Below are 57,671 nucleotides of genomic sequence, written 5' to 3'. Positions count from 1 at the left end.
CCCCATGCCCAATGACAAATGACAAATGACAAATGACTAAAAAATGAACTTTATATCAGTTTTTTATGGACTGTTCTTGTTGAGTGTGTTAGGAATTTATTGGTCTTTAGCACAACAGAAACTCCGATTGTGGACGTTGCTAATTGCCAGTTTAGTTTTCTACGCATCTTTGCACATCCAGTACATACCATTACTATTAGCATTGACGTATATTAATTTCCGTGTTGGGCTAGAGATTGGTAAAAATACCTCGCCAGGAAAACATTCTCTCGACTGGCAAATTTCTAATGAAGAGTGGCAATTTGCCCAAGGTGACTGGAATCGCCGTCGCCTAAAACTTTTGTGGATAGGGATAATTCTAAATGTTTTACTGTTATTAGGTTATAAGTATTTTACCCCTTTATTAAAGTTTGTTTTTCATGTGGAAACAAACTCACCAGATAGCTCTTTTAAATTGATTGCACCCTTGGGTATTTCATTTTTTACCTTTGAATGCATTGCCTATTTAATAGATGTTTATCGCGGTGCCCCTGCTACTGAGCAGTTTCTTAAATTTGCCACCTACAAATTATTCTTCGTCAAACTGATTTCAGGCCCGATTACGCGCTACCACAACTTAGCAAATCAATTCAATACACTAGACTTACCCAATAGCGATAGAGTCGCCCAGGCGCTGTGGTTAATTGCTAGAGGCGCAGTCAAAAAAGGTATTTTTGCAGATCACCTTGGTATTTTCGTCGATTTATGTTTTGGTAACCTACAACGGGCGGGTAGTACCGATTTGTGGTTAGCTACATTCGCCTACGGTTTGCAGTTATATCTAGATTTCAACGGTTACGTAGATATTGCCCGTGGTAGTGCTTTGCTTTTCGGCTTAGTTCTACCTGAGAATTTCGATTTTCCCTATTTCAGCACCAATATTTCAGAATTTTGGCGGCGCTGGCATATCACTCTAGGAGATTGGCTACGTAACTATGTCTACTTTCCTTTGGGTGGTTCCCGTCGAGGTTTAGTCCGTACCTGCTGCAATTTATTTATTGTGATGCTAATCGCTGGTATCTGGCACGGTGCTGCCTTGGGTTATGTAGTTTGGGGCATATTCCACGGGCTAGCCTTGGTGGTTCATCGACTTACAGATACTATTAGCGATCGCTTTGAAAATTTAGAACAATTCTGGCAAAATCCTCTGGGTATCTTTGTCGCTTGGTTATTAACTCAACTGATGGTTTTTACCTCTTGGATTTGGTTCCGCTTACCTAACCTCCAAGACTCTTCTTTGGTAATTCGGCATCTTTGGGGTTATCCGGCTGACGCCCAGTTTGCTCAAAAGGTTTATGTGGATGCCTTAAATATGAGCCAATACCAACTCGCTTGGGTACTTGTAGCTTTAGCTGCCCTTATGGCTGTAGTCTATACCTTCAACCGAATACTAAAGTTAGAGTTGAACTGGCCCCTTAAGCTTGTCTTCGTCCCCCTATGTTTCTACGCTGTTTGGTTATTTGCTCCTGAAGGCAGTTTGCCCTACATCTACTTTGATTTTTAATAAAACATTACACAATGTACAACTTATTATTTCGTTACAAATCAACAAAACTTAAAATTTTTGCAACAGTCTATTTGTAAAGGAATGTAAAGAAAATTAACTAGGCGATCGCGTCATTGAAAGTTATAGCTAGTTTGGTATTGAAATGGCTTACAAAGCCTCAATCTATTGCTTTTATCACTATTGTTTATAGAAGGAAAACTTTACAGTTCGTTGAGCTTGTTAAAGTATTTTGTTACAGAATATTAAGTCAGAGATCGCGGCAAAGTAAATTCATGTAGACTGTATTTCAACAGGCAAAAAATAAATCTGCTTGTTCCATATTTAACAACCCATAGCAATTATAAAACAATGACCACAACCTTACAACGGCGCTCTGACGCTAACGTATGGGATCGCTTTTGCGAGTGGATCACCAGCACTGACAACCGTATATATATCGGTTGGTTTGGTGTACTAATGATCCCAACCCTGCTAGCTGCTACTGTTTGCTTCGTAATCGCCTTCATCGCAGCACCTCCAGTAGACATCGACGGTATTCGTGAACCCGTTGCAGGTTCCTTGATCTACGGAAACAACATCATCTCTGGTGCAGTTGTTCCTTCCTCCAACGCTATTGGCTTGCACTTCTACCCAATTTGGGAAGCAGCTTCCTTAGATGAGTGGTTGTACAACGGTGGCCCTTACCAGTTGGTAGTTTTCCACTTCTTGATCGGTTGCGCTTGCTACCTGGGTCGTCAGTGGGAACTTTCTTACCGCTTAGGTATGCGTCCTTGGATCTGCGTAGCTTACAGCGCACCTTTGGCTTCCGCTACCGCAGTATTCTTGATCTACCCAATCGGTCAAGGTTCATTCTCTGATGGTATGCCTTTGGGTATCTCTGGAACCTTCAACTTCATGATTGTGTTCCAAGCGGAACATAACATCTTGATGCACCCCTTCCACATGCTAGGTGTGGCTGGTGTATTCGGCGGTTCCTTGTTCTCTGCAATGCACGGTTCCTTGGTTACCTCCTCTTTGGTGCGTGAAACCACCGAAACCGAATCCCTTAACTACGGTTACAAATTCGGTCAAGAAGAAGAAACCTACAACATCGTTGCAGCCCACGGCTACTTCGGTCGTTTGATCTTCCAATACGCTTCCTTCAACAACAGCCGTTCACTGCACTTCTTCCTAGCAGCTTGGCCTGTCGTCGGTATCTGGTTCACCGCTTTGGGTATCAGCACGATGGCATTCAACCTGAACGGTTTCAACTTCAACCAATCAGTAATTGATTCCCAAGGTCGCGTTATCAGCACCTGGGCAGACGTAATCAACCGCGCTAACTTGGGTATGGAAGTAATGCACGAGCGTAACGCTCACAACTTCCCCCTAGACTTAGCTGCTGGTGAAGTTACTCCTGTCGCTCTGACTGCTCCTGCTATCAACGGTTAATTCTGAAGATTTAGCTAAATAAAAAGTGCCCTCCAGAAATGGGGGGCGCTTTTTTGTTGTAATTATTTTAAAACGGAGCGTTTAATAAATCCTGTAGTAGATTTTGTTCTATAGCGATCGCGCCACATTACAAAACCAGTAATGAACAAAATCAACGGTGTAAGTCCGACAAATACATAGAGTATGCGGGATGTAAGTCCCAAAAAAGTGCCGTAATGCAGAGGAGTAAAGGAGTTGAGGACGCGATCGCCCAATGACGACTTCAGCGCATTATTGAAACGCAAAACCTCACCACTGTATTGGTCGAGATAGACGTTGCTATTGCCGTACTCGGCCTCTTCCTGGGGCAGCTTAAAGCGAAACCTTAAGGCATTTTCCGGTTTTGCAGGGAAATCAATGCTTCGGAGCAATGCATCGGGTAACACTGCCTGAGCCGTTTTAAGTTGCTTTACCAGTTTTAACGGAGCCAGACCGGGAATCGGTTTAGAAACGGGATCAGCCGCCTGCTCTGAGCTAAACGTTGTGGCATAGATGAGCGGATACGTGAACTCTCCGAAATTCCAGCAGAAACCTGTGAAAAACGTTAAGACGAGAAAGACTGCAGCAATAATCCCTGCCACTTTATGAATGTCAAAGTTCACCCGCATGGGGCGAGCATTCCACTTAATTTTGAAGCCTGCAATTAGCTTTCGCCAACCGGGCCAGAGGATAATGCCCGTAATACAGAGAATGCACCCAAGTAAGCCAACGATACCAGTAATTTTCAGACCGATGTCACCAGCTAATAAGGTGAAATGCAGTTCATAAGCGATTTTGAAAAAGTGTTCTATGCCATTGGTTTGTAGATTGTTGCCAAGAATTACTCCCGTGTAGGGATGGACGTAATTTTCGATCCAATCGTTTTCTTTGGTTGCATACACAACATTGAATGGCTCATCGGGTTTTGCTGGTAGATAAAGTCTTTGGAGAAAGGCATCCGGTTGATTAGCATAAGCAGATTTCACAGTATTGATAATTGTCTCAATCGGTAACGGCTCACCTTTATGAGCGATCGCTCCAATCCGTTGATGTCGTTGAACGCTAATAATTTCATGCTGAAAAACCAGCAGACTTCCTGTTAAACCAACCATAATCGCAATCAGTCCCACCCCTAAACCAATGTAGCGGTGCAGAGTCAATACAATGTTACGTAGTTTTTTATAACTCAAGGCAGACGCTCCTTTGCATAATGTCAGGCTTGATTTTTACCCCCCTCAATCCCCCCTTATAAAGGGGGGAAGAAGAATCATGATTAGGACTTACGCAAAAACCCTCTCAAACTCTCATTCCTCCGTGACGCGCCAGTTGCTACCCTTCGGGAACGCTAAGAGCGAACAAGTCTCTTAACCGCAAGGGCGCACTGGCTTCTCTGCGTTCTCTGTGGTTCGTTTTCCATTCCCTGTGCGTAAGTCCTAATGATAAAGGGGGGAAGAAGAACTATGTTCCCTCTCCTTTATAAGGGGAGGGTTAGGGTGGGGTCAAAACTCCACAGAAACGGTTCCCTGTAAAGTAAATGGTGCTTGGGGGAAGGTGAGGTAGTCATTTGATTCGTAATATTTGACATTGAAGATGTTCTTAAAGTTGAGCGCAGCCCGCCAATTATCGCGTTTATAAGAGATAGAAGCATCGGTTCTGACATAAGAGGGAAGGGTTAATGGATCTTCGATGTTGGCAGTGCGATCGCCCACAAAAAACATCCCTGCCCCAATTCCCAACCCTCTCAAATTACCCTTTTGAAATTCATAGGTTGTCCACAAACTCGCCCCCTGAGTTGGTGCATTTGTCAAGCGGCGACCTTCGGGAAGACGGTTATCTTTGCTCACAAATGCATCATTCAAGTAACCAGAAGCAATAACTCTCCAGCCTGGTGAAATTTCCCCCGCAATATCCAGTTCAATCCCTCGGCTTTTCACTTCTCCAACTGCGATCGAGTCTTTCCCAGTCTTATCATCAGGGTCTGTAGTCGGAATGTTGGTTTTGCTGATGTCATAGACTGCGAGTGTGGCTGAGAGTCGTTTATCAAAAAGTTCAGCTTTAATGCCTACTTCATACTGAGTCCCGCGCAAAGGCTCTAGCGGTTGTCCACTGCCAGTTCTAGAATTATTGGGAACAAAGGAACTACTGTAGCTAGCATAAAGCGAAATCGGTTCAATCGGTTGATAGACAATGCCAACGCGGGGTGAAAAAGCACTATCATAAAATTCAGTCGGCGCGGATTGACCGTCACCACTACTGTATTCCACAAAATCATATCTGCCGCCAGCTAGTAATTTGAGATTTGGGAGCAATGTCACCTGATCTTGCAGGTAGATGCCGGTGGTGGTGGTGGTTTGCTCGAAAAAAGTATTGGGATTTGGTATGCGTGGTAAGCCATAGGCTGGATTTAAAATATCGAATGTCCCCTCATAAACCCCACCGATACCCTGATCAGCCTGATACCTTTTGCGCCATTCTAACCCCAACAGCAGTTGATGGGCGATCGAACCGGTTTTGAAGTCACCAATCAAATCCGTTTGCAACGCATAGTTGTCAACGTCACTCGGGCCGCCAAAGTACTCTCGACCTGTCAACGTGCGACCGTCTGCGTCCAGTTCTCCGGGTTGAGTTACAAGACTGTTGTAATTCTCAGAGAGGTAGAGAAAGCCGCTTCTGAGGCGTAGATTCTGATTAAACCGATGATTCAGCGTTAAATTGAGGCGGTGTTCCTCGTTGTCTTGAAAATCATCAGGTTCGCCAATATTCAGATTTATAGGAACCTTTAAAAAGGCAGAGACAGGTCGAAAACCGCGATCAAACCCTAGTTTCGCGTTTAGATATTCATAGGCTAAGGTTATGTCAGTTGAGTCGCTAACCTGATAGGTGACAACGGGAGCGATAAAAACAATATCATTGTCAATGAAATCTCGGTAGCTACCGGAGTTTTCATAGGAAACATTCAAGCGGTAGAGCAATCGTTTGTCATTGGTAAGAGGCCCAGTCAAATCGATCGCACTTTTGTAGAAGTCGTAGCTTCCGGCAGTTAAATCGACTGCATAGTAAGGATTACTCAAGGGTTTCTTGGTGACATAATTCACGATTCCACCTGGCTCTAATGCCCCGTATAGCACCGAAGCAGGCCCCTTTAGCACTTCTACCTGTTCAATATTGCCGCCATCGATGAAGAAAGGCTGAGTGGCAAATCCATCCCTCAAGAAACCACTATAGAAGCCACGAACCCGAACATCTCCGATGAGGTTGCCGTAGCCCGATGCGATCGTTGTGCCTGAAACGTTGCGAGTCGCATCGGTAATTCGCGTAATCCCCTGATCTTTGATCACTTGCTGAGGAATCACTTGAATCGACTGGGGAATATCACGTAAAGGTGTATCAGTCTTAGTTGCAGTTGATGCTTCTGGCACAGTGTATCCGTCTTGCTCACCCGTTACTACCAGTTCGATCGGTTCGTCAGTAGAAGTTGATGGTTCTGGCTGTGTTTGTTGTGACTCCTCCCCTTCCCTTGGGAGTGCCGTAGGCGGGATGGGGTTTTGCGCTGGGGGTTGCTGTGCAGTAGACACAGTTGGCGTTAAACCAAAAATCAAGCCTTCATCACTATCAAACAACTCGATTTTTGGCACTCCCGCTTCACCCGTTACCGTCACCCGAATACTATTGGCATCTACTTGAGTAACTGTCACAGCAGTAATTCCTGCAACTGGATTGTCTGAGCGAAACTCCTTCGCATTTGGCAAAGCTAATTGGCTATTAGAAATATCTGTAATTAATATGTTTCCCTCATTGCGACTTATTACCTTTAGTCTTTCACCTTCTTTGGTTTCGAGAATTACTTCTATACCAGTCTCGGTGTTGTTTACCCGTACTCCTGTCACTTGTACTGGTGACTGGGCGTTAGGAGTTGAAGATTGAGATAGCAAATCTTTAATATTGGTCGCTGGTTTATCAATCTCACGCAATCGGGGGATTTTAGCCACTACTGACCCTTTTTTGTCCTCCTTTACTTGGGGAATCTGCTCAATTGCTTTTGCAAAAGCAGGTTGAATTAGTAGTACAGAAAGTACACTTACCACGAAGAGTTGTCGTTTAAACATTGTCGTCCCACACACCACACTTATTAATCTGACTGGCAAGAGTACTTAAATTTTTTCAGCTAATTAAAAAAGATTTGCAAGTAGTATATGGGATTTGGGCAATGATTTTCTCTTCAAGCCGGACTTTTTTCTCTTCAAGCCGGACTGTTTATGGATGAATTTGACCCCTCCCCTTATAAAGGGGCTACGGTGTACACACAAGTGCTTTTGTTCAGAACACAAGTGCTTTCGTTCAGAACACAAGTGCTTTCGTTCAGAACACAAGTGCTTTCGTTCAGAACACAAGTGCTTTCGTTCAGAACACAAGTGCTTTCGTTCAGAACACAAGTGCTTTCGTTCAGAACACAAGTGCTTTCGTTTTCAGAACACAAGTCTTTTTTGAGCCTTTGAGGGAATGAAATAACTTTGCTTTTCAAGAGGGGTTGGGGGGATAAAAAGGCTGTGGGGCAACTTTCCAAGACTTGTGTGTACACCGTAGTTATAAAGGGGAGGGAACTAGATTTATGATTTCCCCCCAATATATCGGGGGGATTAAGGGAGGTAATTCACACAGTAGCCTTGGTAAGGGGGGACGCTGATAGGCGGGGGGTAAATAAAGTTATGGAAGCTTAAGCCAGAGAGATTCTACCTGCTATCTGGTAAGCCTTGGGATTAATGCCAAATTTGCGTCGGAAAGCAGCACAAAAAGCTGTAGGGCTAGCATAACCTACTCTAGCTGCAACTCCTGCAACAGTCATTTTTTCTGCTAACAGTAGCCTTTGTGCTTGCTGCATTTGGTAATCATGCAAGTATCCAAAGACGGTATTACCAAATACATGACGAAATCCTTGCTTGAGTTTGCGTTCATTCAGCCCCACTTGTTGCGCTAATGCGATTAAAGATAGTGGGTTATGAAGATTATTGATTAAAATTTCCCTAGCTTGATAAATGCGATCGCACTCATCCTGTTTTAGGCTAAAGTACTCATCCCTAGACTTGTCAGTTTCAGCCAGTTGGCTAAACTGCAAAGCAATGAGTTCCAATGTCTTTGCTTCTAGATAGACACGTCTCATCATTCCTTGGTAAGGACAGTGCATAATTTGTCGCACTGCTAAATGCATTGCAGATGTCATCTTGCCAACATCTAGATGAAATAAAGGCACTGAGTCGGCTTCGATTAATGGCTTCAGGACATCGGGAAGAGAATTTTCCTGTCTTGCAGTTAAAGTTCGCAGCAGATGAGACTCAACTCGAATGCGGATATTTTGCAAAAGTCCGGTAGGGTGTACCTCAATTTCGCGGGTTCCGGGCAGAAAAAATAAATAATTTTCTCCTGCTTGTTCGCAATTATCCTCTTTAATACCGTAAATTTGCTCTCTGCAACCGCCTGTCACGATAAAGGCTAAAGTCAAGGGAAAAGCCTCAGAATGTTGACCCTCTTCGCCCCAAGTTATGGGAGTTTCATAATTACCAAACTGCAAGTAGAGTCCAGGACGTAACTCGATGACTTGAATAAACCCTTTTTTAAGTGCATGTTGCCAGGTTTCAATATATTCAAAATCATTGGATTGATAGGTAATTTCACCTCTTTCTAAACCTTCTTGCCATAGTTCATCAAAGTCAGCTTCTGTAAAGATAATTGTCATGGTTAAATGAGAAAGATTTTTATTGCTTGCTCTCATTTTCCCATTTGCATAGACGCCCTCTCGGCAGCTTGTAGAAGACATCGCGCTCCACTATGTTAAATTCAAGCTACAACTCCTGCGGATGAGGAATCAGGTAATGGCGGCTTCTGTGGAACATGGCTTAAATAATAGCGCTTTTATTCCTCCTTTAGAAAGTGGCGATCGCTTAACCCGCCACGAATTCGAGTTACTTGGTAAATGGGATATCCAGACTTACCCAGTTAAATCAATTAAGCGTGTAAGATTGCTCAGAAAAGCTGATGGTTACTATTGCCAATTCTGCATTGATGTGGATGTTCAATCTGAATCTAGAATTGCTGATGGCGAATTAGGTTTAGATGTGGGATTGGAGTATTTTTACTCTGATTCAAATGGTCGCCATGAAGAATCCCCCAACTTTCCGAGTAAGTGAGCTTTAGCGTTACTTACTCAGTTGGGGGAGTGTCAAGAAGCTATAGTAGTAACTGCCCAATAACAACGCACTCGTAACAATTTTGGTAACAGACTTTTTTTTGCAATGATACTCTCAGGTATACGCTGTAGGGGCAATACCCTGCGGGAAGCCGCTTTGCGTCTACATGAATTGCTACTACCTTAAAATAAGGGTTTTGGCTATAGTTTGCGTAAGCCCTGTTATTTGTCTTTAGAGCAAAGCACCACTACAACTAGAACCACACCCAGCAGTACAACCATAGCAATAAGCAGCAGTTTGTATCTCACTAATTAGGTCTAAACCGCCAGATTCTAATAGGTTGCTAACTGTCAAAGTTTCACCATTACGATTTTTCGCAGGCAAATTCATCATTTGGTTAAAGTCGCAATCATATACATTGCCTTGATAGTCAATTGAAAGTTCATCGCGGCACATTAAATGTTCAACTGTGTCGGGATTAAAATGCGACTCTAAAAACTGCAAATAGCTGGTGTACAGTTTTCTCCGTTCTAAATGCATTTTGGTTCTACCAACTGGTAGGTTAGTAATGGTGAAGAGGTTGCTAAACACAATATTAAAATGTTCTTGCAAGAACATTTTGTAATCTCGTTCTAGGTTAGTCTGTTCGGGAGCTAAAGAAAATTTTTCATCCGTAGGTAATTGGGGATTAAATACCAAGTCCAAAATTAAATTTGGCTGTTTACCATAGCCAAGTTGGTTAAGCCACTGCAAAGCTTTGACTGAACTATCAAAAACACCAGCACCGCGCATTTTATCAACATTATCTGCTAGGTAGCAGGGTAGGGAAGCCACAACTCTTATTTGGTGTTGAGCAAAGTATTCTGGTAAATCAGCAAATCCATCTTCAAAATAAATGGTCAAATTAGACCGGACGATCACCTGCTTACCAGTTGCTCTTGCTGCTTCTACCAATGGCTTAAATCCATAATTCATTTCTGGTGCGCCACCAGTCAAATCCACAATTTTAATTTCAGGAAATTTATGGATTAGCGAAATCAATTGTTCGCAAACTTCAGGAGAAAGTTCTTCTGTACGTTTTGGCCCAGCTTCGACATGACAGTGTGTACAGGCAAGGTTACAACGCTTACCTAGATTAATTTGTAAAACAGTGATTCCCTTTTTTGTCAAAGGAGAATTGAGTTTGTTTTTAAACGGTGTGACTGTTGATAGTGTAACTTTTGATTGAGTTTGCATTACTTACTACTCCTTTAATATGGTAGAAATATATTCAATTTTTCTATCCTTGCAATAATCTGTAGGTTATTGCACTAATAATTGCAGCAGTTGGTAAGGTTAAAACCCACGATAATAGTATCTGATAAAAAACACGCATATTGGCTTTTTTGCCAGTCAATCCCACTCCAAAAATAGAACCAACTGCAACGTGAGTGGTGGAAACCGGAAGCCCAAACCGACTAGCTGCAATTACCAGAATTGCAGTTACTATATTTGCTGATAAGCCTTGAGTATGATTCAATGAAGTAATCTTTTCACTCATGGTTACTGCAACTTTTTGGGAGTTGAGTAAACCGCCAAGTGCCATTGCGATCGCAATCGTAATCATTCCTCCCTGAATCGAAAAATACTCAATAACTAGAATGAGTGAGAAAATCTTGGGAGTATCATTTAAGCCTCTAGCAAAACTGACAATTCCAGCGCTGATAAAATGGAAAATATCAATCATTTTCTGATTGAGTGATAGATTCCATTTTGAATTAATATAGCCAGATAAACTGTAAATTCCTGCTCCCAAAGGAATAGCAATAATTGGACTGAGTAATAAAGGCAAAATAAAAGAAGTTCCCAAAGCTGCAAAATTAACTTTGAGTCCGATCGCAACTAATCCAGCGCCAACCAGCGCACCTGTTAAACTGTGAGTTGTGGAAATGGGAAACCCCATGAAGGTGGCTATCAGTACAGTTAAACCAGCTGCGATCGCAACTGCCAGATGAAACTCTGGTGAATTAGCGATCGCATCAGGTACTAGTCCCTTTCCAGAGAAGTTTGTAATTAGTGTATTTGCCAAAAAAGTCGCGGCAACAGCACCAGCTAAAGTTGTAAAAGTTGCCCACAAAATTGCTGTTTGATAGCTGCTGGTTCGGCTACCAAACAACGTTGCTACCCCTTTAAAGTTGTCATTTGCACCATTGGAATATGCTAAAAAAAGCGTGGCGATAAATAGACTAATTAACAACATTTTAGGGTTTATAAAGAAGAAATCAGAATCCAAAATCCAGAATCCAGAATCCAGAATCCAGAATTCAGAATGCAATTTGTGAAATATTCAAATTATGCATTCATTCCCCAGTCGCACAGAATTATTCTGAATTTTGGCTCCTGACACCTGAATTCTTAATAAATTAACAGCAACCACCACCGCTATAGTGCCAGGTTGAATTGGTAACAATTATTTCTGCTGGCTTGATAGCCGCAAGTTTAGCAGCAGTTTTATCACACACGGCTGCGGGAATCCCACGCTGGAGTAGATGACCTGCTGAGTCATCGAAAAAGGGTTCCAAGCCAGCATAAACTGCTGTTTTTCCTGTAAAGATACATGCACCATCTTCTGGAATATCAACTTTAAATGAGACGGAATCCAGACTTTCTAAAAGTAGGTGTTCGTCTAAATCATAAGTCTGGGAATCTAGTAGACGGTAAGGACGACGGGCGCGAATTTCAACTTGACCAAAACCAGCATTTGTAATCCGTTCAGTATACTCTTGATATGTGAGTGCGCCTGATAAACACATGGCTCTGAGTCGTTCATCTTGTTGAAGATGTGCTGGAATTTGACTAGTGGCAATTGGATCGCTCATCTGCAAGCGTCCGCCTGGTTTTAATACCCGATAGGCTTCTTTTAAAGCACGGGTTAAATCTTCTGGTTCAAAGATGTTGAAAAGGCAATTTTGCGCCACGATATCGACGCGAAGATCAGCAACGGGTAAGTTAAAAGCATCGCCTTCGCGGATTTCTACAAAACTGGTGTCGAACCACGGGTTTTCTTGAGCAGCAATTTCCAGATTGCGTGCAGCAGCTTCCCGCATGGCCCCAACCGGTTCAACGGCAATTACAGCACCTGCATGGCGGGAAAAATAAGCGAATTGCAACGCTTCTAAGCCGCCGCCAACACCGACATACAGCACAGTAGGTTGGTTTCCTAGTTCGGTGGGGTGAACGGTAGTGCCACAACCATAGTTCATTTCCTGCATTGGCAAAGGAATTTTCAATCCTGGTAGTTGCAGGGGTGTACTTTGCACGCAACAAAGTCCAACTTGCGGGGTTTCGGCAACTTCGCGGTAGAATTGCGCTGCTGTTTCTAGATAAGTCATGCAGTTTTAGATTTTATATGATGACAGCTTTGTGCATCCTAATATAATTAACCCGGAGTTGGATGAGTTCTTGCTCAGATTGCCAAAAACCCCAAATCTTCCTAGAATAGAAAACTTTGGGGTTTTACCGTTATTTGACACTGGAAGGGAGATGAGGGAGCAGGGGGAGTAGGGGGAGAAAGAATAACTAATGCCCAATCCCCCATGCCCAATGCCCCATCCCAAATTCAATCACGCAATGTGTAGCCGACACCAGTCACAGTTTGAATGAGACACTTTTGGTTATTGGCTTCAAGTTTCAGACGCAGGTAGCGCATGGGAAGTTCGATGATGTTGGCATCGCCGATGAAGTTGTAACCCCAGACTTCTTCTATAATGCGATCGCAGGTAATTACCTGTCGCGGATGGGCAAGTAAATATTCTAGTAAATCAAATTCCTTAGCAGTTAACTCAATTAACCGTTGACCTCGGTACACTTGGCGTGTGCGACGATTTAAAGTTAGGTCTTTAAATTCTAAAACATCTGCACCGTCTACTTGCTGGCTTCTTCGCAAGTGAGCGCCGACTCTGGCTAATAATTCATCAACGCTGAAGGGTTTAACGAGGTAATCATCAGCACCAGCATCTAAGCCTGCAATGCGATCGCTCACTTCATCTTTGACGGTTAATAAGATTATCGGCACTTTATCAGCAATACTTCGCAGGCAGCGACAAATTTCCAACCCCGATAAACCAGGCAACATCCAGTCTAAAATTACTAAATCAAGATGTAACTTACGCACTGCGGTAAGTGCAGTTAATCCATCGTAGGCAATACTGACTTGATAGCCTTCATAATTCAATTCTAATTCGACAAATCGTGCCAGTTTGACTTCATCTTCAACCAGTAAGATGTGCGTCATGATAATGTTAATGATTTCAGCAGGGTACGGTAAGTAAAAATACTGTCTGGAAACACTGTCTTCGAGGTGTTAGCTACTTAAATAGCTAAACATCTAAAATTGAGTGTACGTTAGCTTAGTATAAACCTGAGTAAGTAACAACCGTAAATCTACAATTACCGATCGCTGCTTGATCAAATAACGATTCAACTGGCTATTAGCAATAGGCTGTGACATCTTCACCGCATTCATCGGCAAGATAACACAGCGCTTTAAAACGCAAACCAACCACTTCCTCGTATAGGGGATTTAATTTACACATTGGAGGAATGTGAAACAGCTTCCGGCTAAAGAGCGTGATGTCTCGCTCAAAGGGACACTGAGCAGGAATAGCTTTGCACAGGAAATGAGCCAATTTAGAGTTATGAATTTCTATCGTTTCCAACCATTGGCGGACTGGATGCAGTAGATCGTTGTGTAACCGGGTTTGAATAAAAGTTGTCATAATTTTTCACCTTTATAATTTCAAGCTAGATGAGTTGGCTGTTTGTTGTATTTGAACCTCTATAAATACATACACTTCGGTTCTATAGTTTTATGCACTGATTCCTCGTTCTGTGGTTCTCTACAGAGATAGAATGAGTCTCTAGGCCACTGTTAACTACAGATTCAATTGCCAAAATTCCGGATGATTTGCCAAGGTGAGCATACTAGATATTGCCGGACTGCAAAACTATAGTTAACCAACTTATTGGAGGCGCAGCTACTTACCCTAAAAAAGCATTCAGCTTCAGATTAACTGCGAAAACTAATGACTAATGACTTTTTTAGTAACAAAAAGTTCCTTTTTGACCGATGGGCACCAAGTTACGACTGGCTCCTTCCTTCAGTGTTTTATCGAGCCGTTCACAAACGGTTGCTGGAGTACGTCGATTTACCAGAGTCAGCAAATGTACTTGATATCGGCTGTGGTACTGGACGCTTACTTGAGCGCCTTGCGACTCAGTTTTCCGACCTGCAAGCGATCGGATTGGATTTATCTGCTAATATGTTGCGGATAGCAAGACAGAGCAACCGCCACCGTCCACGGTTAATTTATATCGAGGGCAAAGCTGAGTCTCTTCCCTTTGCTGATGGCCAATTTGATGCTGTTTTCAGCACTATCAGCTTTTTGCACTATTTGGAACCTAAACAGGTGGTTAGTGAGATAGAGCGGGTACTTTCTGCCGGTGGACGCTTCTACTTGGTTGACATTACCTCCAAAAAAGAGACAGAACCTCAATTCTTGCCAGTTTCTCCCCTTGGAATTAGACTCTACAGCCCTAATCAACGTCAACTTCTTGGCTCCTCTGCTGGGTTATTGTGTTTGAATCACCACTATTTACTAGGGCCAGTCTTGCTAACAATTTTTGCTAAACCTCCGATTTGAAAATAGGGAATGGGGAATGGAAAGTGGGGAATGGGGAATGGACGAAATTGACATACTCCCCCGAATTGAATTCGGGGGATTCTAGGCTCAAACAGCGATTGCAGTTTCACACCGTCTTACGTCGCCTAACCCAACCATTGATGCCCCAACAGTGTAAAGGGTTGGAAACAGCTTGTATCAAGCCCTTTTCTGCGTATCTTAATTAGGACTTACGCAAAATATCTCTCAAACTCTTATTTCTCCGTGTCGCGCCAGTTGCTAAAGAGCGGGAACGCGCTTGAGCGTAGCTTGCTTAAGGTAGGGGTACAAGTCTAGACCTCTTGCATAAATCAAAAATAAAGAACCCCACCCCGCATTTGCTAACGCAAACGCTCCCCTCCCCGCTTGCGGGGAGGGGTTGGGGGTGGGGTGTTAGGCAATACCGTTCGGTTAAGGAATTTTTTGGTTGAGGCAGGCTGTTCTTGAGCAGGGGGAGAAGAGAAGCTGTTCTTGAGAGAAGAATTGCTGAACAATAACCTTCTTTCCTCAAGAGCCTCAAGAGCCTCAAGAGCCTCCCCTGCTTATCCGAACGGTATTGGGGGAGAAGAGAAGCTGTTCTTGAGAGAAGAATTGCTGAACAATAACCTTCTTTCCTCAAGAGCCTCAAGAGCCTCAAGAGCCTCCCCTGCTTATCCGAACGGTATTGGGGTGTTAGGGACTTTTGCAAGAGGTCTTCTCTTAACCGCAAGGGCGCACTGGCTTCTCTGTGCCTCTGTGGTAGCCTGCGGCAAGCCCTCCAGGTTCGGGGGTGACGCTACGCACAGTCGCTACCGCTAGCGCTAACGCAAGACGCTCGTTGCGCTAAAGCGTCTCCCCTTGGGAGAAGACTGCGATCCCCTCACCGCTTTGCGTCTACGTTATTCCGTAATTCTTGCGTAAGTCCTATTAATTACGAATTACGAATTACAAATTACCTCGATGTTCCATAAACACCACAGGAACTCTGAGCCACCTTTTAGCTAATTCCGAGAATCTAAATTTCTCCTTGAGCGAAGACTTGCCTCTTGTCCTGGGAAATTGTGGCAAGTCTTCAAAAGATATTGCCACAAAACCAAAGCGACTGTAAAACTGCGCCAATCGTTCACCTAAACATTCAAGATAAAGTGGTTGCGTTGCTGTATTAATCAAATGCTGCGTTAGCAAAGTACCCAAACCGCGACCTCTCCAAGCTGATGCAACGACCAAACTACCAAGTTCTTGTGTCCCTGAAAAATTACGTAGCTGTCCACAAGCTACCAGATTGCGTAGGCTTTGCCCGCCGTAGGCATCGCATTCAATTACCCAAAATTGCTGCCAATTTAATTGGGTTGGGTCGAGTTTCGCTGAAAACACCAGCAATCGAATCGACCACTGATCCGCAGAGGTTGCCTTGCGAAGCATACACCCAGATGGTAACGATAGATTGCTCTGGTTCATTAATGACACAATGATTAGTTTGTATCACAATCATCACACCATATTATTCAGCTAGTACAGGTCGGCGTAAATAAACCTACCTTAACCATAGAAAGCCTTGTAAGGTTAAAAAACTCTACATTTCTGGATTTTTTTCAGTATACATGAGTAGTACTAAACAATACTTTCGATAGAGGTAGAAATCAGCCATAACTATATCTGGATAGATGCACTCACACTCCTAATCTTCTTAAGATAATACCAACAATAAAATTATTAGGAATGTAATAATGTCTGAACAACAAAAATCTGGTAGTCAAGAAACTACGCCCAGTTCTTCTAGTGATTACGAAACCACTCTTGACGAAAGTAAGCGCCAAACTGGCGATCCTGAAAAGAGTGATGCTAAACCCACTGCTACACCAGAAGCACCAGAAAATGATTCTGTAGCAGGTAGCCCCAATCAGGGAACTGAGTCACGTTAATTGGTTTGAACTTTCCCAAGTTTCAATAATCTAATTAAGTTTTTTCTAGTAACCCGGATTTAGTAAACTTTGAGTGGATAGTTGTGGTTTATATCACGATTATCCATTCATTTTTGTTGTGTGAGAATCTTTTTTAGGGCAATACAGTTCAGTTAAGCTTTTTTCTCTGCCCCTGCAACGCCAGCCTCCCCTGCTCAAGAACAGCCTGCTTTAACAGATAAATTTGCTTAACCCAAGCGTATTGGTTTTTAGGGAGGGTAGGACTGGTGTGGTAAGTGCGTAAGCGCAGCTAGGCTATCGCTTTAGTACAATAGACCTCTTGCAAAAGTCCTAGATGTGTGGGACAAGTAGGTTAGAGTTGGGTAGCATTGATGACGTTGGAAAAAAGAGAGAGAGTACCGTACCTACTTCCAAACAAGTAAATGTGATCGCTCAACAAGCAAATGCGATCGCTCAACAAGCAAATGCTGTTGCTCAACAAGCAAATGCTGTCGCTCAACAAACAAATGCTGTCGCTCAACAAGTAAATGCTGTCGCTCAACAAGTAAATGCTGTTGCTCAACAAGTAAATGCTGTTGCTCAACAAGCAAATGCTGTCGCTCAACCTGACTTTTGACGGGATGTGGAAAAGGGGATAGACTTTTGCAAGAGGTCTAATATCTGAAGTTTGTCAGCACAACTCATCTATCTTTGAAAATCTGCTAAACTTCACGATTCTTAATCATGCCAGCTTCCTCCTGTGGCTGACAGAAGTCACACAATCTAATAGGCTGATCTTAAAGTGGTGATTTTTCACAAAGCTTATCTGCACAAAAAGGTAGGCTTCGTTGTCCAGCACTTTTGGATTGTTGCCTATCCTCTATCATCACTTAGTCGTTAATCTGACAATTCAGGTCATGTGGAAAAGCCCACGAAAACCTAACCCCCTAACCCCCTTACCGACCTCTCCCTAACCCTCTCCTACGAGGAGAGGGAAGCGGAAAAACTTTTGTTACTGGAAGGGGGAAAATTCAAAGTCTTTGACGCCAGATGCAACCCTGCCTTAACCCTAAGAGCAAACAAGTCGGCACAGCCGCAAGGGCGCACTAGCTCCTCCTTAAAGGAAGAGAGAAATAGAAGTGAGGTTTTTCAGATACCGTGAAAAATTAGAGTCGTTAATAGCTACCTATACAGAAAATGCCCCTTAAAATCGTCCAGAACTTTGATAGCAGTTTCACTCTTGAAGCACAAGCTCAAGAAACTTTATTCAATTTATTGACCAGCGAGGCTTTTTTAAACCAAATTTGTCAACAGTTGCGGTGTCAGCAAGTTAAATTTACAGAATTACTTTTCCAGCCAGTTCCTTACAGCTTAACTACCATTAAAGGAATGCCAGCAGAATTTGAAAAGTATCATAAATCTGATGAATATGCCATCATCAACGTACCGCCAAATTTCATGTTTAGTGCTAAGATTTTTAAACCCAGTCGCCTTTGTGCAATTTACCAAAAAGTGAGTGCATAAGGGTAATTTTAAAGATAGTTTTTCCCTAATTAGCAATTCTTAATTCTGAAGGCAAATAGTAAGTTTAATATTTGATGTATGGCTATTGAAACGAATCTTTCTTCTTTGGCAACCCTGGAATACCTTCCTTATATTGACGATCGCGGTCAATTACCCGAACAATTTCAAAGTAAAATCGGGGTATATGCTATCTTTGACCAAGAAAAAGTGCTGCAATTTGTAGGATACTCTCGTGATGTTTACCTCAGCCTCAAACAGCATTTAGTCCGTCAGCCACAGCAATGCTATTGGGTCAAAGTTCAAACTATTGAACGCCCTAGTCGCACAATTTTAGAAAATACTGAAAATGCTTGGATTGCTGAAAATGGCAGTGTGCCTTGGGGAAATGGGGATCAAAAAGAAAAATGGACTCATCCCCTTGATGTCAAAGTCGTAATGACACCTGAAGAACAGGCAAATTATCAAAATCCAGCTAATGATGAATTAGCACAAATAAAAATTATTAAAAATGTGGCGCGGAGAGTAGAAGCAGAAATTTCAACGCAATTATTAGAAGTGCGTGGTTTGCAAATGCAAATTCGCTTCAATCCGAAATTGAAAGAAGAAGGTTTACTAGATTTGAAGTGAAGGTAGTTTTAGGGAAAACTATCTTTAAGAATATTGCTTCTAATCTCCCATGACAATACAGCTGCTGAACGATCGCTATCAAGTTATCCGCACACTGGGCGCTGGTGGGTTTGGTGAAACCTATCTAGCAGAAGATACCTATATGCCTTCAAAGCGCCGTTGTGTGGTTAAACAGCTAAGACCAATTCACAACAATCCCCAAATTTACCAGTTAGTGCAAGAGAGGTTTCAACGGGAAGCAGCTATTTTAGAAGAACTCGGTGGCGCAAAAGTCATGTTAGCCCAATTATGGCAAGAGTAATTGATCAAGCGATCGCTTATCATCCGCGCGATCGCTATCCCACAGCCAGAGCAATGCTGGATACTTTGCAGAGCATAGCAAATCCAATTCCACCGACGCAACCCCTGTTGACTCAACCGACTGTAGTCTCTGCACCGCCACCTCAAACAGTGCCTGTCAAACCACAGCCTACCCCTCAAAGTAATAATCAGATTGACACTCTCCTGGCCTTTAGACGAGGAGATTCTTAAGACCTTACAATCTTAATATCCTGCTTGCACAGGTTCTCAGACTCAACACGTTTGCACAAAAGTGCGTATGGAAAATTATTGCAATGGAAATTATGCCCGACCATGTTCACTTATTTTTAAATGTAAAACCAACAGACAACCCATCCCAAATCATGAATAGAATTAAAGGACGGGCTTCTCACCACTTAAAGATTAGAGTTTCCAGAATTGCTTAAACTCCCAACTTTATGGACACCAAGCTATTTTGTCTCAACTGCTGGGAATATTTCTACAAAAAATGTAATAGACTATATAGCACACCAAAAAGATTAAATCAGAACACCCTTTAGGGTGTTGCCAGCCTTCATCCCCTGCCTAAAGTACGAGATACGGTGCTTACGCACCTGTCTCTCAGGGGTTTTCAGCATTTTCCTTATAAGCAACCTTGGTATCGACCTATATATTCACCGAAAGCATTTCCACCTAAATTACTGTCAAAATTAGAGCAACAGAATGTAGAGTATATCAGCAAATATCAAGATCGTTACGGCTTGAGATATTTTAAGAAATAAGATTTTTGTAATTATACCATTTTTTTGTAATTAAACCATTTCACAAAATATCAGATATATGTATAACGGTTCTCCTTTGCATAAACTACTTTTTTAAACCTCACCCCTAACCCCTCTCCTTAGCAAAGAGAGGGGAGTATTTGCACGCCTCAAATACGGGGTGAGATTCAGACTGTATTGCGCCCAAGTGAGAAGCGCTATATTGGTAGGGGCATACTGCTGTACGCCCTTACACGCAATGCATTTATTGCAAAATATTCTTGTAAATGGTATAAGTTCTAAGTATATTAGCTTGGACTTATCAAAGGATTTCTTGCTACTTATTAGATAATATCTAGGCTAGCTAGTGTAACATAGTAGACAGATTACTAGATATTTAATAGCATAAAATCGCTAGATATTAGAGGCTAATCCTAGCCAAGTCTATATGGACTCAGAGCTAAACTGTTTTTTCTTTCCCAAAGTCCATCTCTAGATACTAGGCAGTTTGAGAACCAGGCATTTATATTTAATATATAAAATTGCTATCTCCAAGATTAGCAATCCATAAGTTAAAGAAATGCCATTTTTATATTTTCTTTGTTATTTTGTATTTAACGGGACAGTTCTTCCCGATTTGGTGGGCTTAAATAACAATTAGTTAAACAATTTCCCCCCAAAGATGCATGTAAATTGTTTGCCTTGTGCTTCTTTTCCTTCCGAATTTCCAAGCATAATGCAAATTGGTTAACAGATTACATGTTAATATTCCCAATCGGCAAATAGTTCATCTACACAAGGAAAACCTTGCCTACGACTATGCTTAAAACACTTAATCAGCGTATTTTTCTGCCTGTTTTTGTTAGCCCTTTAGAAGAAAAGAATCAAACAGGTAGTAAAAAGCGATTTGCTAGACCTAAATTAGATTTACTGCAACCATTACGTCAATGGCTGGACAAATTTGAGATTCAGAATCGGAAATTAGCCAAACTTATTGCTAAACTCATTCCTGCCCAGTGTCCATTCGAGCGCGATCTCATGCTTTTTGGTCGCAAAATAGGGCACATTCCGCCAATGTGCAAACTTAATCCGCTTTATAACGAACTTGTCTACTTGCGTTTTCGCGCTTTGTGTTATTTAGTAGATCAGTGTGGAGAGGATATTCAATCCTACTGCTGAACATAACTAGATAAAACACAATATGGAAATCAAAATTGAGCATCAACCCAGGCAAGAACGCCTCAATGAATTGGATGTCTCTAAATGGGGAATTTGGAAAAAGGAAGTTTCCAAATTTCCTTGGACTTATGATTCTCAAGAAACTTGCTACTTTTTGGAAGGTGATGTTGTTGTTACTCCTGATGGTGGACAGCCAGTGCAAATGGGTAAAGGCGATTTGGTGACTTTTCCTGCTGGCATGTCCTGCACCTGGGAAATTACAAAGGATGTGAAAAAACATTATTACTTTGAGTAGTAAACAGAAAAGATTGATCCCCATTATCTAGTTGATGATCCTGAAGAAAACATCTCATAAGAAAATTTAGATTTTTATGATGCGGAGGTTCGTAGCAATTGTCGTAGGATAAAGTGGCAGAATCAGTAAATTGCTTAATCCACATCTGTCGAAACTGCTTACAACTCCATCCTCTAAACAATATTCATAGAAATAAATAGTTTATTTCCTCCAAATTTTGCAGAAAATTATTGCAAGATTAGTCACTGATAAGTAAAAATGTGAAAGCCATAGATCCCCGACTAGTTTGAGAAGTCGGGGATCTTATTATTGAAATTTATCGTAGCGATGTCTACGACAAGCCGCTTCTCTACGAGAGGCTACGTCACCACAGACAATCTAGAGAGTTCATAATCATGTTAGTGGGGTTTTAACAGAGAAAGGTTTCGTCCCACCGCAATTTTATTGAGGAAAATCATCAAAAATGTTACTGCATTTAAGTACTTGGCAAGAAGTCGAAGCTTATTTACAGCAGTCAAAGGGGATTATTTTCCCTATTGGTTCCACAGAACAACATGGGCCAACGGGGTTAATTGGTACTGATGCCATTTGTGCAGAAGCGATCGCAGCTGGTGTAGGTGATGCAACTCAAGCGATCGTTGGCCCTACAATCAATGTGGGGATGGCACTGCACCATACTGCCTTTCCTGGCTCAATCAGTCTGCGTTCCAGCACTTTAATTCAAGTAGTGCGAGATTATATAACTTGTTTAGCCAAAGCTGGTTTTAGCAAGTTCTACTTTATTAACGGACATGGTGGTAATATCGCCACCCTGAAAGCTGCTTTTTCAGAAACTTACGCGCATTTAGAAGATTTGCAGATTCCCAATGCTCAACAGGTGCAATGTCAAGTGGCAAACTGGTTTATGTGCGGTTCTGTATATAAGCTAGCTAAAGAATTATATGGGGATCAAGAAGGTTCTCATGCAACCCCAAGTGAAGTAGCACTCACCCAGTACGTTTATCCAGAGGCGATTAAGCAAGCATATCTTTCACCAGAAGTTGCAAGCGGACATAGGATTTACAGCGCAGCTGACTTTCGAGTGCGTTATCCAGATGGACGCATGGGATCAAATCCGGCTTTAGCAACGCCTGAACATGGTAAGCAATTTTATGACTTGGCGGTGAAAGAACTTAGCAGTGGGTATTTGGAATTTGTGAACGCACAATAAAAGTCAATGGAAAGAGATTGTGGAGATGCGAGTGAAATTGCGTCTCTGCACAAAATATCTTGAGAAGAGTTATTTGATAAGGGTTTTTCAAAAACGAATCTAGTAAAGATGTGGCGTTTTTATCTAAAATGGCAAATTCCAGGCATCGTCTGGCAAATCTAATTTCTTTAGCTCAAGGATTTCCTTTAGTTTCAGGCTTTTTGCTCGGATGTTCAAGTTCTGAGGTTGGATGATGAGCATTGGAAGGCGATCGCTGCTGTAAAAAAACTGATCTGTAAAATGACTATCCCCATCAATTCCTATCACTACTTTTAAAATAGGACAGTAGAAATCAACGATGAAATGATTAATTGTCCGTTGTCTTAAAACCCACATTCCGCACTTCAAAATGCAATACATTGATGTTTCAAATAATATTACCAATATCAACCAGACTACTTAGTATTAATACTGAGAATAATTGGGAGGTGTGCGATCGCTACAATTAGAGAAAAGTTACCGTTTTTGGTAGATTTGACTACCGAAGAACGGCGAACAATGTTGAAGATGGGAGATAAAAGTCGGGCTTTTGTCAGCAAAGCGTTAGAAGTAGCGACACAGAATCCTAACTTTTTGCCCCGTTCTTTTGATTTAGAAGAAATGCGTCGAGATTTAGCCCTGTTTGAAGCGTTGTATCCAGTACTTTTGTCTCTAACGCAACTGCAAGAACTGGTGGATGATACCTGTATAGCCTCTGCTAGCGAAGCGTATGCAGCAGCATTAGCAGTTTATAGCTATGCCAAAGCTAGCGGTGATGTCACAGGTTTAGATGCAGTAATTGATGAGATGGGACGCAGGTTCAACCGCCGTTCTAAGAAAAAGCAACCCGAAACCGCAGCTAGCTAAAACTTGCAATAGGCAAGTATAGCAGTTGTCAAGTTGGTAAAATACAGGTCATTTGTAGGGGCATAACAATGTTATGCCCTTTTCGCGTTTTGAATCCAAAGATTTTTGAAACCTGCCAAGGGAGGTTTTGTTTGTATAGTTGCGATTTCTATAGCGCAATACGGTTCAGTTAGCGCCAAAAACCTTTCAGGACTTATGCAAAAACTCTCTGAAACTCTTATTCCTTTGTGTCCTTTGCGCCCTTTGTGGTTCGTTTTTTATTAATTTTGGATAAGTCTTGTCCTTAACTGAACCGTATTGTTCTATAGCGCATCTCGTTTATCTAAAATACACTTTGACCTCTCTCCAAACCTCTCTCCTTGTAGAGAAGGGGCTGGGGGTTAGGTCTGTATTGAACTCCATTGAGAAGCGCTAAGTCGCCAGGGCATTTTTGAGCCTCAGAAGGTCAACGTCGAGCCTCAGAAGGTCAACGTCGAGCCTCAGAAGGTCAACGTCGAGCCTCAAAAGGTCAACGTCGAGCCTCAGAAGGTGAACATTGAGCCTCAGAAGGTCAACGTCGAGCCTCAAAAGGTCAACGTCGAGCCTCAGAAGGTGAACATTGAGCCTCAGAAGGTCAACGTCGAGCCTCAGAAGGTCAACGCATAAAAATTACCTAGAAAAAGTTTGATAAATTCCGAAATACACCTTGTATATTTAGTAGTTATCCTGTAAACATTAAGCATCTCAAAATTGAATCTTGTAATGAACCCGCAAAACAAGCCCAAGAGTCTACAAGATATTCTTAAGCAGCGCCAGCAATCAGGTTTTGTGGGTCGTGAAGACCAAGTAAACCAATTTCGCCAAAATCTAGCATTACCCCCAGAAGACGATCGCCGTCGTTTTCTGTATAACATTTGGGGTCAAGGCGGGGTGGGTAAAAGTACGCTGTTACGGCAGTTTCGTAAAATTGCTGACGAAGCAAAAATTATCTCCGCTTACATCGATGAAGCTGAAAAAACTATACCAGAAGTCATGGGTCGTCTAGCTGAAGAGTTAGAACGGCAAGGTCACAAACTAACGCAGTTTACAGAACGCTACAAAGTTTACCGTCAAAAGCGCCAAGAATTAGAAACTGATCCAGAAGCTCCTCAAGGCTTTTCCGCTTTTGTAGGGAAAACTATGGTAAAAACTGGTGTGCGTCTGGCGCGTCGAGTTCCCGTTGGCGGTGCTGTATTTGACTTTGTAGATGAGGATGCTTTCGCTACCCAAGCCGGAGAATGGGCATCTTATGTTGCAAAGAAAATAACAAATAAAGACGATGTGCTATTAGTTCAAGAGCCTGAAGAAGTGCTGACGCCGCTATTTTTGCAAGATATTTTTAAAATTGCTAAAGAAACTGCTGTTGTTCTGTTTCTTGATACCTATGAACGCACGGGAGAATTCCTAGATAACTGGCTACGCGAAATTCTAGAGGGTCGCCACGGTGAAGTATCTCTCAATATATTGATAGCGATCGCCGGTCGCCATGAATTAGATAAAAATCATTGGGCACCTTACGAAGGGTTAATTGTTCGTTTTCCCCTAGAACCGTTTACAGAAGAAGAAGCCCAACATTATCTAACTCGGAAAGGCATTACGGACAATCGCATTATTGAAGTGATTTTACGCCTTTCTGGAAATTTACCCCTGCTAGTGGGAATGCTAGCAGATGCTCATCCTAACGACCCTAACCAGGTAATTGAGCCTAGTAGCAGTGCTGTAGAACGCTTTTTAAAATGGGTTGATGATCCCAAACGGCAACAAGTGGCGCTTGATGCTGCCATTCCTCGGTGTTTGAATCGGGATGTTATCGCCAAATTAAGAGGAGAAAAAGAAGCTGATGAGCTATTTACTTGGCTAAAAGAAACATCCTTTGTCAATGAACGCTCTGATGGCTGGGCTTATCATGATGTGGTTAAAACGCAAATGTTACGCCACAAGCGCCTTTCATCGCCGCAAGGTTGGGCTGACATACATGGTAAGTTGGCAGAATATTATGACAGTCTGCGGAATGATCTGCAATTGGAAGAAGAGGAAAAACAGCGCGATCCTAGCTGGCAAAGTCACACTTTAAATGTCTTGTACCACAGGTTATGTCAGTCACCCCAAAAGAATTTATCTGTAGCTCTCAATGAATTTCTCGCTGCACTCAAAAATCAACGCAAATTTGCCCAACAATATGCAGAAGTAATGTTTCAGGCTGGTAAAGATGCGGATTCCTCTGAAGTTCAGCGTTGGGGTGAGCAATTAGCGAATGGGTTAAAAGCTTATGAGGAAAACCTTTATCAAGTTACATTGGAAATGTTTACCGCAGTTATACAGAGTTCTAAGATTGAGATTAAATGGCAATCAATTGCTCTAGGTTGGCGCGGTGAGATTTACCGTTTAATGAAGCGTTACGAAGAAGCTCTCCCAGATTTTGACCGAGCTATTGAACTTGACTCTAAATATGCCTGGGCGCTCGCAAATCGTGGTGTAACTTACCATTTAATGAAGCGTTATACGGAAGCCCTAGAAGATTTTGACCGTTTAATTGAACTTAACCCAAAATATGACTGGGCGATCACAATTCGTGGTGTAACTTACCGTTTAATTGAACTTAACCCAAAATATGAGTGGGTGATCGCAAGTAGAGGTGAAACTTACCGTTTAATGGAGCGTTATACGCAAGCCCTCGAAGATTTTGATCGCGCGATTGAACTTAACCCTAAACTTGACTGGGCGATCGCAAGTCGCGGTCAAACTTTCCTCCAGCTTAAGCGGTACAATGAAGCTCTTGCAGATTTCAACTGCGCTATTGGCTTAAAATCTCACGATGATTGGTACTTGTATGATCGCGCTTTAAGCTACCTAGCTCTTAACCAAGCAAACAAAGCACAAATTGACTTAGCACTTGCTATCAAGCTTGCTAAACAGCATTACGAAAAAGATACTAAAGACTGGCGTAACACCTTTAATTTAGCCCTTTATTATTTGGCTGCTCATTACACTCAACCAGCAGAGCAATTATATCGGTATACCTTATCTCAAGGTGCTTCCTTAGAGCGTATCCATGTAGCTATCCAAGACCTAAATTACTTTTTAACCGTGTTCCCTGACCATGTGCAGGCTACATCCATGCGACAGTTGTTGCAGTCTTCTCTAACTTAGATCATGTAATTTCCAACCTAGCCACCAGAAAACCCACAAGTCCCAACAACCGCCTGGGAATCAATTCCCTCTCTTACACCTAAAGTCTTCTAAACAAAACTGGAAAAGGGTTTCAGTCCACTTGAGTGGACTTGCGCTATGAGCCTGAGATTTCAATCTCTGGCGGACGCACGGGTAAGCGCAATATCTGAGTTAACTTACCTTCGGGAGACTGGCGGCTAAACCTAATTGCGTCTAAATATTAAGCGATTTTAGCTAACTAATGACAAACAGCTTTGCAATCGCTAAACCCAATTGCATACAAATATTAAGCGATCGCCTTTACAACTGTCCCCTTCTAATGAGAGGGTTGAGGCGATCGCTAGTCAAATTTCTTGATACGCTGAAATAAGAATTTAGAAAAACTAATCCAGTTTTCCGGTAATTAACGATGCCAAAACTGACATTGAGCAATGAACAAGTAATTGAATTAGTTAAGCAACTACCGCCAGAGAGTAAACGAGTAGTATTATTAGCCCTAGCAAAAGAAAGTGAGCAAGAGCGGGATTCTCGTATGGAGTATGCCCAAAACCAATTACGGAACTTGTGTGCTGAACGTGGTTTAGATTGGGATAGTATGTCAGAAGATGAACGTGAGTCATTTATAGATGACTTAGTGCATGAGGACAGACAGTGCTACCAGTAGTAGTGTTTGATACAAATGTTTTACTCTCTGCTATTGGCTGGAAAGGTAGTCCTTATCACTGTATTGATTTGGCACGCCAAGGCCGGGTAAAAGGTTTAATCTGTCCAGAAATACTTGATGAACTGACCGAAAAATTAGAACAGAAGTTGAAATTTACGCCTATTCAAGTAATTGAGACAATAGCTGATTTGCTTAGTTTTCTACGCCTAATCACAATTGCCAACACTTTAAATTTTCTCACTACTGACCCAAACGATAACATGGTACTAGAATGCGCCATTGTTGGGAATGCAACTCACATTGTTACAGGCGACAAGCGGCATTTGTTACCTCTGGGCAGTTATCAAGGTATTGCAATTGTTAGTGCTAGAGATTTTCTGACTTTGGTTATACCTGAATAATCAAGTCAACTTAACACTGAGGTTGAAAACTCTGCACATCCCCTGCACTGCGTTGTTAGGCTGTGGGTAAGCGATCGTAAGATTCCGGTTCAATATCTGGTACTTTAGCTAAAACTGCGTCGTATTTTTCTCGACTGCCTCGCTTTGCTAACTCACCTAGATAAATTTCAGTTGTTAGTGCAGCGATTTTCTCTGCAACTGCTGTCGCCACAAACTGATCCATAGAAATGCTGTCTTGTTTGGCAAGTTCCTGGAAACTTTTGTACAAAGAGTCAGGAAGCTGGACGCTGAGGTTGTTCATGACAATGCTGCCATTTGAAAATGATTGCGAGGGATTTTACTTTTTGGACGACAAGCTGCTTTGCTTCGGCTTCTTGAACCGCAGGCATCGCTAAACTCAATTGCATACAAATATTAAGCGATCGCCACTACTACTTTGCCTTGCTGATGACAAATCGTAGGCGATCGCTTAATTTGAAACTCTTGGAAATACTTGGCAAAAACCGAATGCCGAGTATTAATGGAACACACTTAATGAAGATATTATTAAGCTTTCTCATTCAAATGTCAAGATTTCGCTATTTTTTTCAGCAAAACTTAGCATTAAATATCGCCGCTTCTCTTAAATTATCAGGCTGTGCTTCTGAATTCTTGTCACCAAAATGCTTATCCATCAACGCCGGAACCTGTGTAGCTTGAATTCGGCTATGGCGCGTTTTATCTGGCATAACTAGGTTAGGCCCAGCTTTACAGTTCTTCATACAACCAGTGCCCTTGATTGTAACTTGGTCTTCTAAACCGCGATCGCTTAAAGCCGCCTCCAACGCCTGACAAACTGCTTTACCACCGCGTTTCATGCAATCAGATTTTTGACACACCAAAATCGTGGCTTTAGTTTTAGCTGGTTTTACCTTGGCATTATCAATAGATGGGGGTTCTTGTGGTGCAGCGATGGTTTGAACTGTCGCCATTTCAGAACGCGCCGCCATCACACGTTCAGCTTTCAGTGTAACTTTGTCTTTTTTTATATCGTATTCTTTATAACCAACAACTTGCAGCCAAGTCCCTGGTGGTAAGCGCAAGTCAAAAGCAGCCCGTAAATGTTTAGCGAGTTTAATATAAGACTCACCCTCATGAGTCCCCAGCATTAAGCCTTTAAGCTTATAGCCATCTTTAATAACAAAATCTATAAATCTGCCCTCAAGGCAAAACTGCGATACTTCCATACTGTGAGATGCACCCATTTTTTAACCTCCTTTTAATTAATACAACCTATCAAGCGAGATATTCTCAGCAGCTAAAGATTAGAACTGTTGGTAGCGATTTTTCCAGCAACACTCAAGAGTCCAAATTTGGTCTTGACGGGAGGCTGTTAATCGCCGTATCACACTCCAAAGTTGAACAGCTGTCATAGGAGAGCCAATTTCAACTTTCAATGGCTGGTTAGCCGTACAACTACAGGGAATGTCTAACTCCTTTAGGCGTTGATAGACTTGCCAGCGATCTGCCCAATTCACCTCTACAAGGTGGTTGCTTTCTATTTCTGAACTAAACGATTTCAAGAGAATTGCCCTCAAAGTGCAACAAACTTGCAGTAACTACCGCCATTTAACTCTCTGCTTTTTGAAAGTCTGAGGAGTTTAACCTCTTAAAACCAGCATACCTTAAGTGCAAACAATTCTCAGTAATTTTGGAAAAAAAGTCAAATTTTTGCAGCCATCCCATATTCAGAGGGGGAACAGGCAGAGGGGTACAAAGCTTGGAGCAGAGGGGAAAGAGGTAATTTTTATTTTTTATTCTCTCTTTTGCCCCCTGCCCCCTGCTTTTCTTGATAAATATGCACATTTAAGCTGGGATGTCAATGATAATGAGAAAATTATGCAATTTGATGAGCGTGCCATCATCCAGCCGACAATAAACTTGAGATTTTTAGTAAGCAAAAATACAAAATATTGTGATGGCGAATTGGCTTGCTGTTCTTATTAAAATGTTAATATGTAAGCAATAAGCAGTTAAAATCTATAACTGTGAAAAAGAGAGGAACACAATGTCTGAAACGCAAACTTTGTTACGGAATTTTGGTAATGTATATGACAACCCTGTGTTGTTGGATCACAGCGTAACTGCTCCAGTGACAGAAGGATTCAACGTTGTATTAGCTAGTTTCCAGGCACTATACTTGCAGTACCAAAAGCATCATTTTGTAGTTGAAGGCTCAGAATTTTACTCTCTGCATGAGTTTTTTAACGAAAGCTACAACCAAGTACAAGACCACGTTCATGAAATTGGAGAACGTTTGGATGGACTGGGTGGCGTGCCAGTAGCGACCTTCAGCAAGTTAGCAGAATTAACCTGTTTTGAACAAGAATCTGAAGGTGTATATTCCTCTCGCCAAATGGTGGAAAATGACCTAGCTGCCGAACAAGCAATCATTGGCGTGATTCGTCGTCAAGCTGCTCAAGCAGAGAGTTTAGGCGATCGGGGTACACGCTATCTGTACGAAAAGATTTTGTTGAAAACTGAGGAACGTGCATATCATTTGTCTCACTTCCTCGCTAAAGACAGCTTAACTTTAGGGTTTGTCCAAGCTGCTCAAAGCTAAAACTCTTATAATCTAGATTTGTCTACCTAGACTGAAAGAAAAAGTTAGCAGCACTAACTCTTAAAATATTATAAAAAATGGCAGAGGATGGTATTCGTATCTCTCTGCCATTTTTAATCTAAGTAAACATATTTTCATAATATTTAACGTTGCAAATATTTAGCAATTAGATAGTTAATAAATATTTTTAGCTAAGAAATTTATTTATATTTAATAATTAGATAGGTATATGCCAGAATAAATAACCATCTGTTGCCAAATCTCACCAACTTAAATAATAAAGATTCGCAAAAACTTTAAAAATTTTAGCATCGTAATTAAATAAAATTAGAAATACAAAATAATCATTGGGCATGGGGCATTGAAAAGAGGGACAGGGGCAGGGAGCTGCTCTTGCTGAGGGGAAAGAGGTAATTTTTATTCTCCCCCCTGCCTCCCCTACTCCCCACAGACGCGATTAATCGCGTCTCTACCCGCCCCCTTTGTCATCAAACTTAGAAAACTTAATAATAAAAAGCACGAGAGGGGATAAAGACCCTTAAAATAATCAGGATTTGTATTCTCGTATTTCAAGGCAACGACTATGCCCCGCCGTGATGACCTCCGGAAGATTCTACTGTTAGGCTCTGGCCCAATTGTGATTGGACAAGCCTGTGAGTTTGACTACTCTGGCACTCAAGCCTGCAAAGCGCTGCGAGAAGAAGGCTATGAAGTGGTTTTGGTCAACTCCAACCCTGCAACAATTATGACCGACCCGGAAACGGCCGATCGCACTTACATTGAGCCGTTGACACCGGAATTGGTCGAAAAAGTCATTGAGAAAGAACGCCCTGATGCTCTCCTACCAACGATGGGAGGACAAACCGCCCTCAACCTCGCCGTTACTTTAGCTAAAAATGGGGTCTTGGAAAAGTACGGCGTTGAGTTAATCGGCGCTAAACTACCAGCCATCGAAAAAGCCGAAGATCGAAAACTTTTTGGTGAGGCAATGGCAAGGATTGGGGTAGCCGTATGTCCCAGCGACACAGCCGAATCTTTAGAAGAAGCCAAAGCTGTCGCCCGCAAAATTGGTACTTATCCCCTAATTATTCGTCCAGCTTTCACAATGGGTGGAAGTGGCGGCGGTATTGCTTACAACCAAGAAGAATTTGAAGAAATGGCACAGGTAGGTATAGATGCCAGCCCCGTTTCGCAAATTCTCATTGACCAGTCTTTACTCGGCTGGAAAGAATATGAACTCGAAGTGATGCGTGATTTGGCAGATAACGTGGTGATTATCTGCTCCATCGAAAACCTTGACCCTATGGGCATCCACACCGGAGACTCCATTACCGTCGCTCCCGCGCAAACCCTCACTGATAAAGAATATCAAAGGCTGCGGGATATGGCAATTAAAATCATCCGCGAGATAGGGGTGGAAACTGGCGGTTCTAATATCCAGTTTGCTGTTAATCCGGTTAATGGGGATGTGGTTGTAATTGAGATGAACCCCCGCGTTTCCCGCAGTTCAGCTTTATCTTCCAAAGCCACGGGTTTTCCCATCGCCAAAATGGCAGCAAAATTGGCTGTGGGCTACACCTTGGATGAAATTAAAAATGACATCACCAAGAAAACTCCCGCGTCCTTTGAGCCGACAATTGACTATGTGGTGACAAAAATTCCTCGCTTCGCCTTTGAAAAATTCCCCGGTTCTGACCCAGTGCTGACAACCCAAATGAAATCAGTCGGGGAAGTAATGGCAATTGGGCGTACATTCAACGAATCCTTCCAAAAGGCGCTGCGATCGCTCGAAACCGGACGCGCTGGTTGGGGTTGCGACAAAGCCGAAAAATTACCCAGTGGTGAACAAATCCGCGCCCAACTGCGAACACCTAACCCCGATCGCATTTTCTCCGTGCGCCATGCCTTGCAACTAGGGATTAGTGCTGAGGAAATCTACGAACTGACTGGTATTGACCCGTGGTTCCTAGATAAATTTCAGCAACTGCTAGATGTTGAGAAATTCCTCAAGCGGACACCCTTGCAGCAATTGACAAAAGAGCAACTTTATGAAGTGAAGCGGGACGGATATAGCGATCGCCAGATTGCTTATGCCACCAAAACCACCGAAGATGAAGTTCGCGCTTACCGCAAGTCACTAGGGATTATCCCAGTTTATAAAACCGTAGATACCTGCGCTGCTGAGTTTGAAGCGTTTACCCCTTACTATTATTCTACCTACGAAGAAGAAACAGAGGTTTTGCCAGCAACCAAGCCAAAAGTATTGATTTTGGGTGGTGGCCCCAACCGCATTGGACAGGGAATTGAGTTTGATTATTGTTGTTGTCACGCCGCATACGCTTTGAAAAAAGCGGGGTATGAGACGATTATGGTCAACTCTAACCCAGAGACAGTTTCGACCGACTACGATACTAGCGATCGCCTTTACTTTGAGCCTTTAACAAAAGAAGATGTTATTAACATCATTGAAACTGAAAATCCAGTCGGGGTAATAATCCAGTTTGGCGGACAAACACCACTGAAATTAGCATTACCTTTGCAAGAGTTTTTGAATCGCAGGAGTCAGGAGTCAGAAGTAGCGGATGATTCCTCCCCAATTTGTACAGACGCGATTAATCGCGTCTCTACCCACTCCCCACTCCTCACTAAAATTTGGGGTACATCGCCAGATTCCATCGACATGGCAGAAAACCGGGAGCGGTTTGAAAAGATTCTCCAACAGTTGAATATTGCCCAACCGCCTAATGGTATCGCTCGGAGTTACGAAGACGCGCTGATTGTCGCCAAACGCATTGGCTATCCGGTAGTGGTGCGTCCCAGCTATGTGTTGGGGGGACGGGCGATGGAAATCGTCTATTCTGATACTGAATTGGAACGCTACATGACCTTTGCGGTACTAGTGGAACCAGAACATCCGATTTTGATTGATAAGTTTTTGGAAAATGCGATCGAAGTCGATGTAGATGCGATCGCCGATCATACCGGACGCGTGGTGATTGGTGGCATCATGGAACACATAGAACAAGCGGGGATTCACTCAGGAGATTCCGCTTGTTCCTTACCCTCCATTTCCCTATCACCAGCAGTTCTTAATCAAATTCGCACTTGGACGGTGCAGCTAGCGCAAGCGCTGTCAGTCGTGGGGTTGATGAATATTCAATTTGCCGTTGTCGGTGCAAGCAGTTATTCTCCCCAAGTTTACATTTTGGAAGCCAACCCCCGCGCCTCGCGTACAGTGCCCTTTGTTTCTAAAGCAACAGGCGTACAGTTAGCGAAACTAGCATCCTTAATTATGTCAGGTAAAACCTTAGAGGAGCTACATTTTACCGAGGAAGTCATTCCCACACATATTGCTGTAAAAGAAGCAGTATTACCCTTTAATAAATTCCCAGGAACTGATACAATATTGGGCCCAGAAATGCGGTCTACTGGTGAGGTGATGGGGATTGACAGCGACTTTGGCCGTGCCTTTGCCAAAGCGGAAATGGGTGCTGGGGAGCGTTTACCACTAAGTGGAACTGTATTTGTATCAATGAGCGATCGCGATAAAGCGTCTGCCGGTGGTGTGGTGAAAGAGTTTATCGATTTGGGCTTTACAGTGATGGCTACCCTTGGTACACGGCGAGTTCTTCTCGAACAAGGTTTAAATATTGAATTAGTACTTAAACTCCATGAAGGCCGTCCCCACGTCCTAGATGCAATCAAAAACCAGAAAATCCAACTTATTATCAACACACCTTCAGGGGAAGAAGCCCATACTGATGCTAGGTTAATCCGTCGCACAGCCTTAGCTTACAAAATTCCCATCATTACTACCATCGCTGGCGCGAAAGCTACCGTCGCCGCCATTCGTTCCTTACAAAATACGACTTTGGACGTAAAAACCATTCAAGAGTATTGCCCGATTGCGAGGGAGTAGGGAGTGGGTAGAGACGCGATTAATCGCGTCTGTACAAAGTAATCGCGTCTGTACAAAGTGGGGAGGTAGGGGGAGAAGAACTATTAATTGTTGTCCAATTCCCCATTCCCCATTCCCCCCCACTCCCAGCAAAAATTAAGTAATTGTTATAAGAGAATGACTATAGTTCTCATTAGAGATACTTTAACAAATATGAGGAAAATTATTTGAACCTGAGAATTTCTTAAATTGACTTCTAGTCAGCCTGGAGAGAAAGGGCGACGTTGCATGAACTGGAACAACCAGGAAATTTAATGTCGCCATATAGCCAAAATATTCTCATAAATGTTACAATTGTTAATATGCCTCCAATAGAAAAATGTTTAAAAAGCGATCTTTTATCTAACTGTAGATACTTGTACAAAGTAGGAAATAGCTGTAACTTTTAGCAGTTAAGAAGCCTAAATTTGATTATTATGAGCAGCCGAGTTTCTCGGATGCGTAAGTTGCAAACCATAGCATAGGTTCCCAGTCTGACTGGGTAGCACCCTAAAAAAGCATCTATCCCTTAATGACCCTACCGCCAAACCCATCATTACCAAAGAGTAGCGCCATGAAGACCGCTCAGACAGCCACAGACCTCGTGCGGACTTACCTGCGTGAGATTGGCCGTGTGCCACTCTTAACACACGAGGAAGAGATTTTCTATGGTAAACAGGTGCAACGTTCCTGCACTTTGCACGAATCAAGAGAATCTCTTGCCACCCAGTTAGGTCGTCAACCGACTTTAGAAGAATGGGCCAAAGCGACAAAGCTAGAACCAGCAGAGTTGAACGAAGCGATCGCTGATGGTGAGATTGCCAAGCGTAAGATGGTAGAAGCCAATTTGCGGCTGGTAGTCTCCGTTGCCAAAAAGTACATAAAGCGCAACGTCGATTTACTGGACTTGATCCAAGAAGGTAGTATTGGTATGCAACGGGGCGTAGAAAAGTTTGACCCTACCAAAGGGTATAGATTTTCTACATACGCCTATTGGTGGATTCGGCAAGCTATCACCCGTGCCATAGCCGAAAAAGCTCGCACCATTCGGCTGCCTATCCATATCACTGAAAAATTAAATAAAATTAAAAAGGCACAGCGCCAATTGTCTCAAAAATTGGGACGCGCTCCGACAGCTGGTGAGCTAGCTGAAGAATTAGAATTGACTCCCAAACAAGTACGAGAGTATCTAGAAAAGGCGCGTTTGCCCCTTTCCTTGGATTTGCGCTTGGGTGATAATTACGACACCGAACTTGGAGAAATGCTGGAAGATCCAGGAGCATCTCCAGAAGAGTTTGTCATGCAATCTTCCTTATCTTATGACTTAGATCGCCTGATGGGTGACCTGACGCCGCAACAGAAGGAAGTGATTACGCTGCGCTTTGGCTTAACTGATGGGCAAGCCCTGACGCTGGCTAGAATTGGTGAAATCCTGAACATCAGCCGAGAACGAGTCCGGCAAATTGAGCGGGAAGCTTTAACCAAACTTCGCAAGTCTAAAGCCAACATGGGTGAATATTTAGCAAGTTAGTGATTAGTGAGCCAGCGCGGTCTTGGGGGTTTCCCCCATGAGCGACTGGCGTTAGCGCAGCGCTAGCGAGGCACGAGCGTCACCCGTAAGGGTCATTAGTCCTTTGTTATGAGTTATTTACAAAGGACGAATGACCAATGGGTGAGAAAATACGCTGACTTTGGTACGGTTACGCCTACTTCCACTCTTAAGCTAGCTTGTTACATTAGTTGACAGGAAGACGGAATAGCTAGCTAAGTCTAATCCAAAACAGACATTTAATATTCAAATCACAAGCACCGCAGCTAGCAGTGGTAGTTAAGGAGCTAATATAATGAATAACCCATCCAATCGTGTCTCAGAATTTTTCAATAGCGAATCAGAAACTAGCGATTTACTATGGCAGTATGTTAAATCCTTGAGTCCAGAAACAGTTACCCAACTATCTAAACCCACGTCTGCCGAAGTTTTTCAGGTGATGGAACGGAATATTACAGGACTATTGGGTAATCTACCTTCAGAAAGCTTTGGCGTTACTGTAAGTACCAGTCGAGAAAGTCTGGGTCGGCTTCTGGCTTCTGCTATGATTAGTGGTTATTTCTTGCGTAACGCTGAACAGAGAATGGATTTTGAAATCGCCCTACAAGGATCTGAAACCAATAGCAGCGAAATTGACTAGAAATATAATGGTAAATTCAATATTGTTGTTGGGTTTATAGCTAGTCACAGTCATGGCGATACGAATTTAAAATAAGCCTCTGCGAAATCTTTGCCCCTAATTCCCAATTATGCATCAGCTAAATATTTTTAAAATATCCAAAACAGTGACAAATTAAGATTGCAATTTAAACGCATAGGCGCTTTGCCGAACTGCATATTAGGAGTGCAGAGGTTATCGCAGAGGTTTGGAATGTGGTTCTCTATGAACTTATTTAGTTTGGTAATCAGTTCAGCTAGAGGTGTATCTCTAAATGATTAATACACACGCGTGGGTAAACTAACGACAATAAATCATATTCGCATTGACACTCCCCATCTTAGGAGTACCTTGAAGATGGGGATTCTACATTCATCCTAGTTACTTGCTCAACCAGGGTTCCCCCAAGTAGAGTAGAGGTCGCTAGTCCTGTAGCGTTACTTCCGGTCTGCCCGACCGTAGTTTGTTTACCAATATTCAGAATGTTAATGCTTGCATTATGATCTCTCTGCAAAACACAGCCACATTTACAAACATGGGTGCGATGATACAAAGATTTTTTAACAATCACACCACAACTGCTGCATTTTTGGCTTGTATATTGCGGAGGAACAACAACTACAACAGTTCCAAACTTAGTCGCAAAATGTTCTATCCATTGGCGAAATAGAGTCCATCAAGGAATACTCCGAGAAAAAACAATTATCTATGGCTGAAATTCTTAGAGATTATATTAAAACTCTGGCGTTACCTTCTAAGAAATAGCTCATTCCTCATACATCTGTTCTCTGTCTTGCCTGCGGCAAAAATTGATTACAGATGTAATCGTCAATCGCCACCTTACATCCCCAAGAGTGTAGAGGGATGGGGTATTACGGTGTTCTGATAAATCCAAACTCGGCAGAGTTCACACTAATCTGCCGAGTTTTATTATGAGTCAACAGCGGACTTTGAATCAAGGGGTCGAATCCCATAAGTGAATTGCTCCTCCTGCCACCTGCCTCCTTCAACTCTGCCCATCTCCCCATAAACTATGAGTACAATCAACTCTCTCCCACCCCATAAAATCATTGGTGTTGCAGTAATTTGGAACGATCAAGAACAAATTTTAATTGATCGCCGTCGTCCAGAAGGAGCAATGGGTGGTTTGTGGGAATTTCCTGGTGGTAAAATTGAGCCTGGTGAAACTATCAGCGAGTGTATTCAACGAGAAATTTCCGAAGAACTGGGAATAGTAATTGAAGTAGGAGAGCATCTGATTACTATTGAGCATACTTATACAGACTTGCGCGTTACCCTCACAGTACATCACTGCCGCCATGTTACAGGTGTTCCCCAACCTTTGGAATCCGATGAAATTCGCTGGGTAACCTTGGAAGAACTGGAGGAGTTTACTTTTCCTAAAGCAAATATTCAAATTATTGCTGCTTTAAAAGGGATGGGGAGTAGGGAGTAGGGAGTGGGGAGTAGGGGGAGGCAGGGGAGGATGAAGAAAAAATCAATTCAAAATTCAAAATTAAAGAACTTCTACCTTCTGCCTCCTCTTGCCAATGCCCAATAGCGTAACAATCTATTAATTGCATCAGGTTGAGTCCCGCAATTTTCTACAATAAGCGCAGGGACTTTGATTAAAGGTGTCAATAAATAAATGCCTAAAACCGTTGCCGATGTGATGAGCCGCGATCCTATTGTCGTCCGGGTGGAAACTCCACTGAATGAAGCTATCCAAATTCTCGCAGAACGGCACATCAGCGGACTACCTGTTGTGGATGATGTCGGTAAATTGGTGGGTATTATATCAGAAACCGATTTGATGTGGCAAGAAACTGGTGTTACTCCACCTGCGTACATCATGTTTCTTGATAGCGTTATCTATTTAAAAAATCCTGCTACTTATGAACGTGACTTGCACAAGGCTTTAGGGCAAACCGTTGGGGAGGTAATGAGTAAAAACCCGATCGCTATTTCCCCTGATAAAACTTTAAGGGAAGCCGCTACAATCATGCACGATCGCAGCGTTCACCGATTGCCAGTACTTGACGGCACGGATCAAGTAATTGGTATCCTCACTCGTGGTGATATTATTCGGGCAATGGCAGCAAGTCAAGATTAGTCATTTGTCATTTGTCCAGAGTTTTTTGACTGTTGACTAATGACTGTTTTTTACACCTATGAAAATCAAGGATAACTAAATGAGTATTACTCCGGAGTCTGTTAAGGAATTGCTCAGTTCTGAGAATTTAGGCGATCGCTTACGCGCAGTAAATCAAATCCGCGAACTGGAACCTGCGATCGGCTTTGAATTAATTCAAAGTGCTATTGGCGATAGCAATTCCCGTGTGCGTTACTCGGCAGTGAGTCAAATGGATACACTCGGAACACAAGATTTACAGTTATCCTTAGATATCTTGCGCGATCGCTTGCTTCATGACTCCGAAGTAGATGTACAAGCAGCAGCAGCAGACTGTTTGGGCGCTCTGAAGTTACGTGAAGCTTTTGAAGACTTGCAGCACCTTTACCATACAACCGGTGAATGGTTAATACAATTCAGTATTATCGCCACATTAGGAGAGTTAGGCGATCCACGAGCCTTTGAACTACTCAAAGAGGCGCTTTCATCAGAAAACGAATTAGTCCAAACTGCTGCTATTAGTTCTTTGGGTGACTTGGGAGATTTACAAGCAGTTCCTTTGTTGGCTCCCTATGCTACCAATCCAGATTGGCAAATTCGTTACAGAGTTGTACAAGCCTTGGATCGTTTGGGTAGTGCAGAAGCCAAATCTATATTAGAAACTCTGGCTGATGATGAAGTAGATGCGATCGCCAATGAAGCGAAACAATCTTTGCAGTCAGTTTAAGTCTATCTCAGATTAAAAAATTCACCTTTAAATAGATTTGTGTGACAAAAGAAAAAATTCGACTTGGTTGGAAAAATTTTGCATTCCAACCAAATCGAATTGATAAATTAGAGTTACTTTTAGTTGCTAAAAGTAACTTTTTTATATTCAGAATTAGGTCTATTGAACGAAACTTTTGCGGCGGCGAGATATAGACATAACCATCCCAGCACCAACTAAACCTAAGCCTAGCATTGTGGTTGGCTCAGGAACTGATTTAGCGGAGAGAGTTAACTGGTAATCGCTTGAACCCCCAGAAACAGAAGCGCTCAGAACACCCGTCCCAATAGTTTGTCCATTGAAATTAAATTTCCCCGTAATCCCTGTGGCCGTTATGTCACTAATGGTAGTATCAAATATCCGAGTTCTGGTAACTACAGAATCATCTAGGTCAAAGGTAAGAAGGGCAGTAATGTTATCAAGGGTTCGTGATCCGAAATTAATGAATGGAGTGTAAATGCCTGTAGAGTATGTAGCTGTTGTAATTGCTCCGCTTGATACTACATCAGTTATCTTGGTTAAATTTAGAGTGTTAATGCTAATACCTATGCCTGAGTTTAAGTTTGGTAAGAAGGTTGCAAAATCACCGTCACCCTTAACACCATCAACATCGACAAATGTAATAGTAGTAGTAGGTGGATTGATTCCCTCATTAGGAACGATAGATGTACCATTAAGACCAATACTCCCGCTCAAGGTTACAGCTTGAGATGAACCAGCAGATATAAACATCCCAGCAGTAGCTAAGGGGATGGCAGCAGTAACGGCTAGAGTTGCATTTAGTAATCTAGATTTAAAATTAATCATTATCGTTTTAGGCTCCTAGTAATAACCTTAAATCAGAGCAATTGCTTTACTTTTAATCTCAGTAATTTATCGAAAATACTGTCAGTGAAAGCGAAACTTGCGTGATGTATTTCTTATCTCCATAAAATCACATAGACTTAGAGCCTGCAATATTTACTGAGTGGTCTTCATCACATCTTTAAGGCATTATTATCCTTCATGAAATTTTAATTTCTTATATATGTGCGCTTCGTATATTTCAGACTCCGTAAGGTTTAGATTGTTGGCAATAGCTCTGACTTTAAAAAAAGCTGTTTACATAGTATCAACAAAATAGTAATTTTATATACTTATAATTACCCAAACATATTTTAAATAAATGGAGTATACAGTCTATCTATAATCTCTTTAGTTACAAATATTTAGTGAAACGGTTACTCTCGTAGAATAAATGGGAGGAACCACTGTATTTGTTTACTATGGATAGTCTTTGTTATCAAATTGAATGTTTGTAATAAGTAGCTAACTGCTAGCTATAATTACTGTTTTCAAATGTGTCAGGCCTTTGAAATGCTAAGACGTTGTTTGAAAAGTGTTTCCCTGTGACTTTAGGTACTTTTAGATCTCCCCTAACCCCCCGATAAATTGGGGGGAACCGGAGTCAAAGTCCCCCAATTTATCGGGGAGCCAGTGCGGTCTTGGGGGTTTCCCCCATGAGCAACTGGCGTGGATTTAGGAGGATCTAAAACTTTTGATACCAACAAGAGGACTTTTCAAACATCCTCTAAGAGCCAAATACTTGTGGCCAAGTTGTCACAACGAAAACTACAACTGCTGCGATCGCTAACAACCCTTGAATCAAATTTCCAACCAAAGAGCCGACTACAATTCCTATACCCGCCTTAACCGCTAACCCGAATTCACGTCGGTAAAGATACTCACCGATAATTGCTCCCAAAAGCGGGCCTAGTAAAATTCCTAATAGTGGGCCACCAAAAGGCAACGTTGGCAATAATCCCAAAAATCCCACCACCAAACCGACAATTGCGCCAATTTGACCCCACTTGCTAGCTCCAGCTTGTTTTGCTCCCACATAACTAGCTAAAAAATCCACTCCGACACTCAGCAGTAAAACGATAATTGTCACAATTAGGGGAATCTTGATAGCTGCAAAGGAACTACTAACGATTCCCCAGACGATAATTGCAATTAAAATTAAGCTGCTACCAGGAATGGCAGGAACTACAGCACCAATGATACCCACAAGCATTACAGCCAGTAATAGCCAATAAATAATTTGCATAAATAGAATTGTAAATTTCTAAATTTCCCAGTCGTAGGGGCGCACAGCAAGCCATTGGTGTCAACTTAAGTTCAAAAGCTTTTCCCACAGGCATTTTACCCCACCCCCAACCCCTCCCCAAAGCATCGGGGAGGGGAGGTTTTGGCTTTAGACAAAACCGGGGTGGGGTGACGCGTCGAGTGATGGTAAGTGAGTGGACTCAATATCATTCCTTGACAAGGGTTTCACGTTAAGTTGATACCAATGACAGCAAGCTCACAAGTGTCAACAAAAGCCTAGAAATAGCAAAACTTTCGGCTTGACTCGCCCGCCTCGAACTAAAGTTCTTTGGCTTTTAGCTAAAGTCTACTCAAGTAGACTAAAGATTTTTGGCTATATTTAGTCATCAAGAGATGACTTTCGCTAAAAGCCAAGGAACTGAAGTTCCTTGCGGGACATGACTCTTACGTTAAGTTAACACCAATTACAGCAAGCTATACCCCCCTACTGCATATTGTATCTGGGCAAGATGGTAATAAATACTTAAGACTTTCAACCTGAACCAAATATGATTTTCTAGTTCAATCTGGTAAAATCTCTCTCTAGATATTCTTGGCTCGTCTTAGTAATTATCGGTTGTGGGGACTAATTAATTTGCTAGCTAAGAGTAACGGCTAATTTATCAGCAATTCCGGCAATCCAGTTTTCATCTTGTTTGGTGTAACTGCGAGGAGCATTCGCGCCCAAAATTAGGGCACCTTGGTTACCAATAGGTTGACAAATTACACCTTGAGTATTTTCTGGTAAATAATCAAATTCAAGCCTACCTGGATATACTTTTAGCGCAACTAGATAAATCGGTTTTTGTTTTTCCAGTACCTGTTTTAAGATTACTCCTGGTATAACTTCAGATTTAGTACCTAGAATCCCGCGACGCAACAAAACTTTACCTTGATAATAAACCACCAGCGATCGCGTTACTGTATTAGTCAACAATAAATGAGATGCCCAAGCTAGCTCTGTTTTCACGGCTTCAGGTAAATCTGCTGCTAGTACAAAACCTTCTTCTCCAATTAGTTCTACAGTATCAGGCGATCGCGGCTGAACTTGCTGCCAAATTAAACCCGTCAAAATTAACACTGCACTCAAAATCACGCCCACCACATCACCACGCGATTGAGACTGGGTTAATTGCGGTGTCAATAAACGGTTAATCAGCAAAAGTACAGCGCCTAACCCACCCACAACAATGGGTAGACGCCGCAAAACTTTATTAGTCATTAGTCATTAGTCATTAGTCATTAGTCATTGGGAATTGGGCATTGATTATTTGCCTAGTCTCCCTCATCTCCCTCATCCTCCCCTGCTCCCCCTGCCCCCTGCCCCTGCCTCATCTCCTCACTCCTCCCCTGCTTCAATAATTCGCTGGAAAAGATAACCAGTACCTCGTGCTGTAAGAATCAATTCTGGATTGCTAGGATCATCTTCTAACTTTGCCCGCAAACGGGATATATGCACATCTACTACGCGGGTATCAACATGGCGCTCTGGTGTATAACCCCAAACCTCCTGCAAAATTTCCGAACGAGAAAAAGGTTCTCCAGAGCGACTAACTACCAACTCTAACAAGCTGAACTCCATACCCGTCAATCGAATCCGCTCATCGCCTTTGTAGACTTGTCGCTTATTCGTATCGATTTTAATGTTAGCGACATGGATCACCCCAGAACTGGGAATGCCAGATCCACCGGTTTTGTCTACCCGCCGCAACACTGAGCGAATTCGAGCTTCTAGCTCTTTGGGGGAAAATGGTTTAACTACGTAGTCATCAGCACCCAATTCTAGACCGGTGATGCGATCGGCTACATCCCCCAAGGCTGTTAGCATAATAATGGGGACATCTGATTCTTTTCGTAATTCTTGACATACACCATAGCCGTCTAGCTTTGGCATCATTACATCCAAAACTACCAGGTCAGGATCAGTTTTGCGAAAAATATCTAATGCTTCTTCCCCGTCGCCAGCCGTCACTACATCGTAGCCAATCATCGAAAGGCGCGTTTCCAAAATCCGGCGAATGCTGGCTTCGTCGTCTACCACCAAGATTTTTTCTTTATGGCTTTCCAAGTTTCTCAACGCTCCTTCACTAAAAATTTACATGATTAATTTTTAATACCATAATATTAAGATATCATTCCATCAATTGATTTGGAAAAAGCTCTAAATACTACTATTATTGGTTTTTAGTTTTTTTCAAGAATTAAGTAAATATTAAGATTATTTAATAAGATTTAAGAATGGCAAAGGCAAAAACCTTTTTTGTGTGTAATGAATGTGGAGCAGAATCGCCCCAATGGTTTGGTAAATGTCCTGCTTGTGGCACTTACAACTCTCTAGAAGAACAAATTTCTATTCAATCCTCAGTAGATGTACCCAGTCGGGGGGGAGTGAGTGGTTGGCAATCAACTCAAACTAATGGCAAATCTCACGCTAAACCAGCTAAAGCGCGAGCCTCCTTAACATTTAACCAAATTACCGATCGCCAAATTGCCCGGTGGGAGTCTGGTTATGGAGAATTGGATCGAGTGCTTGGGGGTGGGGTTGTCCCTGGCTCTATGGTGCTGATTGGCGGCGATCCGGGTATTGGTAAATCGACTTTATTACTGCAAGTATCAAATCAATTAGCACAGAAATATCGCATCCTTTACGTAACTGGTGAAGAATCGGGACAGCAGGTAAAATTACGAGCTTCTCGTTTGGGAGTATCAAAAAACGTAAGTGTGGTTAATGATGAGAATACCACTGTGGTGGTAGATGCGACACTTCCCATAGACCCTGACAGTATAGGTGCAGATTTATATGTACTGCCAGAAACAGATTTAGAAGAAATTTTACGAGAAATAGACTCTTTAAAGCCAAACGTAGCGGTGATTGATAGTATCCAAACGGTGTTTTTTCCAGCGCTGACTTCTGCACCAGGTTCGGTAGCTCAGGTACGGGAATGTACAGCAGCATTGATGAAGGTGGCGAAGCACGAAGATGTCACTATGCTGATTGTGGGACACGTTACTAAAGAAGGAGCGATCGCAGGGCCAAAAGTTTTAGAACATTTAGTAGATACGGTGTTGTATTTTGAAGGCGATCGCTTTGCCTCCCATCGGTTATTACGGACAGTCAAAAACCGTTTTGGCGCAACTCACGAAATCGGCATCTTTGAAATGGTGACAGATGGACTGCGGGAAGTTGCCAACCCCTCAGAGCTATTTTTAGGCAACCGTGACGATCCTGCACCTGGTACTGCAATTGTCGTTGCTTGCGAAGGGACTCGCCCGATAGTTGTGGAATTGCAAGCTTTGGTGAGTCCCACCAGCTACCCCTCACCCCGTCGTGCTGGTACTGGCGTAGATTACAACCGCTTGGTGCAAATTCTCGCCGTCTTAGAAAAACGGGTGGGAATTCCCATGTCGAAATTGGATTCCTACGTTGCTTCTGCGGGTGGGTTGAATGTGGAAGAACCTGCGGTAGATTTGGGAATTGCGATCGCAATTGTAGCTAGTTTCCGCGATCGCATAGTTGATCCCGGTACAGTATTAATCGGTGAAGTTGGGTTAGGCGGACAAGTGCGATCGGTTTCCCAAATGGAACTGCGGTTGAAAGAAGCTGCTAAGTTGGGATTTAAACGAGCGATCGTGCCAAAAGGGACAAAATTTCCCGACCTTAATATTGAAATATTACCAGTATCCAAAGTAATAGATGCGATTATCGCCGCCATCCCCCATCAGGAATTGACAGCCGACGATTTAGAACCCGATGAAGATGAGTAACTACTGGGTACTGGGAAATTGTTCCAAAACTTGGAAGTGATTAAAGCAAATTCCATAATTTTTACGAGTGAAAACCGAGTCCCCAGTCCCTTTTACACACCAAAGGAAAACCGATTATGACAACCCTCACCCAAGACTACCAAATCACTTGGGAAAAACTACCCGATGATTACAAACTCCCAGATGATCCAGTGGACAATATCAACCAACCAGCTTTAGCTGCTGCACTCACAGAAAGCCTACAATTAGCCGGAAAAATTTCAGCTAACACCCTAACAACAACTAATTACGGCATTTGTGCCACCCTAAACAACAAAATGGTCATTAAAGCCCCTGATTGGGCTTTTATTGCCAAAATTAATGTTAGTAGAGAAGAAGTAACACGCAGTTACACCCCTCAACTACAAGGTGAAATTCCCCTGATTGTGATGGAATTTATTTCCGATACACAGGAGACAGAGTATTCTATCAAAGCGACATATCCCCCAGGAAAATGGTTTTTCTACGAGCGCATCTTAAAAGTACCAAACTACATCATCTTTGAGCCAGATAACGGCAGTGTAGAAATGTATCGCTTTAATAACACAGAACAGTACATTTTGCAAGAGCCTGATGAAAATCAACGCTACTGGATAGCAGAAATGAATCTTTACCTTGGGGTGTGGCAAGGTACCCGTGAAAACCGCACAAGAAAGTGGTTACGGTGGTGGGATGAACAAGGAAATGTTTTGCCTTGGGGTTCGGAGTTAGCCGAACAGGAACGCCAACGTGCCGAACAAGAACGCCAACGTGCTGAACGACTAGCAGCACAATTGCGGGCGGCGGGCATTGAGCCAGAAGTATGATCAAATGTTTTAGGAAAAATTGAAAGCCACTGATCCCCGAATTGTTTGATAAGCCAGGGATCTTATTTCTCACAAATCATTAGGTAGGGCTGAATACTAGTTGTTAGACAAGATGAGGGTTTAACAACTGCGATGTCTACGACGGGCTACGCCTACGCCATAGGTTTATTACGATTGAATATACTGCTATTGTAGGCTCCATCAAAATCGCCTAAAATTTACCTTGCCAAATGCCCTAGTAATGAAACAAATCAAAATTATTGTAGAAAAACATTCTGACGGTTATGTTGCATATCCTCTTGGCATTAAAGGGGCCATAGTTGGTCAAGGTGACACCTATGAAGAAGCCTTAACCGATGTCAAGTCAGCTATTCGCTGCTACATTGAGATATTTGGCAAAGAAATGCTCGAAGATGAATCACCAGTAATCGAAGCTTTTTTGACAGAAGCAGAGGTGGCTATTTAATGCCGAAGTTTCCTATCGATGCTCCGAAGAAGAGAGTTATCAAAGCATTTGAGTTGTTGGGGTTTCGCATTGTTCGGGAACGTGAACATATTGTCATGGCGCGAGAAAATGAAGATGGATCACAGACACCATTAGTAATGCCTAACCAATCTCAAATTAAATCAGGGACGTTAAGAGCAATTTGCACTCAAATAAGTATCTCGCGGGAAGAATTCTTAACAGCTTATGAGCAAAGTTGAGTAAACAACCCAATTTAGAAACTCAGAGCATTTTCTGTGGTCAGAAAATGTATCCAGAAGATGACTCCATTCGCAGTGCGCGGGGTTTTTGGATTCAAGCTGGCTTACATCCTCCTAATGAAGATCCAAGGGCAAAGTAATCAATAAAAATAATAGCTGAAAAATATCAAACCCAATTTTTATTATGACTTCTTCCCCCCACTATATTCCTCAATCTGATCCGCCGCTTCCCCCTTGGGAAACTTTACCAACGATGTATGATTTACCAAGTGACAACCCAGAGGAACCCGGTTTGCCAGACGATTTTCACTTTTTACAACCCTTACTTTTATACTTAACTTTTCAGCCCATTAACTGGAATCCCGAACTAGTTTACAGTGCGGCTGACCTTAATCTCTACTATGATTTACAGCATCCTTTGTGGTATAAGCGCCCAGATTGGTTTGGTGTAGTAGGTGTAGAAAAATTATACAAAGGGCAAGACTTACGGTTAAGTTATGTAACTTGGCAAGAACCAGCAAACCCCTTCGTGGTTGTTGAGTTATTATCTCCAGGTACGGAAGACGAAGATTTAGGCACAAGAAGAGAAAGTGCAGCAGATAAACCTCCTAGCAAATGGGAAGTTTATGAGCGAATTTTGCGGATTCCATACTATGTTGTTTTTAGTCGCTATACTAATGAACTTCGCGCTTTTCAGTTAGTCGGCGGTCACTATGAACCGATGAATTTGACCGAAGGGCGCTTACTAATGCCAGAGATAGATTTAAGTTTAGGCTTATGGCAAGGTTCATTTCGAGATATTGAAAGGTTGTGGTTAAGGTGGTTCACTTTAGCAGGAGAATTAATTCCCGTACCCACAGAGGAAGCTGCTGCTGCAACTGAACGAGCTATCATTGCAGAACAAGAAGCTATAGAAGCTAAAGAAGAAGCTGCTCAAGCCAAACGAAAAGCAGAACAATTAGCAGAACGTTTGCGTCAGTTAGGCGTGAATCCTGATGAACTAGATGAATTATTGTAGCTTCAAGAGTATCTTATTATACGCGACATAATTTTATGCTGTTGAGGAATCACCTATACTAAAAAATTTTATAGCCGATGCCGAAGCAGTTATTTGATAACGATATTGGCTCTCAGAAAGATTAATTTTTGAGAGCGATCGCATATTTCTCACTTGAAATACATATAATAATTTCTTCGGCAAGTCTATAGCAAACCTCAGTTTTTCTGAGAAACTATGATATCACGCTATATCCTTAACTTAGTGTACCAAAGCTCGTGCCAATTGAGTTACTAGGGGTAAGATGTGGTGAGGATGCGAATCTAAAAAGCGATGTCCAGAGCAGTCGCAGAGATTACCGCAGACACTGGTTATGTTCCGGCTGCTAAAATACGTAAGTATGAGTAGTATGATCGAACTACTCAGGTAAAAATTGTCTATTTGGTCACACAAGACCGTCGATAGATTGTAGAAAAGCGTATTTCCTTGTCTTGACAGTGATGCTAATCTCAATTTTAGGGATGTTATAAGCCTTTATCTGCTAGAGTTTCTCACTTTCAGCAAACTGAATAATTTATCAATAATAAAATCGCAAGGAGTGCGATGAGATGTCACAGTCCTTTATGACAAGACCAGAAATAGCTGCTGGAACTCTAATCGATAACCGCTATATTATCCAAAAACTTCTGGGACAGGGAGGATTGGGACGAACTTACTTGGCCTTTGACACTCGTCGGTTTAATGAAGCTTGTGTTCTCAAAGAGTTTGCGCCCATTGGCACAGGGGAGAGTGGGCTGGAACAATATCGCAACTTATTTAAAAGAGAGGCAAAAATTCTTCATCAATTGCAACATCCTCAAATTCCCAAGTTTTTAGCTTGCTTTGAAGGAGATGGTCGGTTATTCCTAGTACAAGAGTATGTTGACGGTAAAACATATTCTAGGCTGCTAGGAGAACTTCAACGTCAAGGAAGAAACTTTTCCCAAGAAGAAGTTATAGAGTGGCTAAAAAATCTGCTGCCTGTTTTGGAATATGTTCACCAGCACAACATCATCCATAGAGATATTTCGCCTGATAACATCATGTTACCTGATGGCAAGGATCTGCCAGTGCTGATTGATTTCGGTGTAGGCAAGCAAATTGCTGACATGAATGAAGCGAGAAGTTCTAACCACCAGGTGACCTTTGTTGGCAAAATGTCCCTTGTCGGCAAAGTGGGGTATGCTCCCCGCGAACAGATTAGCTTGGGTTTATGTTCCCCCTCTAGTGACCTTTATGCTTTGGGGGTAACAGCTATTGTACTACTTACAGGTAGAGATCCATCCTTACTAATGGATCAATATTCCTTGGAATGGAACTGGCGTTATTATACCTATGTTACTGATGGGTTCGCTCAAATACTCGATCAAATGTTGGCAGATAGACCTAACAAGCGATACCAAACAGCTAGGGAAGTTGTTATAGATTTAGAGCGGATTGGAGAACCAGAAGTGGTAATGTCTCCTGCAATCATGCTTGATGATTTGCCCCCCACCGTATTTAATCCTGAATTTCAGGCTATGTCGGCAATATCGCAGTCATACAACCAACCTGGAGAAACAATTTTTAGTTCACCTACTTCACCGACTATTCCGCAAAATGGGCGAATTAAAGAACAACAACCTTCGCTCCAACGAGCATTTCTCAAACATTGTCAGCAAGAGTTAGCTTACCACATCGGGCCAATGGCAAATCTAGTTATGGAAGAAATATTAGATGAAAATCCTTACATTTCACCTGACCAATTTGTTGAACTCATAGCCAGGGAAATTCCTGACTTTCAAGCAGCTTTTGAATTCAAAAAAAGCTTATTCTCATAAATATTTAGGCCACTGTTCATTTAGAGATAATTTTGAATTGTTTAACTAATTCTCAAAGTTTAAGTTGCATAGCAACTAAGCGCAGCCAGTTTTGTGGTTAAGTCTAAATCTCCGTTGCAAAGCTGAATTACGAATTACGAATTACGAATTACGAATTATTTTAGTCCCCTACACCTCCCTGAGTGCGTTTGATTCTTTTCATTGCCATTTCTAAACTTAACTGCATCCGTTTAAAGGCTTTAGCTAAATTACCGATTTCATCATTAGACATCTGCTCGAATTCAACATCCATATGTCCAGTACTAACTTCTTCCGCGATGCGAGTCATGCGTTTGAGAGGCATAACAACTTGTCGATTCAAGAAAAAGTTTACTAACAGGATAGTAGCTATAAAAATAGTTGATACAATTAGAATAATTAATAAGGAAGACTGATGGGCTTTGTTGATGACGTTATTTGCTGGTACTGTAATAATCTGAGCGCCGACAATTTCATTCAGCTTCCACCCAAATCCATTAGCTGTACCATAAAGATTAATCATACTTGGAGGTGCAGCTTCGGGTACACTATGACAGACCAGACAACTTTGTTCAGAAACTGGTAAGGGACGAGCAATATAAAAGATATCCCCACCAGGAATTGAGCGAAATCCACTCACTTCTTTCAGGTCTGATTTATTTCTGAACCTTTCTACAATTTCCGTCTCAAAAGCGTCAGCTTTATCCCGAAGATTTGTAGGATTGAGAGTTGCTTCTTTATAAAAGAAGTCACGGTAGTCTGGTGTTTTCCGTAAAATCTCAAATACCTCCCGTGCTGAGTATGCAGGCACACTTTGCGGCAAAAACTCAGTTTCCAATTTATCAGCTAACTCTGGATTAACTTGAGTATTGGTGTATTTACGAATAGAACTCATGGTTTGCATGAGCATAAGACCTGTTGAGCTAATATCTTGTTTAGCATTCTCTCTAAGCAGAGAAGAAAGAGCAAATCCACTCAAGCTCAAACCGAATGTCAGAATTACCAGTAGTAAAATTGTAAACTTTTGTTTCAGGTTCAGATTCTTTAGCATAATTTTACATTACCTACAAGTCAAATAATTATGACCAAATATCGCTAAAGCCATCGTTTACTCTAGCATGAGTAATCAAATAAAATTTTGGTGTAAAGGTATAGTTTAGCTAAAACTATTAGGGTATACCCAACTTTATATTAGTAATTATTGAGATGAAAATGTTCTCTAAGTAACTAATTAAAAAAGCTACAACACTAATGAAAATTGAATTTCCAAAAATTCGTGTTGGCTGAACTGAATACCGTGCCAAAATAAATACCAGGAATTGTCAAATATTACTAATGGTGTGGAATGCAGGAAAGTCTTTATTCGGTGGACGCTACATTATTGAAAGCCAACTAGGCGAAGGCGGAATTGGCATTACTTATCTTGCCAGAAATCAACGGAATCAACTGCGAGTGATTAAAACCCTCAAAGAAGAAATCCTGAATCACCCTGCCTGGATACTCCACCGAAACAAGTTACGGCAAGACTTCCGTGATGAAGTAGTTCGGCTGGCTGTGTGTCACCATCCTCATATAGTACAGATAGAAACCATCTTTGATGAGGGAAATTTGCCCTGCATGGTGATGGAGTACATCGAAGGCGAAGACTTAGGACAGCGCCTGAGACGGATGGGGGTGCTATCAGAAGCAGAAGCGCTACTGTATATCAGGCAAATTGGGGACGCTTTAACGCTAATTCACTCTAAAGGCCTCCTGCATCGGGATCTCAAACCACGTAATATTATGATCCGCATTGATAAATCAGAAGCAGTGCTGATAGACTTTGGCATCGCTAGAGAATTTATTCCCAATATGATTCAAAGGCATACAGTATATCGTACTCCTGGTTTTGCCCCACCTGAGCAGTATGAATCAGAAGCGCCACGAGGAGAATATATTGATATCTACGCCTTAGCTGCTACTTTGTATAATTTGCTTACCGCAGTTATACCGACGAGTGCAGATGATAGACGTCACAATATTAATTTAGAACCACCACAATATTTTAATCCTAAGATCAGCGACAGGGTAAATCAGGCTATTATGTGCGGCATGGATTTGGAGTCAACCTATCGTCCCCAGTCTGTGCAGGAGTGGTTGGATTTATTGGCCCCTGATACTGGCGATAAGATAGCACCAATATCATCTAACTTGGTGATAACGCCTAAACTTAAACCACCTCCACCTGTTGTATTAGCTCAACAGAAGTGGCAATGTGTACAGACCCTCAAAGGTCATTCTAGTATGGTTCATGCGATCGCCATTAGCTCAGACGGGCAATTGATTGCTAGCGGCAGTAATGACCATACTATTAAACTTTGGCAACTGGCTACTGGCAAGCTAGTGCGTCAACTGGGTCGTTGGTCTTCTGGTCATTCCAGTATGGTTCATTCCGTCGCCTTTAGCCCAATCTCTCCAAACCTTTCTTATCAAGGGGAGTCTGGCAAATCTGCGGGAGTTGCAGACCAGAACCGGGAAATCTTAGCTAGCGGTAGTTGGGATAACACCATCAAATTGTGGGATGTAAACACAGGCAAAGAAATTCGTACTCTCCAGGGTCATGCTAATTGGGTGAATTCCGTTGCCTTTAGTCCAGATGGCAAATTTCTGGCTAGTGGTAGTGTTGACTGCACAATTAAACTGTGGCAAGTACACACAGGCATAGAAACCCAAACTCTCATAGGCCATTCTGACTCAGTTTCCTCAGTCGCCTACTCTCCAAGAACGCCTGCAACGAATAGCAAGGATAGGCAGCTTGTGGCTAGTGGCAGTACTGATTACACCATCAAATTATGGCAAGTATACACAGGCAGAAACATTTGCACATTATCAGGCCATTCCTTCTTCGTCAACGGTATTGCCTTTAGCAAGGATGGGGAAATTATCGCCAGTGGCAGTGGTGACAACACAATTAAACTGTGGCACGTAAATACAGGCAGAGAAATTCGTACTCTCATTGGTCATTCGGATTCAGTTTGGTCAGTTACCTTTAGCCATGATGGGCAATTTCTCGCTAGTGGCAGTTGGGACAATACTATTAAACTGTGGCACGTACACAGTGGCAGAGAAATCAGCACACTTATAGGGCATTCTAGCTATGTTCGATGCGTCGCCTTCAGTCCCAATGGTCAAACCCTAGTTAGCGGTGGTGATGACGATACTATAAAGATTTGGCGACGGGGATAATAAATAATTCGTAATTTATACCGTTGAGGATGACGTGGAAGAAAGTAGTTAAAATATTTTTAAAAGTAATACGTAACGCGGTGTGCAACTTTCTCTCAAACCTAATTCCTAAACCCTTTGTTAAGAAGCAAAGGCAGGGTAGTTTCATACGAAAAAATAAAAATACATAAATCTTGATTTCTCGTTTTGTGGCATAGCTTTTTACCCCAGTTCCATTCCTCTCTCCCACGGGCGGAGAAGCTTTGAAACCCAGATTCTGCAGGTGCGAGCGTAAAGTTTATTCTCTGGGACAAAGGGCACTGCGTCAAGCTCTGGATTCAGCTAAACAGACCATCCACAATCAGGTGGATAAGCCTACTGCCACTCCCACTATGCGTTGGGTGTTTCAGTGTTTTATGTCGATTCATCTAGTAACGATCGCCAACGTTAAACAAATTGCCAATCTTACGGATGAACGACGTTGGATTCTTCAGTTTCTCGGTGCCCCTTGCCGAAAATATTATTTACTTACCTGAGAGTATTGGTATTATAAGCAGGTCGGTAGCGCTCTACTAGCCCTTGCTCAATCAGTTGGGTAATCTTAGGTCGCCAATGGTACAGTAGAAAGTTATGGTTATTTATGACACAGCCCTCTAGGCTAGTAAATACCTGATCGGTTGGTTGCCCTCTGGTTAGCCCTTGGAGTAGCCTAACCAACTGAGGGTTACAGGGTACTTGGCGGGTCTTCTTAGTTTTAGTTGGCTTCCTGACCCTTAACTCCAGGTAATATGTAGCAACCATTAAAGTTAATTGATGGATAAACAACTTTATCTATATCAGGCAGATAAACAGCATAAAAGTCAAAGTCATTTACTTTATACTTCTTCTGATGAGTACCATTTTTATCTACCCAAATAGTTTTATTGACTACTCTATTATCTCCCGCATATTTAGCTTGTATTTTGTAAAATTTATCGTCTTTGTAAGCAACAAAATCAAAAGGTAAATGCTCACAAACAACTGGTGTGAGAATCAAGTATCCTTTAAGTGTTAGATCGGCGATCGCTTTCGTAGCAGCAATATCGCCCTTGTTCTTAGTATGATGCAGCAATAACGAACCCTTAATCGATTAAATCATCATATCAGTTCACAGTGCTTGAGGGTTCATATTAAGTTAAAACGAGCGCGGCAGGGTTCGAACCTGCGGCCGATTGCTTAGAAGGCAATTGCTCTATCCACTGAGCTACGCGCCCAAAACAAAATAATGGCTCCCAAAGGAGTCACCTACACTATTATATCGTCTTCGCCTACCAAGAAGCAATCGAAAATTGCAGATTTACCACTAGCAAGGCTAAGATGCTAGTCGCTAGTTAGTCAATCTACACCGAAAACGAAACAGATGGAGTATTAGTTTAGATATATTGAGTTGTCAAAGGGTTATTTGCCTGTTAACGCCACCGTCCTCTGGGCGGCTACCTTCGGGAAAGAACTGGCGATCGCTAGGCCGATTCCCACAGTATGCTAGGTAATTTCAGCCTTGGCGATGCTGCCAAATGCCATTATATATTCCATATTAAGAGTGCCCCTGTGAGGAGTTATTTGCTAGTGCCATGTTTATTCTCAAACGGCAGGATGTTGAAATATCAAGCATTCAGCACCCAAAAAAGGATCAGCAGGTGCCGATCCTCAGTTATCAAGGGCAGACTTTTCGTTTGATTAGTGTCTTCAAAGCTAGTCAAGAAGAAGAAGCTAGAGCCTTATGGAGAGAATTAACGGATAACCGAGGTAAAGCCTGTGTTTTACTGGAAGAACCCGAACGCTTTAGTGTTTGGGGTAAAATCCGTTTAGAGCAACTAGATAGTGACACAGGTGGTCATGGCAAAACGGCGATTTTAATCCAAGCCAGTATTTTGCTGTTGCAGGGTGTTTCTATCGATATTGAAGAGTTTTTAGGTGCTAGGCAAGCTGCATTATTTGAAAAAGATATTGCCGAGGTGTTCAAGCAGAAACAATTTCCCCAAGCATCTTCCCTAGAAGCAGTTAAATATTTGGTATCTACTAATCCCTTACCGACAGCCAAAATACCTGATTGGCAAGAAAATCATGTAGTTATCCTGTTACAAGAACTGCATCGATTAGGAAAGGGCTATTTTGGCAACGCTAATTTTACCAAACAAGTGATTTATAAGCTAGAAGATATGCCAGAAGCCGAGCGATCGCTATTTCTCACTTGGCTAAATCAATCGCCACTGGGTAAACTATGGCAGTAACAAAATTCCTGCCACTGGCACTTGCTTTTGGTGTCCGATTGTGCATTACTTAGCAGACACACTGCTAGATATACAGTCCTTTAACTCAAAATACTGCCAGAGTGCATCTACATAGTCAAGTCTTATGAATAACTCTTACGAGAATTCGTTCCTTTCTAAATCCATTTTCACCACTCAGAACATTGTCTTAGCTAATATTGGCTGGGCCGTACTGGCACTGCTATACTTTTTGTTGTTTAGTGCCAAAGTTCCCGGAGCAGATGGCATGGAAAGCCGCGCCGAGTGGTATGTGATTGGCACAAATATTTTTGAAGCTTTCGCTTATTTGGCTGCCGGTATCTTATGCTTGAGGAACTGGCTGAGTCCGCAAATCGTCAGTGGTCGAAATGTTTGGCTCTTGATTGGCTTAGGTATGCTTTCCTATTTCGTCGGGGGGATAATTTTCGGCTATACCGAAATAGTTTTAAAAGATGAACCGGATGTGTCTGTAGGCGATATATTTTTTGTACTTAGTTATCTATTACTTGGCGCAGGGATGATTTTAGCTGTGGCTTCCAGGCGAATTAATCTGGAAAAATGGCAGTGGCTAATTGTGTTAGCAATTGCAGCGTTCGGTAGTATGTTGGCATGGTGGATTTCTATGCAACAGGAAAAACCCACAGAACTGCTAGTCGCTATCTTGAACTGGTTTTACGTAGTTAGCGATGTAGTTTTGTTAATTATTGCTACCACTCTGCTGTTAGCCTTTTGGGGGGGAAGAGTTTCCCAGTCTTGGCGAATGATTGCAGCGGCGGCCTTTTCGCTTTACATTGCAGATATGTGGTTTAAATACGCCCAAGGCCCCAATTATCAAAGTGGGGAGATATTAGAAGTGTTTTGGGTGTTTAGTGGAGTGTTATTTGGCATGGGCGCTGTCTTAGAATATGACGCATCACTAAGACGAACGCGCCGTACCAGTGGACGAAAACGAGCTTAGTAAAGATTTTTGGTATCTACCGTGAGAAAATTAACAGACTCTGACAAGCAAGAAATTCTTAAGTTATATCGAGAGACTGCCGAAACAACCTCAACTTTGGCAGACCGCTATGGTGTGAGTAATTCGACAATTAGTCGTCTGCTCAAAAGCACTTTGCCAGAAGATGAGTATGAATACTTAGTCTCCTTAAAGCGGGCTGCGAGGACTCCTGAGGGTAGGGCGCAGGTAAGCTACGAGCAGTTACCTCTGCTGACTCAACCAGAGCCGGAGATAGAAGTTCTACCCATCATCGAAAGCCCACCTGTGGAAGTACCAAAGGTTGAGCCACTACCACGTCGGGTAATTCATGTAGAGCAGGAACTTTACTCAGAGGAAACGGCGGAGTCAATCGCCGCTAGTAGACGGGTGCGGCGACGCCCCTCGGCGACGGAAAAACCAAAGCTCCGAGTCACAGAGAAATTAGAAACTCCAGAGCCAAAGCCGCCGGAAATAGTCAGCATCCCCATCCCACCGCTAAAGAATGAGCATCCAGGAGCGGCTGTCATCGCGCAGATGCTGGGCGAAGATTTGCTAGACGAATCGGAGGATTTGGACGATTTAGAAGATGATGATTTAGAAGATGATGACTTTGAGGAAGAAGACTTTGATGACGATGACCTGGATGACCAAAGACCTTTAGTCACAAAACGTAGACCAGGTGAAGCATCAGTTCAAGTTTTACCTCTGTCGATAGCGAATTTGCCGAAAACTTGCTATTTGGTGATTGACCGTTCTTCGGAATTAATTACCCGTCCTCTCAAAGACTTTGGTGATTTGGGGCAAATTCCTAGCCTGGAAACCCAGCAAAGAACTCTGCCGGTGTTTGATAATCATCGCGTCGCCAAGCGTTTTTCTACGAAGCGCGATCGCGTGATTAAAGTTCCTGATAGTAAAATGCTCCATAAGGCTCGGACTCATTTGCAAGCTAAGGGCATCACACGACTGCTGATTGATGGTCAGGTCTATTCTTTGTCTGCGACGGTTTAGAGGTCATGGAGACACCTGCTGGCTATGGTGTGGTATTGGTGACAGCTGGCAGGCAACATGCAGGAGGCAGAAGCAATTGCAAATGCCCTTGTAGAAGCTAAACTCGCTGCTTGTGTGAGTCTGTTACCAATCCACTCAATTTACACCTGGCAAGGGGAACTGCATAAAGAGCAAGAATGGCAATTACTGATTAAAACTGATTTGGCGCAATTTCCTGCAATGGAGGCCAAAATTAAGGAACTGCACTCCTTTGACATCCTCACCGCCCTAAAAGTGCGGTGATTCCTAAGCCTCACGACTTAGGTTTCTGCTTCTTTCCCTTACGGGGATTCCGCAACTGCCCTTCAACCATTAGATTGTCGGGTCTTATGTTCGCTCCACAGACTGACACGGCAAGCCCTGCCGCCAAAATGTTCTTACTTGCGTTGATATCTCGGTCATGGTT

Annotated in this window: 57 protein-coding genes, 1 tRNA gene and 3 pseudogenes (1 of these 61 running past the window's edge); 40 read left to right on the top strand and 21 right to left on the bottom strand. The window is 42.4% G+C overall.

Going from position 1 to position 57,671, the window contains the following annotated elements:
* From LC586_RS11795 to psbA, 3 genes are all read left to right on the top strand, one after another.
* Window positions 1–22, top strand: partial view of a histidine kinase gene (locus tag LC586_RS11795; protein WP_229484721.1) — the 3' portion only. Its footprint begins 86 nt before the window's first position; only the last 22 of its 108 coding nucleotides appear in the window; its start codon lies off the left edge, out of view; it ends in the stop codon at window positions 20–22.
* 21 nt (window positions 23–43) lie between these two features.
* Window positions 44–1,543, top strand: coding sequence for an MBOAT family O-acyltransferase (locus LC586_RS11790; protein ID WP_229484720.1), 1,500 nt, complete (start codon window positions 44–46; stop codon window positions 1,541–1,543).
* 351 nt (window positions 1,544–1,894) lie between these two features.
* A complete protein-coding gene (psbA, locus tag LC586_RS11785) occupies window positions 1,895–2,977 on the top strand; it encodes a photosystem II q(b) protein (RefSeq protein ID WP_229484719.1) in 1,083 nt (360 codons plus the stop codon).
* A gap of 62 nt (window positions 2,978–3,039) precedes the next feature.
* Here the strand turns inward: psbA and LC586_RS11780 are convergent, their stop codons facing one another.
* The 3 genes from LC586_RS11780 to LC586_RS11770 form a co-directional block, all read right to left on the bottom strand.
* Window positions 3,040–4,185 (bottom strand): PepSY-associated TM helix domain-containing protein, encoded by a 1,146-nt coding sequence (locus LC586_RS11780; protein WP_229484718.1) that lies wholly within the window; start codon window positions 4,183–4,185, stop codon window positions 3,040–3,042.
* A 309-nt stretch (window positions 4,186–4,494) separates the two neighbouring features.
* Window positions 4,495–7,101 carry a TonB-dependent siderophore receptor gene (locus LC586_RS11775; RefSeq protein WP_229484717.1) on the bottom strand — a complete coding sequence of 869 codons (2,607 nt, stop codon included), beginning with the start codon at window positions 7,099–7,101 and terminating at the stop codon, window positions 4,495–4,497.
* Window positions 7,102–7,709: 608 nt separating this feature from the next.
* The gene (locus LC586_RS11770; RefSeq protein WP_229484716.1) at window positions 7,710–8,726 is read right to left on the bottom strand and encodes a helix-turn-helix transcriptional regulator; all 1,017 of its coding nucleotides are present in this window, start codon (window positions 8,724–8,726) and stop codon (window positions 7,710–7,712) included.
* A gap of 136 nt (window positions 8,727–8,862) precedes the next feature.
* Between LC586_RS11770 and LC586_RS11765 the strand changes: the two genes are divergently transcribed.
* The gene (locus LC586_RS11765) at window positions 8,863–9,177 is read left to right on the top strand and encodes a hypothetical protein (protein ID WP_229484715.1); all 315 of its coding nucleotides are present in this window, start codon (window positions 8,863–8,865) and stop codon (window positions 9,175–9,177) included.
* Window positions 9,178–9,408: 231 nt separating this feature from the next.
* Here LC586_RS11765 and arsS read toward each other — a convergent pair whose 3' ends face one another.
* The 5 genes from arsS to LC586_RS11740 form a co-directional block, all read right to left on the bottom strand.
* Window positions 9,409–10,413, bottom strand: coding sequence for an arsenosugar biosynthesis radical SAM (seleno)protein ArsS (arsS, locus tag LC586_RS11760; protein ID WP_229484714.1), 1,005 nt, complete (start codon window positions 10,411–10,413; stop codon window positions 9,409–9,411).
* A 43-nt stretch (window positions 10,414–10,456) separates the two neighbouring features.
* Window positions 10,457–11,416 (bottom strand): inorganic phosphate transporter, encoded by a 960-nt coding sequence (locus tag LC586_RS11755; RefSeq protein WP_229484713.1) that lies wholly within the window; start codon window positions 11,414–11,416, stop codon window positions 10,457–10,459.
* 163 nt (window positions 11,417–11,579) lie between these two features.
* Window positions 11,580–12,548: an arsenosugar biosynthesis arsenite methyltransferase ArsM gene (gene arsM, locus LC586_RS11750; protein ID WP_229484712.1), complete on the bottom strand. Its 969-nt coding sequence runs from the start codon at window positions 12,546–12,548 to the stop codon at window positions 11,580–11,582.
* Between the two features lie 227 nt (window positions 12,549–12,775).
* Window positions 12,776–13,450 carry a response regulator transcription factor gene (locus LC586_RS11745; RefSeq protein WP_233715552.1) on the bottom strand — a complete coding sequence of 225 codons (675 nt, stop codon included), beginning with the start codon at window positions 13,448–13,450 and terminating at the stop codon, window positions 12,776–12,778.
* Between the two features lie 196 nt (window positions 13,451–13,646).
* Complete coding sequence (locus LC586_RS11740) at window positions 13,647–13,934, bottom strand: Mo-dependent nitrogenase C-terminal domain-containing protein (protein ID WP_229484711.1); 288 nt, start codon at window positions 13,932–13,934, stop codon at window positions 13,647–13,649.
* Between the two features lie 306 nt (window positions 13,935–14,240).
* On the opposite strand from LC586_RS11740, the gene LC586_RS11735 reads away from it, so the two are divergent.
* Window positions 14,241–14,858, top strand: a complete 618-nt coding sequence (locus LC586_RS11735) for a class I SAM-dependent methyltransferase (RefSeq protein ID WP_229484710.1) — start codon at window positions 14,241–14,243, stop codon at window positions 14,856–14,858.
* Window positions 14,859–15,800: 942 nt separating this feature from the next.
* Here LC586_RS11735 and LC586_RS11730 read toward each other — a convergent pair.
* Complete coding sequence (locus tag LC586_RS11730) at window positions 15,801–16,313, bottom strand: GNAT family N-acetyltransferase (RefSeq protein ID WP_229484709.1); 513 nt, start codon at window positions 16,311–16,313, stop codon at window positions 15,801–15,803.
* A 269-nt stretch (window positions 16,314–16,582) separates the two neighbouring features.
* Here LC586_RS11730 and LC586_RS11725 point away from each other — a divergent pair, with 269 nt between their 5' ends.
* The 10 genes and pseudogenes from LC586_RS11725 (at window position 16,583) to LC586_RS11680 (ending at window position 22,652) form a co-directional block, all read left to right on the top strand.
* Window positions 16,583–16,777, top strand: coding sequence for a hypothetical protein (locus tag LC586_RS11725; RefSeq protein WP_229484708.1), 195 nt, complete (start codon window positions 16,583–16,585; stop codon window positions 16,775–16,777).
* Window positions 16,778–17,135: 358 nt separating this feature from the next.
* The gene (locus tag LC586_RS11720) at window positions 17,136–17,393 is read left to right on the top strand and encodes a hypothetical protein (protein WP_229484707.1); all 258 of its coding nucleotides are present in this window, start codon (window positions 17,136–17,138) and stop codon (window positions 17,391–17,393) included.
* A gap of 560 nt (window positions 17,394–17,953) precedes the next feature.
* A complete protein-coding gene (locus LC586_RS11715; protein ID WP_229484706.1) occupies window positions 17,954–18,280 on the top strand; it encodes a hypothetical protein in 327 nt (108 codons plus the stop codon).
* A gap of 78 nt (window positions 18,281–18,358) precedes the next feature.
* Window positions 18,359–18,907 (top strand): GIY-YIG nuclease family protein, encoded by a 549-nt coding sequence (locus LC586_RS11710; protein WP_229484705.1) that lies wholly within the window; start codon window positions 18,359–18,361, stop codon window positions 18,905–18,907.
* A 49-nt stretch (window positions 18,908–18,956) separates the two neighbouring features.
* Window positions 18,957–19,199, top strand: a pseudogene (locus LC586_RS42590) (serine/threonine protein kinase); the annotation flags it as partial.
* The gene (locus LC586_RS42585) at window positions 19,196–19,438 is read left to right on the top strand and encodes a hypothetical protein (RefSeq protein ID WP_438822889.1); all 243 of its coding nucleotides are present in this window, start codon (window positions 19,196–19,198) and stop codon (window positions 19,436–19,438) included. The pseudogene LC586_RS42590 and the gene LC586_RS42585, both read left to right, overlap by 4 nt.
* Window positions 19,439–19,509: 71 nt before the next feature.
* A pseudogene (tnpA, locus tag LC586_RS11700) lies at window positions 19,510–19,750 on the top strand (IS200/IS605 family transposase); the annotation flags it as partial.
* Window positions 19,751–20,787: 1,037 nt separating this feature from the next.
* A complete protein-coding gene (locus LC586_RS11690) occupies window positions 20,788–21,147 on the top strand; it encodes a Mo-dependent nitrogenase C-terminal domain-containing protein (RefSeq protein WP_229484773.1) in 360 nt (119 codons plus the stop codon).
* Window positions 21,148–21,169: 22 nt separating this feature from the next.
* Window positions 21,170–21,442: a cupin domain-containing protein gene (locus tag LC586_RS11685; protein WP_229484704.1), complete on the top strand. Its 273-nt coding sequence runs from the start codon at window positions 21,170–21,172 to the stop codon at window positions 21,440–21,442.
* A 463-nt stretch (window positions 21,443–21,905) separates the two neighbouring features.
* Window positions 21,906–22,652, top strand: coding sequence for a creatininase family protein (locus LC586_RS11680; protein WP_229484703.1), 747 nt, complete (start codon window positions 21,906–21,908; stop codon window positions 22,650–22,652).
* Window positions 22,653–22,775: 123 nt separating this feature from the next.
* Here the strand turns inward: LC586_RS11680 and LC586_RS42580 are convergent, their stop codons facing one another.
* Window positions 22,776–23,027: a DUF559 domain-containing protein gene (locus tag LC586_RS42580; RefSeq protein ID WP_438822888.1), complete on the bottom strand. Its 252-nt coding sequence runs from the start codon at window positions 23,025–23,027 to the stop codon at window positions 22,776–22,778.
* Between the two features lie 129 nt (window positions 23,028–23,156).
* On the opposite strand from LC586_RS42580, the gene LC586_RS11670 reads away from it, so the two are divergent.
* The 4 genes from LC586_RS11670 to LC586_RS11655 all read left to right on the top strand — a co-directional run bounded on the left by LC586_RS11670 (window position 23,157) and on the right by LC586_RS11655 (window position 27,791).
* Complete coding sequence (locus LC586_RS11670; protein ID WP_306423243.1) at window positions 23,157–23,537, top strand: hypothetical protein; 381 nt, start codon at window positions 23,157–23,159, stop codon at window positions 23,535–23,537.
* A 741-nt stretch (window positions 23,538–24,278) separates the two neighbouring features.
* Window positions 24,279–26,705 carry a tetratricopeptide repeat protein gene (locus LC586_RS11665; protein WP_229484702.1) on the top strand — a complete coding sequence of 809 codons (2,427 nt, stop codon included), beginning with the start codon at window positions 24,279–24,281 and terminating at the stop codon, window positions 26,703–26,705.
* A gap of 430 nt (window positions 26,706–27,135) precedes the next feature.
* Entirely contained in the window at window positions 27,136–27,390 is a 255-nt protein-coding gene (locus LC586_RS11660; protein ID WP_229484701.1) for a hypothetical protein, read from the top strand.
* Entirely contained in the window at window positions 27,378–27,791 is a 414-nt protein-coding gene (locus LC586_RS11655; RefSeq protein WP_229451545.1) for a putative toxin-antitoxin system toxin component, PIN family, read from the top strand. The genes LC586_RS11660 and LC586_RS11655 overlap by 13 nt, the downstream gene beginning before the upstream one ends.
* Window positions 27,792–27,846: 55 nt before the next feature.
* Here the strand turns inward: LC586_RS11655 and LC586_RS11650 are convergent, their stop codons facing one another.
* From LC586_RS11650 to LC586_RS11640, 3 genes are all read right to left on the bottom strand, one after another.
* Window positions 27,847–28,092, bottom strand: a complete 246-nt coding sequence (locus tag LC586_RS11650) for a toxin-antitoxin system HicB family antitoxin (protein ID WP_229484700.1) — start codon at window positions 28,090–28,092, stop codon at window positions 27,847–27,849.
* Between the two features lie 286 nt (window positions 28,093–28,378).
* Window positions 28,379–29,035 (bottom strand): (2Fe-2S) ferredoxin domain-containing protein, encoded by a 657-nt coding sequence (locus tag LC586_RS11645; protein WP_229484699.1) that lies wholly within the window; start codon window positions 29,033–29,035, stop codon window positions 28,379–28,381.
* A 60-nt stretch (window positions 29,036–29,095) separates the two neighbouring features.
* Complete coding sequence (locus tag LC586_RS11640) at window positions 29,096–29,353, bottom strand: Asr1405/Asl0597 family protein (protein WP_229484698.1); 258 nt, start codon at window positions 29,351–29,353, stop codon at window positions 29,096–29,098.
* 106 nt (window positions 29,354–29,459) lie between these two features.
* Here LC586_RS11640 and LC586_RS11635 point away from each other — a divergent pair, with 106 nt between their 5' ends.
* From LC586_RS11635 to LC586_RS11615, 5 genes are all read left to right on the top strand, one after another.
* Entirely contained in the window at window positions 29,460–29,777 is a 318-nt protein-coding gene (locus LC586_RS11635; protein ID WP_229484697.1) for a hypothetical protein, read from the top strand.
* Between the two features lie 61 nt (window positions 29,778–29,838).
* The gene (gene dpsA / locus LC586_RS11630; RefSeq protein WP_100898647.1) at window positions 29,839–30,393 is read left to right on the top strand and encodes a DNA starvation/stress protection protein DpsA; all 555 of its coding nucleotides are present in this window, start codon (window positions 29,839–29,841) and stop codon (window positions 30,391–30,393) included.
* Between the two features lie 583 nt (window positions 30,394–30,976).
* Window positions 30,977–34,312, top strand: coding sequence for a carbamoyl-phosphate synthase large subunit (gene carB / locus LC586_RS11625; RefSeq protein WP_229484696.1), 3,336 nt, complete (start codon window positions 30,977–30,979; stop codon window positions 34,310–34,312).
* Window positions 34,313–34,904: 592 nt separating this feature from the next.
* Entirely contained in the window at window positions 34,905–35,861 is a 957-nt protein-coding gene (locus LC586_RS11620) for an RNA polymerase sigma factor, RpoD/SigA family (protein WP_109009939.1), read from the top strand.
* Window positions 35,862–36,174: 313 nt separating this feature from the next.
* Entirely contained in the window at window positions 36,175–36,519 is a 345-nt protein-coding gene (locus tag LC586_RS11615; protein WP_229484695.1) for a DUF760 domain-containing protein, read from the top strand.
* 358 nt (window positions 36,520–36,877) lie between these two features.
* On the opposite strand, the gene LC586_RS11610 is transcribed toward LC586_RS11615, so the two are convergent.
* Window positions 36,878–37,192: a zinc ribbon domain-containing protein gene (locus tag LC586_RS11610; protein WP_438822890.1), complete on the bottom strand. Its 315-nt coding sequence runs from the start codon at window positions 37,190–37,192 to the stop codon at window positions 36,878–36,880.
* A 378-nt stretch (window positions 37,193–37,570) separates the two neighbouring features.
* Between LC586_RS11610 and mutT the strand changes: the two genes are divergently transcribed.
* The 3 genes from mutT to nblB all read left to right on the top strand — a co-directional run bounded on the left by mutT (window position 37,571) and on the right by nblB (window position 39,395).
* On the top strand, window positions 37,571–37,993 hold the full coding sequence (mutT, locus tag LC586_RS11605) for an 8-oxo-dGTP diphosphatase MutT (RefSeq protein ID WP_229484694.1): 423 nt from the start codon (window positions 37,571–37,573) through the stop codon (window positions 37,991–37,993).
* A gap of 192 nt (window positions 37,994–38,185) precedes the next feature.
* Window positions 38,186–38,650 carry a CBS domain-containing protein gene (locus LC586_RS11600; protein WP_229484693.1) on the top strand — a complete coding sequence of 155 codons (465 nt, stop codon included), beginning with the start codon at window positions 38,186–38,188 and terminating at the stop codon, window positions 38,648–38,650.
* Window positions 38,651–38,729: 79 nt separating this feature from the next.
* Window positions 38,730–39,395 carry a phycobilisome degradation protein NblB gene (gene nblB / locus LC586_RS11595; protein WP_229484692.1) on the top strand — a complete coding sequence of 222 codons (666 nt, stop codon included), beginning with the start codon at window positions 38,730–38,732 and terminating at the stop codon, window positions 39,393–39,395.
* 159 nt (window positions 39,396–39,554) lie between these two features.
* On the opposite strand, the gene LC586_RS11590 is transcribed toward nblB, so the two are convergent.
* From LC586_RS11590 to rpaB, 4 genes are all read right to left on the bottom strand, one after another.
* A complete protein-coding gene (locus LC586_RS11590; RefSeq protein WP_229484691.1) occupies window positions 39,555–40,241 on the bottom strand; it encodes a PEP-CTERM sorting domain-containing protein in 687 nt (228 codons plus the stop codon).
* Window positions 40,242–41,004: 763 nt separating this feature from the next.
* A complete protein-coding gene (locus tag LC586_RS11585) occupies window positions 41,005–41,523 on the bottom strand; it encodes a DUF456 domain-containing protein (RefSeq protein ID WP_229484690.1) in 519 nt (172 codons plus the stop codon).
* Window positions 41,524–42,159: 636 nt separating this feature from the next.
* On the bottom strand, window positions 42,160–42,783 hold the full coding sequence (locus tag LC586_RS11580; protein ID WP_229484689.1) for a cofactor assembly of complex C subunit B: 624 nt from the start codon (window positions 42,781–42,783) through the stop codon (window positions 42,160–42,162).
* Window positions 42,784–42,900: 117 nt separating this feature from the next.
* Window positions 42,901–43,629, bottom strand: coding sequence for a response regulator transcription factor RpaB (gene rpaB / locus LC586_RS11575; RefSeq protein WP_229484688.1), 729 nt, complete (start codon window positions 43,627–43,629; stop codon window positions 42,901–42,903).
* Window positions 43,630–43,799: 170 nt separating this feature from the next.
* Here rpaB and radA point away from each other — a divergent pair, with 170 nt between their 5' ends.
* The 7 genes from radA to LC586_RS11540 all read left to right on the top strand — a co-directional run bounded on the left by radA (window position 43,800) and on the right by LC586_RS11540 (window position 49,732).
* The gene (gene radA, locus LC586_RS11570; protein ID WP_229484687.1) at window positions 43,800–45,326 is read left to right on the top strand and encodes a DNA repair protein RadA; all 1,527 of its coding nucleotides are present in this window, start codon (window positions 43,800–43,802) and stop codon (window positions 45,324–45,326) included.
* 116 nt (window positions 45,327–45,442) lie between these two features.
* Window positions 45,443–46,171, top strand: a complete 729-nt coding sequence (locus tag LC586_RS11565) for a Uma2 family endonuclease (protein WP_229484686.1) — start codon at window positions 45,443–45,445, stop codon at window positions 46,169–46,171.
* A gap of 223 nt (window positions 46,172–46,394) precedes the next feature.
* Window positions 46,395–46,637 carry a type II toxin-antitoxin system HicB family antitoxin gene (locus tag LC586_RS11560; RefSeq protein ID WP_229484685.1) on the top strand — a complete coding sequence of 81 codons (243 nt, stop codon included), beginning with the start codon at window positions 46,395–46,397 and terminating at the stop codon, window positions 46,635–46,637.
* A complete protein-coding gene (locus LC586_RS11555; RefSeq protein ID WP_229484684.1) occupies window positions 46,637–46,876 on the top strand; it encodes a type II toxin-antitoxin system HicA family toxin in 240 nt (79 codons plus the stop codon). Before LC586_RS11560 ends, LC586_RS11555 begins: the two co-directional genes overlap by 1 nt.
* Window positions 46,873–47,016 carry a hypothetical protein gene (locus LC586_RS11550; RefSeq protein ID WP_229484683.1) on the top strand — a complete coding sequence of 48 codons (144 nt, stop codon included), beginning with the start codon at window positions 46,873–46,875 and terminating at the stop codon, window positions 47,014–47,016. Before LC586_RS11555 ends, LC586_RS11550 begins: the two co-directional genes overlap by 4 nt.
* Before the next feature lie 44 nt (window positions 47,017–47,060).
* A complete protein-coding gene (locus LC586_RS11545) occupies window positions 47,061–47,894 on the top strand; it encodes a Uma2 family endonuclease (protein WP_229484682.1) in 834 nt (277 codons plus the stop codon).
* Between the two features lie 587 nt (window positions 47,895–48,481).
* Window positions 48,482–49,732 carry a serine/threonine-protein kinase gene (locus LC586_RS11540; RefSeq protein WP_229484681.1) on the top strand — a complete coding sequence of 417 codons (1,251 nt, stop codon included), beginning with the start codon at window positions 48,482–48,484 and terminating at the stop codon, window positions 49,730–49,732.
* A 160-nt stretch (window positions 49,733–49,892) separates the two neighbouring features.
* On the opposite strand, the gene LC586_RS11535 is transcribed toward LC586_RS11540, so the two are convergent.
* Window positions 49,893–50,801, bottom strand: a complete 909-nt coding sequence (locus LC586_RS11535; RefSeq protein WP_229484680.1) for a Tll0287-like domain-containing protein — start codon at window positions 50,799–50,801, stop codon at window positions 49,893–49,895.
* A gap of 284 nt (window positions 50,802–51,085) precedes the next feature.
* Here LC586_RS11535 and LC586_RS11530 point away from each other — a divergent pair, with 284 nt between their 5' ends.
* A complete protein-coding gene (locus tag LC586_RS11530) occupies window positions 51,086–52,975 on the top strand; it encodes a serine/threonine-protein kinase (RefSeq protein ID WP_229484679.1) in 1,890 nt (629 codons plus the stop codon).
* Window positions 52,976–53,250: 275 nt separating this feature from the next.
* Window positions 53,251–53,490, top strand: a pseudogene (locus tag LC586_RS11525) (IS1634 family transposase); the annotation flags it as partial.
* Between the two features lie 218 nt (window positions 53,491–53,708).
* Here LC586_RS11525 and LC586_RS11520 read toward each other — a convergent pair.
* Together LC586_RS11520 and LC586_RS11515 are read right to left on the bottom strand one after the other, a co-directional pair.
* A complete protein-coding gene (locus LC586_RS11520) occupies window positions 53,709–54,065 on the bottom strand; it encodes a group I intron-associated PD-(D/E)XK endonuclease (protein ID WP_233715551.1) in 357 nt (118 codons plus the stop codon).
* A 69-nt stretch (window positions 54,066–54,134) separates the two neighbouring features.
* A tRNA-Arg gene (locus tag LC586_RS11515) sits at window positions 54,135–54,207 on the bottom strand.
* 357 nt (window positions 54,208–54,564) lie between these two features.
* On the opposite strand from LC586_RS11515, the gene LC586_RS11510 reads away from it, so the two are divergent.
* From LC586_RS11510 to cutA, 4 genes are all read left to right on the top strand, one after another.
* Window positions 54,565–55,224, top strand: a complete 660-nt coding sequence (locus tag LC586_RS11510) for an Npun_F0813 family protein (RefSeq protein WP_229484678.1) — start codon at window positions 54,565–54,567, stop codon at window positions 55,222–55,224.
* Window positions 55,225–55,348: 124 nt separating this feature from the next.
* Window positions 55,349–56,200 carry a hypothetical protein gene (locus LC586_RS11505; RefSeq protein ID WP_229484677.1) on the top strand — a complete coding sequence of 284 codons (852 nt, stop codon included), beginning with the start codon at window positions 55,349–55,351 and terminating at the stop codon, window positions 56,198–56,200.
* 21 nt (window positions 56,201–56,221) lie between these two features.
* Window positions 56,222–57,226 (top strand): helix-turn-helix domain-containing protein, encoded by a 1,005-nt coding sequence (locus LC586_RS11500; protein ID WP_229484676.1) that lies wholly within the window; start codon window positions 56,222–56,224, stop codon window positions 57,224–57,226.
* 57 nt (window positions 57,227–57,283) lie between these two features.
* The gene (gene cutA, locus LC586_RS11495) at window positions 57,284–57,508 is read left to right on the top strand and encodes a divalent-cation tolerance protein CutA (RefSeq protein WP_229484675.1); all 225 of its coding nucleotides are present in this window, start codon (window positions 57,284–57,286) and stop codon (window positions 57,506–57,508) included.
* Window positions 57,509–57,671: the final 163 nt, after the last annotated feature.

This window comes from Nostoc favosum CHAB5714, assembly GCF_020829495.1.
GTDB classification, from domain to species: Bacteria; Cyanobacteriota; Cyanobacteriia; order Cyanobacteriales; family Nostocaceae; genus Nostoc; species Nostoc favosum.
The sequence above is the reverse complement of the archived record's forward strand: the minus strand, read 5'-3'. Positions and strand labels throughout refer to the sequence as shown.

Excerpts from the sequence above, each read along its gene's own strand:
- LC586_RS11790 (WP_229484720.1), top strand. The coding sequence starts at position 44 with ATGAACTTTATATCAGTTTTTTATGGACTGTTCTTGTTGAGTGTGTTA.
- psbA (WP_229484719.1), top strand. The coding sequence starts at position 1,895 with ATGACCACAACCTTACAACGGCGCTCTGACGCTAACGTATGGGATCGC.
- LC586_RS11775 (WP_229484717.1), bottom strand. The coding sequence starts at position 7,101 with ATGTTTAAACGACAACTCTTCGTGGTAAGTGTACTTTCTGTACTACTA.
- LC586_RS11770 (WP_229484716.1), bottom strand. The coding sequence starts at position 8,726 with ATGACAATTATCTTTACAGAAGCTGACTTTGATGAACTATGGCAAGAA.
- LC586_RS11765 (WP_229484715.1), top strand. The coding sequence starts at position 8,863 with ATGGCGGCTTCTGTGGAACATGGCTTAAATAATAGCGCTTTTATTCCT.
- arsS (WP_229484714.1), bottom strand. The coding sequence starts at position 10,413 with ATGCAAACTCAATCAAAAGTTACACTATCAACAGTCACACCGTTTAAA.
- LC586_RS11755 (WP_229484713.1), bottom strand. The coding sequence starts at position 11,416 with ATGTTGTTAATTAGTCTATTTATCGCCACGCTTTTTTTAGCATATTCC.
- arsM (WP_229484712.1), bottom strand. The coding sequence starts at position 12,548 with ATGACTTATCTAGAAACAGCAGCGCAATTCTACCGCGAAGTTGCCGAA.
- LC586_RS11745 (WP_233715552.1), bottom strand. The coding sequence starts at position 13,450 with ATGACGCACATCTTACTGGTTGAAGATGAAGTCAAACTGGCACGATTT.
- LC586_RS11740 (WP_229484711.1), bottom strand. The coding sequence starts at position 13,934 with ATGACAACTTTTATTCAAACCCGGTTACACAACGATCTACTGCATCCA.
- LC586_RS11735 (WP_229484710.1), top strand. The coding sequence starts at position 14,241 with ATGACTAATGACTTTTTTAGTAACAAAAAGTTCCTTTTTGACCGATGG.
- LC586_RS11730 (WP_229484709.1), bottom strand. The coding sequence starts at position 16,313 with ATGAACCAGAGCAATCTATCGTTACCATCTGGGTGTATGCTTCGCAAG.
- LC586_RS11725 (WP_229484708.1), top strand. The coding sequence starts at position 16,583 with ATGTCTGAACAACAAAAATCTGGTAGTCAAGAAACTACGCCCAGTTCT.
- LC586_RS11715 (WP_229484706.1), top strand. The coding sequence starts at position 17,954 with ATGCCCCTTAAAATCGTCCAGAACTTTGATAGCAGTTTCACTCTTGAA.
- LC586_RS11710 (WP_229484705.1), top strand. The coding sequence starts at position 18,359 with ATGGCTATTGAAACGAATCTTTCTTCTTTGGCAACCCTGGAATACCTT.
- LC586_RS42585 (WP_438822889.1), top strand. The coding sequence starts at position 19,196 with ATGGCAAGAGTAATTGATCAAGCGATCGCTTATCATCCGCGCGATCGC.
- LC586_RS11690 (WP_229484773.1), top strand. The coding sequence starts at position 20,788 with ATGCTTAAAACACTTAATCAGCGTATTTTTCTGCCTGTTTTTGTTAGC.
- LC586_RS11685 (WP_229484704.1), top strand. The coding sequence starts at position 21,170 with ATGGAAATCAAAATTGAGCATCAACCCAGGCAAGAACGCCTCAATGAA.
- LC586_RS11680 (WP_229484703.1), top strand. The coding sequence starts at position 21,906 with ATGTTACTGCATTTAAGTACTTGGCAAGAAGTCGAAGCTTATTTACAG.
- LC586_RS42580 (WP_438822888.1), bottom strand. The coding sequence starts at position 23,027 with ATGTGGGTTTTAAGACAACGGACAATTAATCATTTCATCGTTGATTTC.
- LC586_RS11665 (WP_229484702.1), top strand. The coding sequence starts at position 24,279 with ATGAACCCGCAAAACAAGCCCAAGAGTCTACAAGATATTCTTAAGCAG.
- LC586_RS11660 (WP_229484701.1), top strand. The coding sequence starts at position 27,136 with ATGCCAAAACTGACATTGAGCAATGAACAAGTAATTGAATTAGTTAAG.
- LC586_RS11650 (WP_229484700.1), bottom strand. The coding sequence starts at position 28,092 with ATGAACAACCTCAGCGTCCAGCTTCCTGACTCTTTGTACAAAAGTTTC.
- LC586_RS11645 (WP_229484699.1), bottom strand. The coding sequence starts at position 29,035 with ATGGGTGCATCTCACAGTATGGAAGTATCGCAGTTTTGCCTTGAGGGC.
- dpsA (WP_100898647.1), top strand. The coding sequence starts at position 29,839 with ATGTCTGAAACGCAAACTTTGTTACGGAATTTTGGTAATGTATATGAC.
- carB (WP_229484696.1), top strand. The coding sequence starts at position 30,977 with ATGCCCCGCCGTGATGACCTCCGGAAGATTCTACTGTTAGGCTCTGGC.
- LC586_RS11620 (WP_109009939.1), top strand. The coding sequence starts at position 34,905 with ATGAAGACCGCTCAGACAGCCACAGACCTCGTGCGGACTTACCTGCGT.
- LC586_RS11615 (WP_229484695.1), top strand. The coding sequence starts at position 36,175 with ATGAATAACCCATCCAATCGTGTCTCAGAATTTTTCAATAGCGAATCA.
- mutT (WP_229484694.1), top strand. The coding sequence starts at position 37,571 with ATGAGTACAATCAACTCTCTCCCACCCCATAAAATCATTGGTGTTGCA.
- LC586_RS11600 (WP_229484693.1), top strand. The coding sequence starts at position 38,186 with ATGCCTAAAACCGTTGCCGATGTGATGAGCCGCGATCCTATTGTCGTC.
- nblB (WP_229484692.1), top strand. The coding sequence starts at position 38,730 with ATGAGTATTACTCCGGAGTCTGTTAAGGAATTGCTCAGTTCTGAGAAT.
- LC586_RS11590 (WP_229484691.1), bottom strand. The coding sequence starts at position 40,241 with ATGATTAATTTTAAATCTAGATTACTAAATGCAACTCTAGCCGTTACT.
- LC586_RS11585 (WP_229484690.1), bottom strand. The coding sequence starts at position 41,523 with ATGCAAATTATTTATTGGCTATTACTGGCTGTAATGCTTGTGGGTATC.
- LC586_RS11580 (WP_229484689.1), bottom strand. The coding sequence starts at position 42,783 with ATGACTAATAAAGTTTTGCGGCGTCTACCCATTGTTGTGGGTGGGTTA.
- radA (WP_229484687.1), top strand. The coding sequence starts at position 43,800 with ATGGCAAAGGCAAAAACCTTTTTTGTGTGTAATGAATGTGGAGCAGAA.
- LC586_RS11565 (WP_229484686.1), top strand. The coding sequence starts at position 45,443 with ATGACAACCCTCACCCAAGACTACCAAATCACTTGGGAAAAACTACCC.
- LC586_RS11555 (WP_229484684.1), top strand. The coding sequence starts at position 46,637 with ATGCCGAAGTTTCCTATCGATGCTCCGAAGAAGAGAGTTATCAAAGCA.
- LC586_RS11545 (WP_229484682.1), top strand. The coding sequence starts at position 47,061 with ATGACTTCTTCCCCCCACTATATTCCTCAATCTGATCCGCCGCTTCCC.
- LC586_RS11540 (WP_229484681.1), top strand. The coding sequence starts at position 48,482 with ATGTCACAGTCCTTTATGACAAGACCAGAAATAGCTGCTGGAACTCTA.
- LC586_RS11535 (WP_229484680.1), bottom strand. The coding sequence starts at position 50,801 with ATGCTAAAGAATCTGAACCTGAAACAAAAGTTTACAATTTTACTACTG.
- LC586_RS11530 (WP_229484679.1), top strand. The coding sequence starts at position 51,086 with ATGGTGTGGAATGCAGGAAAGTCTTTATTCGGTGGACGCTACATTATT.
- LC586_RS11510 (WP_229484678.1), top strand. The coding sequence starts at position 54,565 with ATGTTTATTCTCAAACGGCAGGATGTTGAAATATCAAGCATTCAGCAC.
- LC586_RS11505 (WP_229484677.1), top strand. The coding sequence starts at position 55,349 with ATGAATAACTCTTACGAGAATTCGTTCCTTTCTAAATCCATTTTCACC.
- cutA (WP_229484675.1), top strand. The coding sequence starts at position 57,284 with ATGCAGGAGGCAGAAGCAATTGCAAATGCCCTTGTAGAAGCTAAACTC.